The sequence below is a fragment of the Gluconacetobacter tumulicola genome, assembly GCF_014174215.1.
GTDB lineage: Bacteria > Pseudomonadota > Alphaproteobacteria > Acetobacterales > Acetobacteraceae > Gluconacetobacter > Gluconacetobacter tumulicola.
Genome location: NZ_JABEQL010000029.1, coordinates 1 through 52,829, shown reverse-complemented (window position 1 = coordinate 52,829; position 52,829 = coordinate 1). Strand labels below are relative to the sequence as shown.

Genomic DNA, 52,829 nt, shown 5'->3' with positions numbered 1-52,829 from the left:
CAGGACCAAACGCCGACCACGCCGAAAGCCCGCCCCACGCCAGAACCGCGATCAACCCACCCAGCAGGCCAAGGATCAGCCAACCCGACAGACGCACCAGCCCCGCGAACACAGGGTCCCCCACCCCGCCGGTCGCACGGGGCTGAACAGGAGAAGCCGCGGCAGACGACGCGGACGAAGACCCGGACGAAGACCCAGGCGAAGGCGGGGGCGATGTTTGATCCATGCGGACTCCGGACAGCAGGACGCCCCACATGGAAGCGACGTCAGGATCGGCCGCGCCGGACCGGCGCGAACGCGCGACCATTACTGGAGCGCACCCCGATCCGGCAACCTTCCATTGCCCCGCCTCAGTGCTTTATGGCGATCCGATGCCAAAGCGCGACAGGCGCTCGATCACCAGATCGAAGTAACCCTCGGCATCCACCCTGTTGAGAACAAGGGCGTTCGGATGCCGGCCGGTCACGCTCCACCAGTCGATCACCGTCATGCCCCGCGTCAGCGTTCCGTGGCATTCGACCCCGACATGCGCCAGCCGGCCGCTGAACAGATCCGGGCGCAGCAGCGCCGCAATCACCGTCGGATCATGCAGCGGCCCGCCATCCGTGCCCCACTGGCGCGCGTTGAAGCGCTTGTTGAAGGTCAGCAGATGATAGAACGCCTCGGCCAACGGCGTGCCGATCGCACGCAGCCGTGCCATGCGCGCCGCCGTCGTCAGCGCCCGGTGCGTGCAGTCCAGCGGGATCATCGTGATCGGAACGCCCGATTCGAAGATCCGCGCCGCAGCTTCCGGGTCGACATGGATATTATATTCCGCCGCCGGGGTGATGTTTCCACCCTCGGTCCGCGCCCCGCCCATCAGCACGATCCCGTGCAGATGCCCGGCCAGGCGCGGCTCGCGCGCCATCGCCAGCGCGATATTGGTCAACGGCGCCAGGCAGCACAGCGTCACGCTGTCGCGCGGGCGGCTCATCACCAGTTCGACGATCCGATCAGGGGCGAAGCCCTCGGCCGCTTGCAGCGAAGGCGGCGGCAGGTCGTAGCCATCGAACCCGGTGGTGCCATGCACATGCTCGGCGGTACGCAGCGCCCCCACCAGCGGCCCCGCCGCCCCGGCATAGACCGGCACATCCCCCCGTCCCGCCAGTTCCAGCGCCATCAGGGCGTTTCGCGTGGTCAACGCCAGCGGCACGTTGCCCCCCACCGTCGTCAGCGCCAGCACCTCCAGCTCGTCGGGCGATGCCAGCGCCATGAGGAAAGCGACCGCATCGTCCGGCGACGGGTCGGTGTCGATGATGATGGCGCGCGCCACAATATCCCTCCTTCAATCGGACCGATCGTCCGGCACCCAGTACAGCATCCGCGCCAACGCCCGGTCCACCCCCCACCAGAGCAGCACCGTCATCGTCGCCAATACCAGCAGCGCCGCGAACATCAGGTCGGTCTCGAAGCGTGTATTGGCCGTCTGCATCAGGAAGCCCAGCCCGGACGACGCCCCCACCCATTCCCCCACCACCGCGCCCAGCGGCGCGATCGCGGCGGCCACCCGCAGGCCGGAGGCAAAGGCCGGCAGCGCCGCCGGCAGCCGCAGCCGCAGCAGCACCAGCCCAGGCCGCGCATCCATGCTCCGCGCCAGATCCAGCCAGCCCGGCGGCGTGCGGCGCAAGCCATCGAAGAAGGACGAGGTGATGGGAAAGAAGATCACCAGCACCGCCATCACCACCTTCGAGGCGATGCCGAAGCCGAACCACAGCACCAGCAGCGGCGCCAGCGCAAAGACCGGCACCGCCTGACTGAGCAGCACCAGCGGCATCATCCAGCGCCGCACGGGGGCCGACGCCATCATCAGCAACGCCAGAACGCCACCGCCCAACGTGCCCAGCAGCAGCCCCAACACGGTTTCCAGCAGGGTCGTCCCCGCCGCGCCGGCCAGCAATCCACGCTGCGCCCACAGGGCCCGCCCCACCGCTCCCGGCGGCGGCAGCAGATAGGGCGGCACCCCGCCCAGCCGGACGATCCCCCACCATAGCAGGCCCAGCCCGCACAGCGTGCCCACCGGCCGGCCCAGCCGCCCCGCGATTCGCCGCATGCTCATGGCCCCGCCGCATCCAGCATGCGGCGCAGCAGCACCCCCTGGGCATGCAGCACGGATTCCTCATCCGCCGGCCGGGGCACCGCGCCCTCCGGCACCGCAATGCCCGCCACACGCACCGGGTCACCCGCCATCAGCAGGATTTCCTGCCCCAGCCGGCAGGCCTCCAGCGGGTCATGGGTAATCAGCACCACCGTGCGCCCATGCAGCGTCTCGGCCGCCAGATCCTGCATCCGCGCCCGCGTCACGCTGTCCAGCGCCGAAAAGGGCTCGTCCATCAGCACGACCGGACGATCCTCGTACAATGTCCGGGCCAGCGCCACACGCTGGCGCATCCCACCCGACAGTTCGGCCGGCAGCGCCGTCAGCCGATCGGCCAGCCCCATCCGCCGCAGCAACTCCACCGCCCGGTCACGATCGGGCCGCCGGCCGCGCAGCCGATCGCCCAGCATCACATTGTCGATCACCCGCGCCCAGGGTTGCAACAGGTCGCGCTGCCCCATCCACGCCATCCGGCCCGCCAGCGGCGCGCCGTCATCGGCCGCAACCGTGCCCGCCGCCGGGCGATCCAGCCCCGCGATCACGCGCAGCAGGCTGGTCTTGCCCACCCCGCTGGAACCCAGCAGCACGGAAAACACTCCGGCCGGCAGTGTCAGGTCCAGTCCGGTGAACAACGCGCGCCCGCCATGCGCCACGGCCAGATCCCGCAGCCTCAGCGCAGGTGCCGGTGCCGTCACCGGCGACGAACGGGATAGGCCAGTCCCAGCGCGTCGCGTGCCGCCGTGGCCAGCCGGTCGACCCGCTCGTTATTCTCGTCGCCCGAATGGCCGCGCACCCAGCGCCACTCGACCTGGTGACGCTTGGTGATCTCCAGCAGCCGACGCCACAGATCCATGTTGGCAACCGGATCGCCCGAAGCATTGCGCCAGTTCCGGCGCACCCAGCCGGTGTGCCAGCGGGTGATGCCGTTGCGCACATATTCGCTGTCGGTATGCAGCACCACGACGCAGGGGCGCCTCAGCGCCTCCAGTGCCTCGGCCGCCGCCGTCAGCTCCATGCGATTGTTGGTGGTCTCGGCCTCGCCACCCGAAATCTCGCGCTCAGTGCCACGAAATTTCAGCAGCGCCGCCCAGCCGCCCGGCCCCGGATTGGGCTTGCAGCCCCCATCGGTCCAGATCTCGACCGGCGCGGACGCGTTCGGTACATCAAGCTCGAATGCGGCATCGGCCTCGATCGGCCGGTCGGTATCAGACGCCATAGACCGACGCATCCCCTGCCTTACGATGAAAGCGCAGGCGGCGCAGGTAATCGAGCGGGTCCTTGCGCGTCACCATCGCGCCGGGCGGCGTGTTCAGCCAGTCATACAGCCGGGTCAGCAGAAACCGCATCGCGGCCCCCGCGGCCAGCACCGGCATCGCCCGCCGCTCGGCCGAGCTGAGAGGCCGCACCGATTCATACCCCGCGATCAGCGCCCGCGCCCGCTCGGGCACGAACGCGCCGTCGGCCTCGAAACACCAGGCGTTCAGACAGATCGCAATGTCGTAGGCCAGGAAATCGGTGCAGGCGAAATAGAAATCGATCAGCCCCGACACCCTGCCATCCAGAAAGAAGACATTGTCGGGGAACAGGTCGGCATGGATCTGTCCACGCGGCAACGCGTCGGCTCTCGGCCAGGCCGGCAGGATCGCGGCCAGCGCGGCATCCAGTTCCGCCCCCAGGCCCGGCGACACCGAATCCGCATCCGCCCGGCAGGAGTCCAGCAACGGCGCCCAGGCGGCCGGCCCCAGCCCGTTCGCACGTTCGGCCGTATAATCCCGCCCTGCGACATGCAGCGCCGCCAGCGCGGCACCCACCGGCGCGCAATGTTCCACCCGCACGTCGCGCGGCCACACACCGGGCAGAAAGGTCGTGATCGCCGCCGGCCGTCCGGCCAGGCTGCGCAGGGCATCGCCGTCGCGCCCCGCCACCGGGCGCGGGCAGGACAGGCCGTGATCGGCCAGGGCCCCCATCAGCCCCAGGAACCAGGGCAGGTCGGCGGGATTCACCCGCCGCTCATACAATGTCAGGATAAAATCGCCGTCCGTGGTCCGCAGGACGAAATTGCTGTTCTCGACCCCCTCGGCAATGCCCCGGTAGGCCGTGAGTTCACCGATATCGTAGAAGGACAGGAACGCCCGCAGCGCCCCGTCCGACACATCCGTATAGACAGCCATGCGAACGGGGCCTTGATCAGCCCAGCGGCGCCGGCAGGCGGAAGGTCACGTTCTCTTCCTTGACCGTCCGTTCCTCGATTTCCAGCGTGAAATGCTTGGCCAGCGCCGTCACCATTTCCTGCACCAGCGCCTCGGGCGCCGAGGCCCCGGCGGTGATGCCCAGCGTGTTCACCCCGTCCAGCACCGACCAGTCCAGATTGCTCAGGCGCGGCACCAGCAGGGCGCGCGGCGCGCCGGAGCGTTCCGCCACTTCGCGCAGGCGCTGGGAGTTGGAGGAATTCGGCGAGCCGATCACGATCACGAGGTCGCAGCCCGGCGCGATGGCCTTGACCGCTTCCTGGCGGTTGGTGGTGGCGTAGCAGATATCCTCGCGCTTCGGCCCCTCGATCAGCGGGAAGCGGCGGCGCAGGATCTCGACGATCTCGGCGGTGTCGTCGACCGAGAGCGTGGTCTGGGTAATGAAGGCCAGGCGCGCCGGGTCGGCCGGCTGCACGGTCCGGGCCTCTTCCGCGTCGTTGATCAGGGTCACCGCGCCGGCCGGCAACTGGCCCATCGTGCCCACCACTTCCGGGTGTCCGGCATGGCCGATCATCAGGATGTGGCGGCTCTCGGGGCCGCCATCGGCGAAATGACGCTCGGCCTCGCGATGCACCTTGGAAACCAGCGGGCAGGTCGCATCCAGATACAGCAGGTTGCGCCGCTCGGCCTCGGCCGGCACCGTCTTGGGCACGCCATGGGCCGAGAACACGACATGCGCGTCAGCCGGCACCTCGTCCAGCTCCTCGACGAAGATGGCACCCTGCGCTTCCAGCTCCTCGACCACGGTCCGGTTATGCACGATCTCGTGCCGCACATAGACCGGCGCGCCATAGCGGCGGATCGCTTCCTCGACCACGCGGATCGCGCGATCCACTCCGGCGCAGAAGCCGCGCGGCCCGGCCAGAAGAACCTTCAGCGACCGCATGGGCGCCTCGACGGAAGCGGAATCGGAGGTCTGAATCATCTGGTCGGGCATGGTGTTCCCCAAACGGCCGGCGAGCGGTATAGGATACGGGCCGGGGGCAGCGACCGGCCGGCCGCGCATCCCGGTGCTGGTCCGGCCCTACGCAAACCGGGGCCATGGCGCAAGCCATTTTCCTGTAACCCCGGTGCATTTGGACATAGCCGTCCAGCCGGAGCCACACAAGCAGCCCGTCCACATGGCGGTCCCCGCAACCCTGACCAAGCACGAGACCCCGGAACCCGCATGACCTCCCGCATGACCATCGTCAGCCCGAGCGGCCTTCGCCGCTTTCGCCCCGCCCATCTCAGCGGCCTGGCGATCCTGCCGCTCGCCATGTCGCTGGCGGCATGCACCCTGGACAATCCGGATGCCTTCGCACCGTCCTGCCCGATCGTCGAGGTCCCCGGCGCGGCCGCCGACCTGGTCGCCTTCACCGGCCCGTCGCACGATATCGGCCACCTTGCCTCCCGTGCCAGCGTGACGCGCGTCACCGGCCAGTGCCACAAAGGCTCGGGAAAATCGGCCTCGGTCGTCGCCGATATCAGCCTGGGCCTGAACGTCACGCGCGGCCCCGGCGCCGGACGCACGCTCGAAATCCCGTATTTCGTCGCCGTGGTCTATGGCGACGAGATCAAGAACAAGAAGCAGTTCACCGAGACGGTGCAGTTCCCGGCCAACGTCACCCAGATGCTGACCCATACCCGCATCGTGCCGATCACGCTGCCGGTGTCCAAGCACGTCACGATCGACGGCTACCGGCTGGAGGTCGGCCTTCAGTTGACGAAAGAACAGTTGGATTACAACCAGACCCACCTGATCGCGCCGACCTTCCATCACATGTGACCAGCAAGCGGCCGCAGGCGCGCAACCATGCCGGCGGCCGGCGCCCGCCCGCGGCCTTCACCGACAGACCAAGCGATATTAGCGACATGAAGACAGCATGACGGACACCGCCCTTTCCCAGACCGCGCCCGCCCTCAGCCAGCGGGAAATGACCCTGCGCGGTTTTATCCTCGGTGCCCTGATCACCATCGTCTTCACCGCCTCCAACGTCTATCTGGGGCTCAAGATCGGCCTGACCGTCGCGTCGTCGATTCCGGCGGCCGTGATCTCCATGTCCGTGCTGCGGGCGATGGGCGGCTCCACGATCCTCGAGAACAACATGGTCCAGACGCAGGCCTCGGCGGCCGGCACGCTGTCCTGCGTGTTCGTCTCGCTCCCCTGCATGATCATGATCGGCTACTGGCAGCATTTTCCGTACCTGGAGACGACGCTGCTCACCATGGCCGGCGGCATGACCGGCGTGCTGTTCACCGTTCCGCTGCGCCGGGCCATGGTGACCAACAGCGACCTGCCCTACCCCGAAGGCGTCGCAGCGGCCGAGATCCTGAAGGCCGGGTCCGAGAGCGGCAGCCCCGAGAGCCTGCGCGCCCTGCTGACCGGCGGCCTCCTGTCGGCCCTGGTCACATTCGCCACCGGCGGGCTGCGCCTGCTGGCCGACGGCGCGGCGCTGACCGCGACCTGGAGCGGCGCCATCTTCCGCGCCTCGACCGGCTTCTCGCTGGCCCTGCTGGGCGCGGGCTATCTGGTCGGAATCGCCGGCGGCCTCGCCATGCTGATCGGCACCCTCATCGCGTGGGACGTCGCGGTCCCGATTCTCAGCGTCCGGCTGCCCAATCCCGGCCACCTCGCCGCCGGCGATTTCGCAACCCAGCTCTGGGCGCACAAGGTGCGGTTCCTGGGCGCCGGCACCATCGCCATCTCCGCCATCTGGACACTGGCCCTGCTGGCGCGCCCGGTCGCGGCCGGCATCCGCGACATGATGCACGCCCATGGTTCGGACGGCGAGGACGGGCGCATGCGCGACCTTACGCCGCGCACGCTCCTGCTGCTGACCGGCCTGTGCCTGGCCATCCTGTTCGTCCTGTTCGTCGCCTTCCAGTATCCCTTCGCCCATGGCGGTGCCATCGTCACGGCGGCGCTGGCGGCGGTGGCGTTCTGCGCCCTGTTCGGCTTCCTGGTCGCCGCCGCATGCGGCTACATGGCCGGCATCGTGGGGTCCTCCTCCTCGCCCCTGTCAGGCATCGCGATCATCGCCATCGTCCTGGTCGCGTCCTTCATGCTGGTGCTGGAGCCGCTGGGCGTCCTGCCCACCGAGATGTCGGCCAACGGCCGGCACCTGTCCGTGGCCTTCGCGCTCTATATCCTCTCGGCCATCGTCGCCTCCTCGGCCATTTCCAACGACAACCTCCAGGACCTCAAGACCGGTCAGCTGGTCGGGGCCTCGCCCTGGCGGCAGCAGGTGGCGCTGCTGGTGGGCTGCGTCAGCGGCGCCATCGTCATCCCGCCGGTGCTGGAACTGCTGTACCAGGCCTATGGCTTCGTCGGCGCCATGCCCCATGCGGGCATGAACCCCGACCATGCGCTGCCGGCCCCGCAACCCGCCCTCCTGACCACCATCGCCATCGGCATCTTCCAGCACCAGCTCGACTGGACCATGATCCTGATCGGCATCGCGCTGGGCGTCGTGCTCATCATCGCCGATCTGGGTCTGCGCCGCATCGGCGGGGCCCTGCCGCCGCTGGCGGTCGGCATCGGGCTGTATCTTCCCCCGGCGGTCAGCGTCACGCTGGCCATCGGCGCCATCATCGGCTGGGCCTGCTCGCGCGGTGCCCGTCAGGCCGAAGGCGGCGTTGCCACCATGCTGGCCTCGGGCTTCATCGTGGGCGAAAGCCTGACGGGCGTGCTGCTGGCCGGTGTTGCCGGCGCCACCGGCCGCGACGACACACTGGCCATCCTCTCACCCGACGCGACCACGCTGCCGTCGGTACTGGGATTCCTGGTCTTTGCCGCCATATGTGCATGGTTCGGCCACCGCATCCGCAAGGCCTGAAACCCTGTCTGGAAATGCGCGCTGGCGGCGATCCGACGCGCGTTTCCTGCGCTTCGGTGCTCATGGCCATCAAGGCCACTCCGCTCCGATGCTCGGAAACACACGACGGGCGCGGCCCTTTCGGGCCGCTCTCGCTCACCAGCCCACATTTCCAGACAGGGTTTCCGAGACCAGACACACGGACGATAAAAGGAGTTTCCAGCGGTGATCCCCTTCTCGGTCCTCGACCTGTCCCTGATCGTTCGTGGCAGTGACGCCGCCACCGCTTTTCGCAACAGCCTCGACCTCTCGCGCCATGCCGAGGCGCTGGGCTTTCACCGCTACTGGGTGGCCGAACATCATGCCATGCCGGCCATCGCGTCGGCGGCGACCGCCATCCTGATCGGCCATCTGGCGGCGGGCACGCAGCATATCCGCGTCGGCGCCGGGGGCATCATGCTGCCCAACCACGCCCCTCTGATGGTGGCCGAACAGTTCGGCACGCTGGAAAGCCTGTTCCCCGGCCGGATCGACCTCGGGCTGGGCCGCGCCCCTGGCTCGGACCAGGAAACGATGCGCGCCCTGCGCCGCGACCCCACCAGCGCCGATCGCTTCCCGCAGGAAGTCGCCGAGCTGCTGCATTATTTCGCCCCGCCCCAGCCCGGCCAGCGCGTGCAGGCCGTGCCCGGCGCGAGCATGGATATCCCGGTCTGGCTGCTGGGATCGTCGCTGTTCTCGGCCCATCTGGCGGCCCATCTGGGCCTGCCCTTCGCCTTTGCCTCGCATTTCGCGCCGGACATGATGGAAGAGGCCGCAACGCTCTACCGCCAGCGTTTCACCCCATCCGCCCGGCTGGCTCAGCCCTACGTCATGCTGGGGCTGAACGTGGTGGCCGCCGACACCGATGCGCAGGCCCGGTTCCTGTTCACCTCGCACCAGCAGCAATTCGTCGCCCTGCGCCGGGGCCGGCCCGGCCAGTTTCCGCCCCCAGTTGCCGAAACAGAGGGACTATGGACCCCGACCGAACAAACCGGAATCGACCGGGCGCTGGCCTGCGCCGTCGTGGGCGGCCCTGACACCGTGCGCACCGGCCTGGCCCGCTTCATCGAGCGCCACCAGCCCGACGAGCTGATGATCGTCGGCGCGATCCACGACCACGCCGCCCGCCTGCATTCCTTCGCCCTCGCGGCGGCGGCGCGGCACGCGCTGGCCGGGGCTTGACCGCACAGGACCGTGGACGGGCCGTATCGCGAATGCGATGATGCGGCCATGTCCATCCAATTCGCCGACCTCACTTTCCCCACCCCCTCCGCCGAAAGCCTCGATGCGGCCTTCGGCGCCGTATCCGCCCTGCTGGACGAAGGCGACCGCGCCCAGGCACTGACCCGCTTCGACGCCGAACGCCGGGCCTATGACAGTTGGGCCTCGATGGTCGCCCTGCGCTTCTCCCAGGACACCACCAGCCAGCAGGCCCGCACCGATCGCGACCTGGCCGACCGCCTGACCCCGCACGTGACCGAGCTTGAAGTCGCCATCAAGCGCCGGCTGCTGGATGACCCCGACCGCGCGGGCCTCGCCACCGCCGTCGGCACCCACACCGTCCGCCTGTGGGAAACCGACATCACCACCTTCGACCCGCGCATCCGCGAGGCACTGGAAGAAGAATCCCGGCTGGGCGCCGACTATACCGCCCTGCTGGCCGCCGCACGCGTGACGGTGCAGGGCCAGACGGTCAATCTGTCCGGCCTCGCCCCCTTCGCCGAACATCCCGACCGCGCCGTCCGCCACGAGGCCGAGAAGGCGCGATGGGACTTCTTCGCCGCCAACGGGCCCGAGCTGGACCGGATCTACGACCAACTGGTCCAAGTGCGCCACGGCATGGCGCGCACGCTGGGCTATGATACCTACACCCCTCTGGGCTACCGGCGGATGCGCCGCGTCGATTACGGGCCGGAAGAGGTCGCGCGCTTTCGCGACGACGTGCTGGCCCATGTGGTGCCGCTGGTGAGCGCGATCATGGAAAACCGCCGCCTGACCATGAACTGGGACCGGCTGCATTTCTGGGACGAATCGCTGATCGACCCGCTGGGCAACCCGAAGCCGGCCGGCGACCACGACCTGCTGCTGGAACGGGCGCAGACGATGTTCGACCGCATGGGCGGCGATCTGGGCACGTTCTACCGCCAGATGGTCGAAGGCGGCTTCCTCGACCTGCGCAATCGCGAGGGCAAGGCCGGCGGCGGCTTCTGCACCGCCTTTCCCAGCGTCGGGATGCCCTTCATCTTCGCCAATTTCAACGGCACCCAGCACGACATCACCGTCTTCACGCACGAAATGGGCCACGCCTACCAGAACTGGAAGAGCCGCGACCTGCCGGGGATCGACCTGCTCTGGCCGACCATGGACGCCGCCGAGATCCATTCGATGGCGCTGGAATTCCTCACCTGGCCGCAGATCGACCTGATGGTCGAGGACGGGCTGGCCGACCGCTTCCGCCGCATGCACCTGATCGGCTCGCTGAGCTTCCTGCCCTACGGCGTCTGCGTCGATCATTTCCAGCACGAGATCTACGCCAAACCCGATATGACGGCCGCCGAACGGCACGAAACCTGGCAGCGTCTGGAAAAGCTGTACCTGCCCTGGCGCGATTACGGCGACCTGTCATGGCCCGCCGGCGGCGGCCGCTGGCAGGCCCAGGGCCATATCTACCGCTCGCCCTTCTATTACATCGACTACACGCTGGCCCTGTGCTGCGCGATGCAGTTCTGGCTATACAGCCGGGCCGACCAGGCAGGCGCGATGGCAATCTATGCCGATCTCTGCGCGCTGGGCGGCTCGCAGCCCTTCACCGGCCTGGTCGACGCCGCCGGCCTGATCAGCCCCTTCAAACAGGGCACCCTGGCCGACATCGTGCAGGAGGCCGACCGCTTCCTGCACACGCGCTAAAAAGGCTGCTTGCAAAGTCACCCTGCCGGCGATCCGGCGTGCCGCTTCGCGGCACCCTCACTCGGCAGGCTGACTTTTCAAACAGCCTTTCGAATCAAGAAGGGCGGGGGAAACCCCCGCCCTTCCATTCAGGCCCCGCGGCCGTTCCAGCCGGCCAGCAGGTCAACGACCGCCTGGGCCGACATGCGCCGCGCATTCCCCAGTTCCAGCGTACCGTCCGGGTTCAGCAGCCGCCCCTGGGACGTCACGATCAGCACCGTGGGCACGGCCTTGATCGTCACCCCATAATGCTGGGCGATATCCAGGTTGGTATTGATCCGCCCGACATTGACCATCACGGTAACGAAATGCGCAGCCACCCAAGGCGCGACCGAGGGCAGCGCCAGAACACCCGACAGCATCCGGCAATCCGGGCACCAGTTGCCGCCGAAATCGATCAGCACATTGCGGCCCGTTTCCTTCGCTGTCCTGAAGGCGGCATCGACCTGCGCCTGCGCGCCCTCGGTCGGCCCATAGGGTGCGGCGACCGGCTTCGGCGTTTCCTGCCCCACCTGGGGCACGGGCGGCAGGTCGGCCAGGGCCGGGGTGGCGGCCAGACCGGCCATCAGGACGGTCAGGGGAAGAAGGCGGCGCAGAAGCATGAAATTCGGTCCATGAAGCCAAGGATGAACAAGGCATAATATCAGGTTAAGATGGATCTTACGCGGCAAAAGCCATACAGATCCATCATGACGATAAAAGGATCTTCTCCCGGATGACAGAGGCCGCGCAATCCGGCATCGCCCGCACCCTGATCAAGACCGCCGCCATGGTGGCCGTGACGGCCGGGCTGATGGCCACCCTGCGCTACAGCGCCCATGTCGCCTATCTGGTCGATCACATTGCCGGAACACGGCTGTGGAGCAGCCTGTACGGCATGACCGGCGCCTCGGACGCCGAGGCCCGCGAACGGCTGATCGTGATGGGGGTCGCCGTCACCTGCTTCCTGCTGGCCCTGCCGATCGTGCAGGGCGGCGAATGGGCGATCGACCGACTGCGCGCGCGCCGGGCCTCAGCCCGGCGGTAACGGTTCGGCCTGGGCCGCCGCATCGCGGTCCCACAAAAACGTCAGTTCATGCTTGTTGTGCCACAGATGCAGCACCCGCCCGCCCGGAATCGCGGCGAAGGCGGCGGCGGTCTCGTGGTCGGTGGTGCCCTGGAACTTGATGGTCATCACGATGCGCCGCGCCGTGCGGCCCGCGATCCAGCGCTGCGCCAGCGCCAGCAGGCGCGTCGGGTAAGCGATGATGTCGGAGAACATCCAGTCCACCGCCCCCAGTTCGGCGGGCTCGATCCCGAACGCGCTTTCCCGGCGCAGCGTCACCCCCGGCATCGCCGCCACCTGTGGCGCGAGGTCCGCACGATCCACCGCCACCACGTCCGCCCCACATTGCGCAATCGCCCAGGTCCACCCGCCAGGCGACGCCCCCAGATCGACGCAGCGTTCACCGGGCATGGGCCACGCACCCAGCCGGGCGCAGGCTTCCCATAATTTCAGATAGGCGCGCGAAGGCGGCCCCACCCGATCCTCGACAAACGGCACCACCCCGTTCACGAAGGGCGAGGATTTGCGCGCCGACAGCAACAGCGTATCCGGCGCCAGCAGCGTCCACCCGCCCAGATGCCCGGTGGGCGCCGCGGCGGGAAAGACCAGCGGCCGGGCGGCCACCGGCGGCAGGCGGTCCGCAATCAGCGTCGCGCGACGGTGATGGCGCACGGCATGGCAGGCCCAGTTGCGCTGCCGACCGCGCAGCAGCGCCACCGCCGCGCCGATCGAGGCGATGGAATGGATCTCGGGCTCCAGCCAGATATCCAGCGCCCATGCCGCCGCAACCGGCGGGCTGGCCGAAAGCGCCAGCCGCCCATGCCACGCCATGATGTCCGCGCCCTGCCGGCCCAGTTCCTCGGCCAGCGCGTCCTCGAACCCTTCGGCCGCCAGATAGGCCGCACGCACGGGGTGCGGCAGCACGACCGGCGCCTCATCGCCATGAACAGGTGCGGTCATCGGCGCAGTCCGTCCACCGCCAGAAGCAGCCACGCCAGCATCAGCAGGCTGCCGCCGGTGGGCGCGACCGGGCCCAGATGCCGCCCCGTCACGCCGGTCCAGCCGACGGCACCGCTGAACAGCACCACCCCCAGCGCAAAGGCGGCGCCGGCCAGCAGCAGCGGCACCCGCCGCCCCCGCACGCACAGCAGGATGCCGACCGCCAGCAGCGCGGGCGCGTGCCACATGCCCATCTGCACCGCCTCGCGCGCCAGCGCGCGGCCGGAAGAAGCGGCGAACATCGCATCGGGCAGGTGCGCCGCCAGCGCGCCGCCCGCCACCGACAGCAGCCCCAGCAGGCCGCCCAGCGAGAGGAAAAGCCGGGCCGCACGCGGCACCGAATAAGGAGAACCAGACAGAGTCATCACGACCGGCAGTCTAGCCGGGCGCCCCTGTTGCCGTATAGTCGCCCCATGCCACGCCACGACCTGTTTCCGGACATCGCGCCGTACGAAAGCGGCACCCTGCCTGTCGGCGACGGGCACGAACTCTATTGGGAACAGGCGGGCAATCCGGCCGGCCGGCCGGTCCTGTTCCTGCATGGCGGCCCCGGCGCAGGCAGCGGGGCGGTCCATCGCCGCTTCTTCGATCCCACGCACTGGCGAATCGTGCTGTTCGACCAGCGCGGCGCGGGCCGCTCGCGCCCGCACGCCTCGGTGGTCGCCAACACCACGCCGCACCTGGTGCAGGATATCGAGCGCCTGCGCACGGCGCTGAATATTCCAGACTGGCTCCTGTTCGGCGGCTCATGGGGCTCGACGCTGGCATTGTCCTACGCCCAGGCCCACCCCGAGCGGGTGCGGGCGATGATCCTGCGCGGGATCTTCCTGGGCCGGCCGAGCGAGTTGGACTGGTTCTTCCACGGGCTGGCCCAGGTCTTTCCCGACGCGCATGCGGCCTTCCTGTCGCACCTGCCCGAGCATGAACGCCACGATCCGCTGGCGGCCTATTGCCGGCTGCTGTTCGACCCCGACCCGGCGATCCACCTGCCGGCCGCGCGAGCCTGGTCGGGCTATGAGGGCACATGCTCCACCCTGATCCCCGCACCCGCGGCCGTCGCCGGCTTCGCCCGCGACCGCGCGGTGATCGGCCTGGCACGGATCGAGGCCCATTATTTCCGCCACGGCCTGTTCCTGCCGCCGGGCGGCCTGCTGGGCCATATGGAGCGGATCGCCCATATTCCCGGCATCATCGTCCAGGGCCGCTACGACATGATCTGCCCCTGCACCTCCGCATGGGACCTCGTCCACGCGTGGCCCGGCGCCACACTCAGCCTGGTGCCGGACGCCGGGCATTCCGCGCTGGAACCGGGGATCCGCCGGCGGCTGGTCACCTGCGTCGAAGAGATGCGCACACTCTAGCAGCATCGCCCGAACCCCATGGGGATGCCCACGTTGGGCCTGTATCCGCCATGCCGGGAAAGGATCGGGGACCGATGACGAAACATGATCGCTGGATGCTCTTCGCGGCACTGCTGCCGCTGGCCGCCTGCGCCACCGCGCCGAAACCCGCACCCGCGCCGCCGCCTGCCCTGACCGAGACCGACGCCACGTTCATCGAAAAGGCCGCCCGCAGCAACGATTTCATCATCGCGACGGCAAAGCTGGCCGCCACCCAGGCCCGCAACCCGCATGTCAAGGATTTCGCCGCCCGGCTGGTCTCCGACCACACAGCCAGCCAGGACCGGCTGAAGGCCATCGCCGACCGGCATGGCACCACCCTGCCCGCCGACCTGAATACGGACGAGGAACATGTTCTGGACAGTCTGAAGGCCGAAAAGGGGCGCACCTTCGACCGCGACTTCACCGCCCTGCAGATCGCGGGCCACAATGATGCCGCCCCGCTGTTCCAGGCCGAAGCGGCCAGCGGGTCCGACCCGGCCCTGAAAACCTACGCCATCGACATGCAGGCGGCCGTCCACTCCCATCTGGACATGGCCAGGACATTGGGCCAACACGGGCACCATCGTCGCCCGCATCACTGACCGGAACGAAGCCGCAGCCGGTCCCCCGACCGTGAGGAACCGACACGCACCATGAGCATCCGAATCGATCGCATCGTCACCCGCGGCGGCGATGGCGGGCAGACCTCGCTGGGCGACGGAACGCGGGTGGACAAATCCTGCGCGCGGATCGAGGCCCTGGGCGCGGTGGACGAGGCCAATGCCACGATCGGCGTCCTGCGGCTGCATGTGCCGGCATCTTCGCCCGATGCCGCCTGCCTGGCACGCATCCAGTCCCTGCTGTTCGATATCGGCGGGATCCTGTGCGTGCCGGAATCCGGACCAGCCGATACCGACAATTTTCGCGGCGGCGACGCGGCGGTCGCGTTTCTCGAACAGGCGACGGAACGGCTGCGCGCCTGCCAGGCGCCCCTGCGCAGTTTCGTGCTGCCAGCCGGCAGTCCGGGCGCCGCCCACGCTCATCTGGCCCGCACAGTGGCCCGCCGGGCAGAACGCCAGGTCGTGACGCTACGCCATGCCGAACCCGTCAGCGCGTCCGTCCTGCGCTGCCTGAACCGACTGTCCGATTATCTGTTCGTACTGGCCCGGCACCTGAACAATGACGGACAGGACGATGTGCTGTGGCATCCCGGCAACCCGGATATCTGAGAGCCTGACCGAAAATGCGCGCTGGCGGCGCTCCAGCGCGTGTTGCCTGCGCTTCGGTGCTCATGGCCATCAAGGCCACTCCGCTCCGATGCTCGGAAACACACGCCGGGCGCGGCCCTGCGGGCCGCTCTCGCTCGCCAGCCCACATTTTTGGTCAGGCTCCGACAGCGGCGCGCCTATCCGGGCCCACGGGATCTTCATTTTTTCAAATCATGTCGGCGCGCCCGGCATCGCCATTCAGGCGGCATACAGGATCGGGCTAGACATCACGGAAACGTGATGTTTATTATCCCTCCATTCCAGAACCCGAGGAAAAGACAAAAAACCCCCTGCTTTCTCCCACGTTCCCTCAGCAATCAGGCAGGAAATACCCTACCCGTCCAAAATCATCGGGAGTTACACAATAAACAATTACAACATCTCAACGTCATATCAAAAAAAATAAAATGAAATAAGAAAACATTACTTTAAAAAGAAACGAAATTACATGGCTAACACAAAAAACACACAATCTATCCATTCATTACGATAATATTCGTAATTATTTACGGTAATTTAATTCTAAATATTGCACAAGGGTGAAATTTTGCACATACGGCGTCAATTCAGCGCACAGCACCGGAAGAACATGCGATCAGCCCGGCCTTGCATTTTCTTCGGGAAAGAGAGTATGTGAAACTTATTGGATCAAATTCTCTTATCCATAATGCGCTTCGCACCCACCGGTTCCGAACCGGTAGCCTGCCTGAAACCGGCGGTCGGTCATTCGGCGCAGCGCAACAACAGCTTCCGTTTCGTCCGGAATGAAATGAACAAGACAAGAAAAACGCCCCCACATCGGCATATTTTCAACAAACATTCCCCACGATTTTCATCTCCTCTTTGAGAGACTCCCCATGTCCGCATCCTATAATGATACCTTCCCCTTTTCCGCAGATACCGAACAGCCCGACATCGACAATCGCGATGAGGTCAACGAGCAGGCGCTGCGTCTCGCCCTGTCCCGTCTCGGCTCGAAACAATCCGCCCCCGCTTCCTCCGCCCCATCGGCGCCCCGCGCCAACGCCCGTCCCTTCGATGCGGCACAGCGGCGGCGGAAATTCGTCCAGGACGGCGATGTCCGGGTCGAACATCATGTCCTGAACCGCCCCACGGCCCGCGCGATGCATGCGCCGCAGGACGATGGCGGCGAAATCGAGCGCCTGCGCCAGCAAGTCAAGCTGCTGCAAAAGCAGCGTGACGATGCCGACCGCGCCAGCCACGATGCCCAGAGCAGCCTGCGCTCGCTGGAAACCCGCATCGGCCATGCCGATATCATCCTGGCCGAAGCCCAGGCCGGACTGGCCAGCCGTGACGAGGAAATCCGCACCCTGCGATCCAGCCTGTCCGCGGCCCGTGCCGAAATCGCCCGCCTGACAGAGGAGCTTTCCGCTCCCAGGACGCGCGCCGCGGCCCCCCAGCTGCCCAGGCCCGCACCGGTTCCCCGTCCCCGCCGTGCCCCGGCCCCCGAGGTGATCGAGGACGAACCCGAGCCCGTGAAATGGTGGATCAAGAAGAAATAAGCCCGATCATCCTGACAATACGGCCCGTTCGCGCGGATTGGCGCGCCGGCCCTTGATCCGCGACACGCGGACCATGTCCCGTCTTTCCATCATGCTTGAACGGCTCGCGATCGTCCTGGTCATCACCAGCATGGCCGGCGCGGCCGCGATCCTGATGATGGCGCCGCTGGTCAACGGGCTTTTCCTGCTGCTGCGCGATATTTTCGGCATCCTGTTCCTGCCCTTCTCCTTCCTGTTCGGCATGGCCGGACAGACCGACCATGCGCGGGTCATGGGCAATGTCGTCGGCGGCATGGGGATGGAGCTGCTCTCTCACCCCCTGCGCACGCTGGCCGCCGCCATCACCAGCGCCGCCAGCGCGGTGCTGTTCGTCGTGGCACTCGGCCCAGCCGGCCGCATCGTCATGGCCGTCTCGCTGGCCGCCGGGCTTCTGGCCTTCTGGCTGGCCGGCGCCGCGACGGGAATGATCCTGCTGCCCGGCCTGCTGATCGAAATCCTGTACCTGCTGCGCCCTGCCCGCCCCGGTGGTACCATGCCGGGCGAGTAACGATTATGCGCAGCCGCGTCAGGCCGTCGCCAGCGCCTTGCGCATGATCTTGCCCGATCGCGTCGTCGGAAGCTGCTTCACGAACAGCACCTCCTTCAGCCCCACCCATCGGCCCAGGGCGCGCCCGACCCGTTCCACAATCTCGGCCGTCCAGCCTGGCTGTACCGGCCACGAGGCAGGCACGACATAGGCAACAGGCCTCTGCCCCCGCAACCCATCGGAGACAGCCGCCACGGCGCAGCCATGCACGGCAGGGTGGCCGGCAATGATCTTCTCGATCTGGACGCCGGAGACCCGCCGCCCGGCCACCTTGATGACATCGTCCGACCGCCCCAGCATATGCACGGCCTGATCGTCCGTGATCAGCCCCTCATCGAACGTGCGGTAACAGGCCCCATGATCCGCCAGATACGATGTCGGCGGCCGAAGCGCGCCCTCCTTCCAGATTCCGGCGAGGCAGCCTGGCGGAAGCGGCAGCGCCAGCAGGATTTCCCCACTCTGCCCGCCCTCGACCGGCGGGCGGACACGCGGCCAAAAACCGGGCGCGGGCCGCCCGATATCCTCCATGAGGGCCGGAGGGTCGCCTTCGGCCAGTCCAAAGAAATGCGCGGTGATGCTCCACCCGGTTTCGGTCTGCCACCAGTGATTCACCACCGGCCGGCGGAAAGACGACCGCGCCCAGTCCAGCAACGCCGGATCGGCATATTCCCCGGCGACAAAGACCCGCTTCAACGCGGGCAGATCATGGCCGGACAGGTCCGCCCCACCCTGGCGCATCACGCGCAACTGCGTCGGCGTGGTGAACAGGCACCGGACATCATGCGCGGCGCACAGCCCCAGGATCACGGCGGCAGAGGGGCACCCTTCCACAATAACGCTGGTGCCCCCGCTCAGCAGAGGCGCATAGACACCATAGGAATGTCCGACCACCCAACCGAGATCCGACGTGGTGAAGAAGCAATCGCCCGGCCCGCAGCCATAGATCAGTTCCATCGACAGGCTCAGTGCCACCGCATGGCCGCCATTGTCGCGGACGATCCCCTTGGGCGTTCCCGTCGTGCCGGATGTATGGAGAATATAGAGCGGGTCCTCGGCCCGCACCGGCACCGGGGGCACGGGCACGTGCCGCTCCAGCGCATGAAAATCATGATCCCGCCCCGGCTTGGCCCGCATCGGGCAGGCCGTACGCTGCACGATGACGCAGCCATCGGGCACATGCCCGGCTCCGGCCAGCGCCTCGTCCAGCGTCGCCCGCACAGGCAGGGCAGTCCGCCCCTGAAAACTGCAACTGGCCACGACGAGGATCTTCGGCGTCACGTCGTCGATCCGCCGCGCCAGCTCCGCCGCCGCATAGCCGGCGAAGACCACGACATGCACCGCGCCGATCCGCGCACAGGCCAGCATCGCGATTGCGGTTTCCACCATGCAGGGCGCCGCGATCAGAACCCGATCCCCCTTGCCGACACCCAGCGCGCGCAGCCCGCCCGCAAACCCCGCGACGCGGCGCTGAAGCGTGGTGTAGGACAGGATTTGCGTCTCCTGCGTCGCACAGGAATGCCAGACCAGGGCGGGCTGGTCCCCGCGTCCGGCCGCGACATGCCGGTCCACCGCATTGTGGCAGCTATTGAGCGTGCCGCCGGCAAACCAGTCATGCCACCCGTCCGCACGGGGCCGGCAGGCGGTCGCGGGCGCCTGCTCCCACGCAATGCGCCGCGCCGCCTCCAGCCAGAACCCGTCAGGATCGGTCGCGGCCGCGTGACGCATGGCGTCATATGTTGTCCACGGGAGCATGGCGCGTCTCCGCTCAGGCGATGGGGATCTCTTTGCCGGTGATCTGTCCGGCAAGCCACGCGGCATCGCGCGAAATGCCGGAAAACCGGCCGGACCCCCAGGTGTGCAGCCACGGCAGGCCCAGGAAGTAGAAGCCCGGCGCACCGGTCACGCCCCGATCCCACACCGGCTTCGTGGCCCCATTGAAGACCGGCACGTCGATCCAGCGATAATCCGGCCGGAACCCGATGCACCACAGGATGGCGGTAATCCCGGCGGCCTTCAGGTCGAGTGGCGCATTCTCCGCAGCAGGCTCCCAGACCGGCACATACGGGGCCTCGGTCGGCGCCTCGATCCCCGCCCGCACGATATGCGCGTCGATGGATGCCTTGATGTCGGCATTTGTCTTGTCGGCATCGTCCAGATTTTCCGTCAGGTCGGGCAGAAAGAACGCGACCTCGTCACGAATGGTCTCCAGCGTGCCGTGCAGGCCCACCCCGTCCTTCGCGAACTGCCGCAGATCCAGATCATGCCCGCCATTGCGGCCGGTGACGTAATGGTTGGTCTTGTCGCGCGCCCCATCCCGCAACGGATGCCTGTCCACCGTCAGGTCGTAGAACTTCATATCCGCCAGCCAGTCCACAACATCCCGCCCGCGATAGAAGCGCGAGACGCGCGGCGCGCTGCCGACGCACAGATGCACCTTGCGGCCTTCCAGATGCAGGTCCTCGACGATCTGCGCGCCGGACTGCCCGCTGCCCACCACCAGCACCGCCCCCTCGGGCAATTGCGCGGCATTCCGGTAATCCTGCGAATGAATCTGGACAATCGCGGGATCGATCGCACCGGCATAGCCGGGGATCACGGCATCATGATAGGCGCCGGAGGCAATGACGACGTGCCGAGCATGCCAGATTTCATCATTGGCCACCACACGATACCCGCCCTCTTCATGACGGGTAACGGAGGTCACGCGCGTATGCTCGCGCAACGGCGGCGCAAAAGAGTCCTGGAAAGACCGCACATAATCGACGATCTCGCCCTTCACCATGAAGCCATGCGGATCATCCCCCGCATAGGGGTGGCCCGGCAGCCGGCACTGCCAGTTCGGCGTGACGAGGCAGAAATTATCCCACCGTTCGTCTTCCCAGGAATGGCAGGCCGTTCCCGCCTCCAGCACCACATGCGCCACCCCCTCGCGGCAGAGATACCAGCTCAGGGAAAGTCCGGCCTGTCCCCCACCGACAATGACGACGGGAATGGTTTTTTCATTCTGTGACATAAGGATATTCCGCAAAGGGATTTCAGTGGAACGACAGGACACGCACCCGCGCGCCCCCTGCATCGGCAAAGCGCCCGCATATCTCGCGAACCACCTGCAGCTGGCCGAGCGCGCGACTGCACGCAAACCCGTACCGGGCCTGCACCCGCGCACTGGCCTCCGTCAGGGCCGCCTCTGCCCGGGCGAGGAAATCCGCGACCGGATAATCCGTCCCGACCACAAGGTGATCGCGCACGACCAGCGACGGCGAATAACAGTCGCTCTCCGTCTCGTCCGGCCATCGGACACGAAAGATCATTTCAGGCATGGATTGAACGCTCCTGAAGCACACCGGGCCCGGGCAACGCCGCCAGGCGCCGGTATGCGGGAATGTGCCGCGCGGCGACGCCGTGCCAGCAGAAGCGGCACGCAACCGCAGGGCCGATGGCCCGGAAACGGTCGCGCCCGCCGGGGCTCAGCGCGTCGTGCAGGGCACGGACAAGGGTGTCGGGCCGATGCGGTACACACCACAGGGCCTCCTCACCACGCAGATGCTCGGTAAAGGGTGCTGCGTCGGGCACGATGATCGGCGTGCCGCAGGCCAGCGCCTCGACCGGGCAGAGGCCGAACCCTTCGCTGTGCGAGGGATAGGCCAGCACGGACGCCTGCCGGTAGAAGGCCGCCATGTCGGCATCCGCCACTGGCCCCGTCACCGTCACGGCCTCCGCCTGCCCGCTGGCCGCCAGACGATCCGCAAAAGCCGCGCGATAATCGGAATGATCCAGCAGCGACGCACCGCCGGCGATGACAAGATGCACATCCGGGCGCACCGCGCGCAGGCGCAGAAAGGCCTCCAGCAGGGCAAGCGTATTCTTCCGCCGCTCGATCCCGCCGACCGACAGAATCAGGTGCCGCTCCGGCGGCAGCCCATGGCGCGCCCGCAACGAGCCATCCTGCTCCCCCTCATCGGGCGAAAACCGCAGCGGATCGACCCCATTGCCGACAACCGGCGCCACACGCCCCCATTCCGCAAGCAGGGTGCTTTCCCACAGCGCGCTGACGGTCAACAGCTCCGCCGCCGCCCGCAGCCCCCGCGCCTGACGCATCGCCAGGCCGGGATCGGAAAAATGGTCGAGATGATGAACGGTGCGCGCAAAACCGGGAATGCACCCTTCCGCCACCAGATCCGCCAGCGCATTGGCACTGATCGGGTCCTGGGCATGGAACACATCGTACCGCGCCCCCCGCAGCGCTTCACGCATGGCGCCATAATGCAGCTCAACCCGCGCGGAGAGATCGCGCACCTCCGGCACCGCAATGCAGCGCACGTCACAACGCGGCGCGCGGAAGAAACCCGCCCCGCCAGCATCGGGCGCAATCAGCGTCGCCTCGTGCCCGGCGGCGCACAGCGCCTCGGCCAGCGCCATGCCATGCACCACGCCCCCGCGCGGATTGGTCGAATGGGTGAGGATGGCGATGGAGAGCGTCATGGCGCGCACCCGATCAGCGGCCCCTGCCCCAGATCCCAGAACGTCTCGCGCGCCCCATCCCACAGCGCATCCAGCCTCCCCGATCCGTCACAGGAGCCGATGATGGCTGCAGCAATGCCCCGCGCCCGGAACCGGGCAAGAACGGCCTCCGCATCCGCCGGGCGCGCGGTCAGAAGATAGCCATAGCTGGGAAAGGCCCCGAGCCAGCGTTCCAGAGGCGCCCCCGCCGGCCGGGGAATGGCCTCCAGATCGATCGTGATCCCGATCCGCGAACATTCCGCCAGCATCAGGGCAGTGCCGAGAATCCCCGCCATGCTGATATCCTTGGCCGCCCGACTGAGCCCCGCCTCCACGATCTCCGGCAGCAATTCCAGGTCGGCCCGCAGCCGCGCGGCATCCGCGCTCGTCCCCAGTCCGGAACTCGCATCCCAGAATGGGTGCGGATCATGCCAGCGTCCCCGCAGGTCGATGGCGGCCACCAGCACCTCGCCGGGCCGTGCGTCAAAGCTGGTCAGCAGCCGCCGGGCCCGCCCGAGAATGGCAACCGAGAGCGAACAATGCGCGCTGCCGAGATTGGTATGCCCGCCCACAACCGGGATGCCATAGGCCCGCGCACCGTCGCGCAGCCCATGCAGGATCGGCGCGGCACTCTCGGCGGTCTCACCCCACAGCGTATCGACGACCGCGATCGGGCGCCCGCCCATGGCCGCGATGTCGCTGGCATTGACCATGACGCCGCAATAGCCGGCGAACCACGGCATGGCGCGCACGAACCCGTCCTGAAATCCTTCGCTGGCGAAGAGAAGATAGCCATCCCCATCCGGAATGGCCGCGCAATCGTCACCCAGCGCAATGGCATCCCCGGCCCGATAGCCCAGGGCGGCGACCGTGCCGGCGATATCGCGTTTCGCGACCAGCGCGCGACTGCTTCGCAGGCCGTGCAGCATCCTGGCAAGGGCGCCCATCCTCACGCACTCCGTCGCAGGACGGGCTGAGGACGCAGCAACCATGTCTGCGCCCGCCCATGCGCCGGATAACGCGACAGATCGGCCTCCATCTCATGATGCGGCAGGCCATGCAGGGTGACGGTGCCCAGGCTTGTCCAGTGCAGGCGCCGAAAGAACAGCACATTCTGCTCCTGCACCTGCGCCAGAAAACGCCGCGCCCCCAACCCATGCGCGGTGCAGACCGCCATGCGGATCAGCTCCGCCCCGATCCGTCCCAGCTTTCGATGCTCCGCATGGACCGCCAGCCGCGAACCGCGCCAGATACCGGGCTCGGCCTCATGAATGCGCACGGCGCCGACAATCCGGTCCGGCATCCCGGCCACGCAGCATGAGGCGATGATAGGCATGGCATGCGCATCGATCGTATCGCGGTCGTCATCCGCAAAAACCCCCTGCTCCCGGCAGAAGATTTCCCGCCGCAGGGCATAATGGCCGGCCCGCTCCCATTTCGATCGCGCCAGACGCACGATATATTCCGTCGGGATAAAGGGGCGATCATCCACATCATCCATGGCGGCTCTCATTGCTCATACGCCGAGAGCGACGAACAGGCGCCGCACCGGCCGCACCCCGCTCGGATATCGCTCGATTTCATGTTCGCCTCGCGCAGCATGCGGCCCAGAGGGGCCAGGACCGATTTCATGAAATCGGACGATGGCGGCGCATGCTCTTCCAGCGGCGTGCCCGAAATCGGCACGAACGGTACCACGAACGGATAAACCCCCAGCGCAATCAGCCGCTGGGCCAGAGCCAGGATTTCTTCAGCCGTATCCCCCAGCCCGGCCAGCAGATAGGTATTCACCTGCCCGCGCCCGAAGACGGGCACCGCACTGGCAAAGGCATCCAGATAGCGCTCGACGCTGACGGTCGCCTTGCCGGGCATGATCCGTTCCCGCACCGCCTGGGTCGCGGCCTCCAGATGCATGCCCAGACTGTCCGCCCCGGCATCGCGCAGCCGCCCGAACCACGCATGGTCACGCGGAGGCTCGCACTGCACCTGAATCGGCAGATCGACCGCCGCCCTGATCGCACGGACGGACTCCGCCAGCACGGCGGCCCCCCGATCCACGATATTGGGCGTACCGGTCGTCAGCACCATGTCGCGCACATGGTCCAGCTCCACCGCCGCCTTCGCCACTTCGGCAAGCTGCGCCGGGCTCTTGTAGGCAATGGTGCGCCCGGCCTCCAGCGACTGGCCGATGGCACAGAACTGGCACGCTGTCCGCCTGTCGGCATAGCGGATACAGGTCTGGTGCACGGTGGTCGCCAGCGTATCGCGCCCATGCAGCAGCGCGATCTTCCAGTAGGGAATACCCTCCGCCGTCTCCAGCCCATAAAAACGCGGCGGTGCCGGAAAACGGATCGGCCCCAGAGCCTGCCCATCGCGCACCAGCATGCTGGTGCCGTCGGCAGACGGCACACTCGCCTGAAAAGGCGAGCGCCGCGCGTCGGCCGTATAGACCGGAACCATCACGGTCTGCCCGGCGATGGTAATCGCCTTGTGGTCCGACGGCCCCGCCCCACCCTTGCGGGCAATGCCCCCGCCCTGCTCGCCGATCTGCAACCCGAAGGATTGCAGGTCGGTGATCAATTGCCGCCCGGCAACGGTGCCGATTGTGGGAACACTCATGGCAGAATCTCCATCCCACCCAATTCCGCACCCGGGCCATACGCATGCACGGTCCGGGCCGGGCGCCGATCGACCAGAAGGCTGAGCAGTTCGGGCCGCGCATAATGACCCACCGAGTCCATCATCCGCTTGCGCTTGGTGATCAGCGCGAAATCCAGATCGGCGATCACCATCCCCTCACCCTCGGTCAGCGGCGCGCCGAGCAGCTTGCCTTCCGGCGAGACGATGGCCGTGAAACAGCCACCCCGCAGCGGGCCTTCCAGCGCCGGATCGCCCGCAACCTGGCTGATCTGCTCATCGGTCAGCCAGCCGGTGGCATTGACGACGAAACAGCCCGATTCCAGCGCATGATGCCGGATCGTGACCTCCATCTGGTCGGCAAAGATCTGCCCGACCAGCGATCCCGGAAACTGCGCGCAGTGGATTTCCTCGTGCTGCGTCATCAGCGCATAACGCGCCAGCGGATTGTAATGCTCCCAGCAGGCCAGCGCCCCGATGCGCCCCACCGCACTATCCACCACCTTCAGCCCCGCGCCATCGCCCTGCCCCCAGACCATGCGCTCGTGATAGGTCGGGGTGATCTTGCGGCGCCGGAGCAGGATCTCTCCCGTGGCGTCGAAGACGATCTGCGTATTGTAAAGCGTGCCGTGATCGCGCTCGTTCACGCCCAGCACGACCACCATCCCGGTCTCGCGCGCGGCCTCGGCCACCATGCCGGTCACCGGACCGGGAATGACGACCGCGCGTTCGTAAAGCGCCAGATGCTCGCCGCCGAAGCGAAAGGCCGGCTGGATGAACGAGAAATACGGATAATAAGGCACGAAGGTTTCAGGAAAGACCGCCAGCTTCACGCCCCGTTCCGCGGCGTCGCGAATGCTCTGGCAGACTTTCCGCGCGGTCCCCGACCCGTCATCGCCCAGAACGGGCGAAATCTGGATGGCCGCCGCACGAACGATGCGTGACATGAAGGCTGTCCTTCCCGCAATCGGATGCTCAGAGCGTCCAGGTATCCAGAATGAAGGCGTTATCCCGCCGGTGCAGCAGCACCAGATCCAGCACGTCCTGCGGATTGATGGGCGTGATCCCCGGAATCAGCGACGGCTCGCCATGGCCATACAGCGCCTGGAGCGCGAACCGGCAGGCATAGACCTTGCCGCCTTCCTCGATGATTTTCGAAATCTGCTTGTTGCAGTTCATATGGCCGGGAAAGGCTTCATCCCCCAGACGCGGAAAGCCACGCTGGATGCCAAGCGTCACACCGGGCCCATAAAGCAGCACGGAGGTCTCGAACCCCTTCCGGATCAGCCGCGTCGCCTGCAACAGATTGACGAACCCGATCGATCCCTCGAACGCAACGGTATGGAAGGTCACCAGCGCCTTCTCGCCCGGATTGGCTTTGACGTCCTCGAAAACCTTGTTTTCGTAATCGACGAAGATATCGCCATCCTTATGGGGGGCGTGTTCGACTTTCGGCATGATGGATCTCCCGTATGGATCACTATCCGGCGGCACAAGGCAGGCCGCCCTGACGGGAGAAGTCGTGGCACGGGATCAGGCGGGAGGTAAAATTTTGTATGTATCTCGCCTTCAATACAATGAAGACAATCATCCCGACGTACCCCACAGGGCCGATTTCAATTCCATACAATATGATATCAGGCAGGGTACAATAGACTCCCTCCCTCACAACCCATTGTTATGCCTTACTTCATAAATCACGAACTCGTGAACGCCCTGCACCTTTATCTGATACCGATCGGCCTCTCACACGATATCCGCAAATCCCGGCGACCGCTTATGCTGCAACACTGACACGACCCCGCGCAGGGAATCCTCAAGGCTCGCAGCATCCGGCGCACTCCCCAGCGCAACCCGCGCCCGCTGCGGCGGCTCGCCGCTGATCGTGAACACCGTGCTGGGCACCAGCGCCAACCCCCGGCGGCGGGCATAGGCGACGAAATCCGTGCTCCCCCACCAGTCCGGCAATTTCAGCCAGACATGCGGCCCATCGGGATTCATGCAGTGCCCCTCCCCCAGAATCCTGCGGGCAATGGACTGCCGCAGGCGCAACTCGTTCCGGATCGCATGCAGGATCTGCTCCGCCTCCCCCGTCTGCATCCAGCGCGCGGTCAGGGCACTGAGCAGCCCCGCATTGGTCAGCGCAATCGCCCGGATCGCGGCAGTGACCCGACGCGTCATGTCCGTGCCCGGCAACGCCACATAGGCCGTACGCAGGCCGGGGCTGAGCGTCTTGGCCAGGGTCGCGACATAGAAAACGCGCCCATGATCCAGCGCCGCCAGCGCCGGCGGCGGATTGTCCATCAGCAGGCTGTATGGATCATCTTCCACCACATGCAGATGATGAAGCTGCGCAACAGCCAGGATGTCCCGGCGCCGTTGCAGCGACATGGTCGCCGTGGTCGGATTGTGAATGGTGGGAATGCAATAAAGCAGGCGCGGATGATGCTGCGCGCAGACCCGGTCGAGCTGCTCGGGCATCATCCCCTCGGCATCGCTGTCCACCCCCACCAGGATCAGCCCGAACTGCGCGGCGATGGTGCGGATGCCCGGATAGGCGATCCGATCCGTCACGATCACATCGCCGGGCTGCGTCAGCGTGGTGACAATGGCCGCCAGCGCGCTCTGCGCCCCCGGTGCCACCAGCACCTCATCCACCCGGCGCGGCCCGACTACCGGCGCGATCCATTTCGCCCCCAACTGGCGTTCCTCCATCGTGCCGCCGGTCACGCGGTAAGACATCAGGCTGTTCAGATCCTGCTGCTTCAGCAGCGCCGCGATATCGGCCTGGATCATCTTCTGCAGCGGCGGGTCCTGCGGCACCGGCGGCAGGTTCATGGTCAGGTCGATCACAGCCGGCCCGGTATGCCGCCAGTGGCTCTCCCCGGCACCGACGCGGATAAACGTCCCCCGCCCCACCGTGGCGTCGATCAGCCCCCGCCGCCGCGCCTCGGTAAAGGCGCGGGTCACCGTGGTCAGATTGGTGCCCAGATACTCCGCGATGGTCCGCTGGGGCGGCAGCCGGTCCCCCTCCCGCAGATCGCCCTTGCGGATGGACAGCGCCAGCGCATCGACCAGCGTGAGATAGATCGCCCCCGCATTGCGATCGACCTGCTCTTTCCAGTGCGCGAGATAGGACGGGTCAGACATCGGGCGAGCGACTTTCGTATGGAACCTGTTGGCACATATGCCTCCATACAATACCGACAATCCCTCCGCGACATTGTATGCATCATGCCACCGCAAGAACCATCGCCGTCCCCCCAAGCCGTTTCCGGCCCGGCATGCTATCCTCCCGCACCGACGACCGGTTACGAGACACAGAGCATGACCCGACCCGCCTCTCCCGCCGCCTACCGCACACTGGACCCGGCCGGCATCCGCGCCTTTCTCGCCGCCCAACCCGCCCTTGCGGCGCGCCTGGGCGGCCAGCCGGACGCGTGGCGGGTGCGCGAGGTCAGCGACGGCAACCTCAACAATGTGTTCCTGGTCGACGGTCCGGCCGGCGGCGTCTGCTTCAAGCAATCCCTGCCCCATGTCCGGGTGGACCCAAACTGGAAAATGCCGCTGGACCGCACGGCGTTCGAGGCCGCGTATCTGCGCGCCGTCCGCCCCCATGTCGGCGACCTCACGACCGAATTGCTGCATTTCGACCCCGACCTGTTCGTGCTGGTGGTCGAAAGCCTGGACGGCCACGTGGTGCTGCGACATGGCCTGATGCAGGGCGGCGACTGGCCCGACGCGGCCGCCGCCATCGGCCGCTTCGTGGCCCGCGCCACCTTCCCGACCTCGCCGCTGGCCCTGAAATTCGAGGATGCGTCGACCCTGCTGGCCCCCTTCGCCCGCAACCACACGCTCACCCGCATCACCGTCGATCTCGTCCTGACCGATCCCTACCACGCCCACCCGCGCAATCACTGGCTCAGCCCCGAACTCGATGCCACCGTAGCCGAATTCCGCGCCGATCCGGCGGTGCGCCGACGGGTGGGACAGATGCAGACCCGTTTCCTCACCTGCCAGCAGGCCCTGCTGCACGGCGACCTGCACACCGGCTCGGTTATGGTCTCGGGCAGCGACACCCGCGTCATCGATGGCGAATTCGCCCTCCCCGGCCCGATCGGCTTCGATTGCGGCCTGTTCATCGGCAACCTGCTGATGCACCTGTTCGCAACCCTCACGCCCGAGGGCCGAGCCCGGGCGCTCCGCGACATCGACCAATTCTGGACCCATTTCCGGCAGGATTTCATCGCCCTCTGGACCAACGCCGTCACACACGGCCAATCCGGCGACGCCTACGCCGCCCCCCTGTTCCGCGACGATCCCGCATCCCTGCGCCAGGTGCAGACCCAGTTCCTCGACGACATCGAAACCGACACGATCGCCTTCGCCGCACTCGAGATCATCCGCCGAACCACCGGCTACGCCCACGTCGCGGACTTCGACCTCATCGCGGACCGCACCGCCCGCGCGGCAAGACAGGAAGCCGCCCTGCGCTTGGCCCGCGACATGCTGGCACATCCCGAACGCACACCCACCATCGCAGCACTGGGCGCATGCGCCGCCGATCGCGCCCGCTAAAATGAAGGCACGCCCCGAAATGCGCTTCCCGACAGGTCCTGAATGACAACCGGCTTCTCCGCAACGGTCCGCCGCGCCACGCAGATCCTCACGGCACCGAAATCCGACCGGCCTCTCTTCGGGCAGACATCGACATTGGCGCACAGGCAGCCAAACGCGCGAATAGGCTATTCCCTTGCAATCAGGATGGCTCTTATCGATTTCGTCTTGAGTTCATTATGCTACGTCCTGTCAGGACAGCCGGTTACCGATCCCCACCCAAATCGACAGATAGATCTCACCGAGTTATTAATCGTATTGTTCGTGGATGTACTTTTTGTTGCCCCCCTACTTGAAACATCCATATTCCATTTTCTCTATAAACTCATATTCCCCCAACTCGGAAAACTGACGAACAGAACAAGGCTGATATTCTACATCATTCTGTCGGATCTCATTTTTTTCGTTCTGCATCTCCCCAAGAGGAGCCACGGTATTTTCATCTATCACTCTTTCTACCAGGCCCTTGTCATCGGACTGGTATCCGGCAGTATTTTCAGCCTCACCTATTACAGATCAGTCAATGAATACCATTTCCGCCCCTACCTCACGACGGCCCTCTGCCACGCTCTCGTCAACGGACTGCTGGTCATCGGGCTTACTCTTGTCTAGGCCCTGCCGTGCCACCCACGGTTTACGGCACGCAAGGGCTGCGCAATAAGGGCGCTCCCGCTCCGCCCCCCTTCGGCATCTGAGGCCCCATGATCCGTCTCGACAATATCAGCAAGCATAACGGCCATCGCGTCATCTTCATCGAGTCCTCGGCCGCGCTGCAGAAGGGCGAAAAGATCGGGCTGGTCGGCCCCAATGGTGCGGGCAAGACGACGCTGTTCCGCCTGATCACCGGCCAGGAAGAACCCGATGAAGGACATGTCCTGACCGATCGCGGGGTCACGGTCGGCTTCTTCAACCAGGATGTGGGCGAGATGGCCGGCCGCAGCGCGGTCGCCGAGGTGATGAACGGGGCCGGCCCGGTGGCCGAGATCGGGGCGGAACTGGCCGAGCTGGAAACGGCGATGGCCGACCCGGAGCGGTTCGACGAGCTGGACACCATCCTCGAACGGTTCGGCGAGGTCCAGGCCCGCTTCGAGGAACTGGGCGGCTACGCGCTGGACGGGCGCGCGCGCGAGGTCCTGCACGGGCTGGGCTTCAGCCAGGAAATGATGGACGGCGATGTCGGCCGCCTGTCGGGCGGATGGAAGATGCGCGTGGCGCTGGCCCGCATCCTGCTGATGAAGCCGGACGTGATGCTGCTCGACGAACCGAGCAACCATCTCGACCTGGAAAGCCTGATCTGGCTGGAGCAGTTCCTGGCCGGCTATGACGGCGCCCTGCTGATGACCTCGCACGATCGCGCCTTCATGAACCGCATCATCAACAAGGTGATCGAGATCGACGGCGGCGTCCTGACCAGCTTCTCGGGCGATTACGAATTCTACGAGCAGCAGCGGGCCATGAACGAGAAGCAGCAGCAGGCGCAGTTCGACCGCCAGCAGGCGATGCTGGCCAAGGAAGTCGCCTTCATCGAACGCTTCAAGGCCCGCGCCTCCCACGCCGCCCAGGTACAGAGCCGGGTCAAGAAACTGGACAAGATCGACCGCGTCGAGCCGCCGAAGCGCCGCCAGACGCTCGCCTTCACCTTCCCGCAAGCCCCCCGGTCAGGCGACGCGGTCGTCAATCTGCGCGGCGTGGACAAGACATACGGCAGCCGGGTGATCTATCAGGATCTCGACCTGCTGATCCGTCGGCAGGAGCGTTGCTGCGTGCTCGGCGTCAACGGCGCAGGCAAATCGACACTCTTGAAGCTGGTCACAGGCACCACCGAACCCGATGCCGGCACGGTCACCCTCGGCGGCAGCGTCAAGATGGGCTATTTCGCCCAGCACGCCATGGACCTGCTGGACGGCGACCGCACGATCTTCGAAACCCTGAACGACGCCTTTCCCCTCGCCGCCCAGGGCTCGCTCCGGGCGCTGGCCGGCGGCTTCGGCTTCTCGGGCGACGATGTCGACAAACTCTGCCGCGTGCTCTCCGGCGGCGAAAAGGCCCGCCTGGTCCTGGCCCTGATGCTCTACGATCCCCCGAACTTCCTGGTGCTCGACGAACCGACCAACCATCTCGACATCGCCACCAAGGAAATGCTGATCACCGCCCTGGCCGATTATGACGGCACCATGCTCTTCGTCTCGCACGACCGTCATTTCCTGGCCGCCCTGTCCAACCTCGTCCTGGAACTGACACCGGAAGGCATCCATCGCTACGACGGCGGCTATACCGAATATGTCGCCCGCACCGGCCGCGAAGCGCCAGGCCTGCATGCCTGACGCTTTACCCACAGGCGAATGACAGCCACAAACCGGCTATCAGAACTCCGCCGACAAGGTGAAGTGGTAGACGCGCGGCAGGCCCGCATACAGGGTTGATGCCGCGCCCGATGTGCCACTCGGCGCACCCGTATAAACCGATGCCCAATACCGTTCGTTGGTCACATTGCTGACGCCGAAACGCGCGACCCACGGAAACCGGGCGACATGGAAGGCATAGCGCGTGCCCAGTTCCAGCGTCGTGTACGATCCGGTATGCAGCGTGTTGGTCACGTTGGCCGCGCGGTTGCCCATATAATGGATACCGGCATTGAAGGCCCAGCCCGACGCGAAGGCGCCCAATGAAGCCGGCAGGCGGTAATCCAGCAACAGACTGGCCTGCAACGGCGCCGCGCCCACAATCTCCTTGTCGTTATAGGCGGCGGTCCTGCTGTCGACCAGTTCCGCATCCAGCCAGGTCATACCGGCAAGAATCGAGAGGTTCGGCAGCACTTCACCCGAAACCTGGGCTTCCACACCATAATTGCGCTGCGTTCCGCCATATGTGTAGGTCTGGCACGTCGTGCCGCCCGCGCACGTGCCATTTGCCGCACTGACATACATCGCATAAGGCGACGTCATGCGGAAACCAGCGATGTTAAGCTGCATTTCCTGATAACGCAGTTTATAGCCGACTTCATACTCTTCCGAATGTGCAATCGGCAATGCGATGTTCGTATTGGTATAATACTGACTGTTCGGCGTCACCGGCCCCGCTTCAACCGACCGTCCATAGGTGAAATAGAAGGTCTGGTTATCGGTCGGTTTATACATCAGGCTGGTGGTCGGGCTGAAAGCCGCGTCGGCCGAAAAGGTCTTTTTCAGCGCACTGGTTGCATTCAGCGCCCCCGCCTGATCGATCCAGCTCCAGGCCAGCGTACCCATGATCGACCAATGTCTGTTGATCGTCAGCGTATCGCCCACGATAAAGGACTGGCTGGTAATGGTGCTGGATTTGTAACGCCCCTGATAATAAGGCTGCGTGCCGTTCGTGGGCGCGGCACCATACATATTGTATGTTCCCAGGCTCTGCGCAGGCGTTACCGCACTTGTCGGGTTATAATTTCCCATCATGTAGCCGTTGGTGCCAATGACCAGATCATGCCGGATCGGCCCGGTATAAACACGGCCATTGAAATACGCCATGTTGCTGCCGACGCGGAAATCATTTGCCGTCGTTGTTGCGGTGGCCTTCGCAGAATAGAACCCATCCGTTCCATCAGTCGCGGTCAGCGTATCGCTGATACCAAAGGACTGCCGCATGGCGTCCTGATAGAGTCCGCCCAGGGTAAAGCTCCAATCCTCGTTGATCTGGTGCCTGACCTTGGCGAGGAACGTATTGGTCTCCATGTTATAGCCGCTCCAGTCAGGAGCCAGCCGCTTGCCCAGATCCGGTGCCTCGGGCAACTGCCCGCCAATGCCGGTGGGGTTGGCGGCGGTGCCGGCAGGAATCCCGAAGCCCGGTGCCAGGCCGCGCGCGGCGTAGGTATAATGGCTGGCGTCAATTTCGATAACCGTCCTGTCGTCCAGGTGGATATCGAAATCGGCGCTGACCATTTCGCGCCGTATCCAGCTTCCCGGTGCGTAGGCCGTGCCATCGGCATGCAGCATGTTCAGGCGGTAGCCAAACCAGCCATTCCTGCCGACACGACCGGAGATATCGCCATTGACGATGGGGGTGCCGATGGAATCCACACCGACCGAAAGCCGTTCGGTCCGCCGGTCGGTCGGGCGCTTGAGCGTATATTCAAAGACGCCGGCCGGATTTTCCGGCCCATACATCGCCCCGGCCAGACCGTTGAGGACCTGCAGGTTATCGACCCATTCGGCCGGATAAGGGGTGGTGGACACCACATTCAACCCGTCAAGGCGGGAGTTGGCGACCACGTCGGCCTCGAACCCGCGCGACTGCGGGCGGGACGTATTGGGGTCGCCCCGGATTTCCAGCTGCACCGAGGGCAGATACTGCGCCATGTCATTGATGTTGCGGATCTGCTGGTTGACCACAACATCGTGCGGAACGCCCATGATGGAATAAGGCGTATCCAGCGTGTCCCGATTGCCCAGCGGCCCGAGATAGACGCTCTTGTTCATATATTTGGCGGCCGTGCCGTCCGCCGCATGATGGCCATGAACGGTCACGGTTTCGCCGTTGGAACCATCCAGTATCCCGGCAATCGGGGCCGTGGTGGCCGATGTTCCGGCAGGCGGCGTTCTAGTGGCCCGTGTTCCGGCAACCGGCGTCCGGGCGGGCGGCGTTTTTACGGCCTGGCTGCCAGTCCTGCCCTGCGGTGTGGAGGCAGGCGGTGCGGCCAGCGCCGAAGTGGCCAGCAGAGAGGCGCCAAACGTGCCGGCGATGAACAGGGCATGAAAACGATGGGGCATGGATCTGGCGCATCCGGACTATGAACAAAGAACGTGAGATGTGTTTTTTCTGCCCGCCCTGAGACGGGGTTGTCTATATATCCCCGTACATAGATCTGTATATGGGTGGATATAATCACAGACTGTTGCCGGAATAATACAGTTCCGGCGAAGCCCCGATAATTGGCGGAAAACACGATGCCGGAAGAATGCCCATGGCGTTCATCCACCCAGGCGACCTTTCAGCGGGTCAGGGATGAAAGGACAGACATGGCCATCCCCCTGGTTTCCACGCTTGCCGTAATCCTTTCACCGCAGGCATGATCGCTCTCATGCGCCGTTTCCTGCCGATCCTCACCCTGCTCCTGCCCAATGCGGCGGCGGCGGCACCAAGCCCCAGCCCCTCCGAGATCGTGGCCCACGCGCCCAACACCGCCTGGGCCGACGTGCCGCCGGACCGGCTCCTGGTCATGACGCTGGCCGACGGCGCGCAGGTCGCGATCGAGCTCGTCCCCCAGTTCGCACCAATCCACACCGGCAATATCGTGCATCTGGCGCGCGCGCATTGGTGGGATGGCGGCGCGATCATCCGCGTGCAGGACAATTACGTCGTGCAATGGGCCCCGCGCGACGAAAAGGCCAAGCCACCCGCAGGCTTTGTCGCCCATCCACCAGCGGAATATGATCGCGCGCGTCAGGATATTGCCATTCGTCCACTCGGCTTTCCCGATCCCTACGCACCATCGGCCGGGTTCTCGTCAGGCTGGCCCGTCGCCGTGGATGGCGACCGGGTCTGGCTCCCCCACTGTTACGGCATGGTCGGCGTCGGGCGCGACATGCCCCCCGATACCGGCGACGGGCAGGAGCTGTACGCCGTCAACAGCGAGGCCCCCCGCCAGCTCGACCGCAATCTCGCCATCGTGGGGCGGGTTCTCACCGGCATGGAGCATCTCGGCGCATTGCCACGCGGCACGGCCGCCCTGGGCTTTTACGCCAGCAAGGCCCAGAACGTCGCGATTCACAGCATCTCGCTCGCCGCCGACCTGCCCAGCGCCAAGCAGCCGCATCTTCAGGTCATGCGCACCGACAGCCCCACATTCACGGATTACCTGAACGCCCGCGCCAACCGCACGGACCCGTTCTTCGTCCGCCCCGCCCATGGCGTCGCGCTGTGCAATGTGCCGGTGCCGGTGCGGCTGAAACCGTAAAGTCGCGTTGTTCTTTTTTGAAAAAAAGAACCAAAAAACTTTTTTTTGTTCAGGGAACCTTGTTCTGGGGACATCGGTTTTTCCTGAACGAATAAATCTTTCGCTATCGCAGGCCGGCTACGAAATCGGCGATCCGCGCGCAGGCTTCGCGCAGCACATCGTCGCTGGTAGCACAGGAGAGGCGCAGGTAAGGCCCCAGCCCGAAGGCGCTGCCATGCACGCAGGCCACATGCTGCTCGTCCAGCAGGGCGCGGGCAAAATCCTCATCCGTCCGCACCGCCTGCCCGCCCCTGCTGGTCCGCCCCAGGCAGCCGGCAATGCCCGGATAGGCATAGAACGCCCCCTCCGGCATGGCACAGGTCACGCCGGGAATGGCGCGCAGGGCCTCCACCACCATCGTGCGGCGCCGCGCATAGGTATCGCGCATCTCCGCGATCAGCGACGCCGGCCCATCCAGCGCGGCGGCGGCCGCGGCCTGCGCGACCGAACAGATGCCCGAGGTCGCATTGCCCTGAATCCGCGTCATCATGCGGATCAGCCGCTCCGGCCCACCCGCATAGCCCACGCGCCAGCCGGTCATGGCATAGGATTTCGACACCCCGTTCACCGTCAGGATGCGCGATGCCAGATCCGGCGCCACGGCAGCCAGCGAATGATGACGCGCCCCGTCGAAGACCAGATGCTCATAGATCTCATCGGACAGAATCCACGCCTGAGGATAGCGGCGCAGCACCTCGGCCACGGCTTCCAGATCCGCCAGCCCCATCACCGCCCCGGTCGGATTGCTGGGGAAGTTCAGCACCACCCAGCGCGTGCGCGGCGACATCGCAGCCTCAAGCGCCGGCGCGGTCAGGCGGAACCCGTCTTCCTCCCGACATTCCGCCGCCACCGGCACGCCGCCGAACAGCCGCGCCGCCAGCGGATAACTGACCCAGTAGGGTGCGGGGATCACCACCTCGTCGCCGGCATCGATGGTCGCCATGAAGGCGTTGAAGATCACCTGCTTGCCGCCGTTGGAAACCATGATCTCCGACAGCGCGTATTCCAGCCCGTTCTCGCGTGCGAATTTGTGCGCGATCGCGGTTTTCAGCGCCGGGGTGCCATCGACGGGCGGATATTTCGTCTGCCCGTCCAGCGCGGCCCGATGCGTGGCCTCGATCACCGCGCGCGGGGTGGCGAAATCCGGCTCGCCCAGCGCCAGCGACAGTACCTGATGCCCTTCGGCCCGCAGCGCCCGCGCCCGCACCGCCATGGCGATGGTGGCGGGCGATTCCAGCCGCCCGGTGCGGGCGGCGAAGCCGGGCTCTTCCGATGCCATTTACCGGTCCTCAGCGCAGGCCGGCGCAGAAGCGCTGGATGCGGGCACAGGCCTCGCGCAGGCTTTCCGTGTCCGTGGCATAGGAAATGCGGAAATGGCCGGCGAACATGAACGCCGCGCCATGCACCGCCGCCACGCCCTCTTCCTCCAGCAGCGCGGTGACGAAATCCTCGTCGTTGCCGATGGTGCGCCCGCCGGCACTCACCTTGCCCAGACAGGCTTCGATCGACGGGAAGACATAAAACGCCCCCTCCGGCCGATGGCAGCTCAGCCCCTTGGCCTGGTTGAGCATCCCCACCACCAGGTCGCGCCGGTCCTGATAGGCAGCCACCATCTCGCCGATGAACTCCTGCGGCCCCGACAGGGCCTCCAGCGCCGCCGCCTGGCTGATCGAGCAGGTGCCCGAGGTCGACTGGCTCTGCAGCTTGTTCATCGCCTTGGTCAGCACGCCCGGCGCGCCCGAAAAGCCGATGCGCCAGCCGGTCATGGCATAGGCCTTCGACACGCCGTTCATCGTCACCGTCCGCTCGCGCAGCTTCGGTTCCACCTGCACGATGGTCGCGGGCACGAAACCCTCATAGACCAGCTTGTCATAGATATCGTCGGTGAAGATCCACACATCCGGATGCCGCAGCAGCACGTCGCAGATCGGCCGCAGATCCTCGGCGGAATAGGCCGCGCCCGTCGGGTTGCAGGGCGAGTTGAGGAAGAACCACTTGGTCCGGGGCGTGATCGCGGCCTCCAGATCCTCGGCCCGCAGCTTGAAGCCGGTCTCCGCCGGGCACGGCACGATCACCGGCACGCCGTCGGCGAGCGCCACGATGTCGGGGTACGACACCCAGCACGGCGCGGGGATGATCGCCTCGTCCCCCGGATTCAGGGTCGCGACCATGGCGTTGTAGATCACCTGCTTGCCGCCGGTCGAGACGATGATCTCGTCGGCCGTGTAGTCCAGCCCGGAATCGATGCGAAACCGCTCGGCCACGGCCTGGCGCAGCGCCAGCGTGCCGGCCACGTCGGTATATTTGGTCTGACCCTCCGCGATCGCGCGGATCGCCGCGTCCTTGATGTTCTGCGGGGTGTCGAAATCGGGCTCGCCGGCCGACAGGCTGATAATATCCTGTCCAGCCGCCTTCAAGGCACGCGCCTTGGTCGAAATGGCGATGGTCTGGCTGGGGCTGACCTTGTTCAGACGGGCGGCGATAAGATCCATGACACCAAGTCCACAGTAACGGGGGAACACACCGGCACCGCGGGCGGGCCGATGCGGGCGCATACCGTAATGCGAAGCGCGGGCCGAGGAAACCGCCCATCGCAGCAGATCAGGCCGGCAGGGGCGCTTTTCCCGTCGCCGCGTCGCGCACGGCCTGCGGGCTCCATCCCGCCTCGCGCAGCGCGCGCAGGGTCTGCGCCCGGTCGCGCTTGGCCAGCCGCCGGCCATCTTCATCCAGCAGCAGGGGATGGTGCAGATAATCCGGCGCGGGCCAGCCCATCAGCACCTGCAACAGGCGATGCACCGCCGTCGCGGGGCGCAGATCCTCGCCCCGCGTCACCAGGCTGACCCCCTGCAACGCGTCGTCATGAGTGACGCAGAGATGATACGAGGCCGGGCAATCCTTGCGCGCCAGCACCACATCGCCAAACGGCGCGACCGGCGCCGACAGCACCCGCCGCCCGCCCCCATCCTCCCATTCATGCCAGCTCATGACATCGCCGCCCGCCTCCCGCGTCGCGCGCGCCATGTCCAGCCGCAGCACATGCGACACGCCCCGGGCGATGCGCTCCGCCCGTTCCGCCGCCGACAGGCCACGGCAGGCGCCGCCATAAGCCAGCGTGCCGTCGGGGGCCTGATGGGGGGCATGCGCGGCCTCGGCCGCTTCGCGCTTTATATCGGCACGGGTGCAGAAACAGGGATAGAGCAGCCCACGCCCCGCCAGCCCGTCCAGCACGGCGCGATAATCCGCCATATGGTCGGACTGCCGGCGGACAGGCCCATCCGGCACGATGCCCAACCAGGCAAGATCCTCAAGGATCGCCTCTTCATATCCCACCCGGCAGCGGCCGGGATCGATATCCTCGATCCGCAACAGGAACCGCCCGCCCGACTCGCCGGCCCCCTTCCACGCCGCAAATGCTGCGGCAGCATGCCCCAGATGCAGAAAACCGGTCGGACTGGGCGCAAAACGCGTCACCCAACCCCGCCCCCCATTCGGATTTCCACCCTGAAAACAGCAGGATGCCGTCATACCGCAACGCTCCCTCACCCGCCGCCCCGTCGCCGGACCGGCACGAATGCCCCCGCCTCCCTTGCGGAAACGAGGAATATTTGCGATATAGATTGAAGGTTCTCAACGGCGCATATCATTCGGCGTTCGGATTTTGAGTAACGACGCCCGATGATGGTGTGGCGGCATCGCGAAAGGATGCGCCCCTTGCTTGCTGGCAGTCCACATTATCCGGCCTTGGTCCTGAACGCTGATTTCAGGCCGCTTTCCTATTTTCCGCTCTCGCTCTGGTCATGGCAGGATGCCATCAAGGCGGTGTTCCTCGACCGGGTCTCGGTCCTCAGCGAATATGACGAGGAAGTCCGCTCCCCCAGCCGGTCACTCCGATTACCCAGCGTCATCGCGCTGAAGGATTATATCCCGACCGCCCGCCGACCCGCCTTCACCCGCTTCAACGTCTTCCTGCGCGACAATTTCTCCTGTCAATATTGCCTGGACCGCCTGCCGACCCACGATCTGACGTTCGACCACGTCATTCCCCGCTGCAAGGGCGGCCGCACCACGTGGGAAAACGTCGTCACCGCCTGTAGCCCCTGCAATCTGATGAAGGGCTCGCGGATGCCGTATGAACTCCACATGTATCCGCGCCGCACGCCCGCCCAGCCTTCCACCTGGGAATTGCAGGAAAACGGACGCTCCTTCCCGCCGAATTACCTGCATGAGAGCTGGCGGGATTATCTATACTGGGACAGCGAACTGGATACCTGACGGCTCCCGCTCCCGCACGCCTTTCCCGACAGGCTGCCCTTGGCGGAGCCTGACCGGAAAGGCGCGATGGCCGCGATCAGTCATGCGTTTTCCACGGCCGGATATCAGGTTCAGCCGTCGCGGCGTCCCCTCACCCTGACAGCAGCGCCGGTTCCACCGTGGTTTTCCGTACCGCGACAGCCGGTCCGGAGCCGCGCGCCTCCGGCAGACGGAATGTTTCAACCAGACCGTTGAGCCGCCGCCCCTCAGTGGCCAGCCGCCGGGATGTTTCGCTGAATCTCTCGGCAACATTCGTGTTCTGCTGCGTCGTCTGATCCAGCGAACCCACGGCGGCATTGATCTCCGACAGGCTGGACGATTGCTCCTTCGCCGCCACGGCGATGGCATCCAGATGCTCCCCCATCTCGCCGATAAAATCGGAAATCGTCCGCAGCGCCCCGCTGCAATCCCTGACCCGGCTCGAGCCATCCTTCACGTCGGCGGCAGTCGCGCGGATCACGCTCCGCACATCCCGGGCGGCGTCGGCGCATTTCTGCGCGAGCAGGCGCACTTCGCTGGCCACCACGGTGAAGCCCCTGCCCGCCTCCCCGGCCCTGGCGGCCTCGACACTGGCATTCAGCGCCAGGATATTGGTCTGGAAGGCTACATTGTCGATCATGTCCACGATCGCGGCGATCCTCTCCGATCCCCGTTCGATCCGGCTCATCGCCTCCTCCGTTTCCAGCGTGACGGTGCGCGAGGTCGCCGCCGACTCGCGCGCCCGTACACCGATCCGGTGGGCATTGTCCGACCGCTCCGCCGTATCCGCCACGCTCCGGACAATCCCCGACACCGCCGCGTTCGTCTGCTCCAGCGCCGCGGCCTGACGTTCGGTCCGGCGCGCCAGATTCTCCGCCCCGGCCGCCAGTTCATGGGTCCCGTCGCGGATCACGCGGACGGCGCCCGACATCTGGCCGAAGGCCGCGCCAAGCTGGGCCAGGGACTGGTTGAAATCACCGCGCAGGGATTCGAATTCCGCCGAGAACGGGGTCGTGATCTGGAAGGAAAGATCGCCGCCCGCCATCCGCTTCAGCCCATCCGCCAGCGCGCTGGTGGCCCGCAGCAGCCATTCCCGGGCCTCGGCCTCGGCCTGCTCCTGAATGGCGACACGCTCGGCCTCCACGCGTCGGCGCTGGCCCTCGGCATCCCGCTCCAGCTCCTGCTTCGCAATGGCGGCGACACGAAAGACCTCAAGCGAACGGGAAATCGCACCGATCTCGTCCGTCCTGTCCATCGGAAAGACCAGGTCCGTCTCCCCGCCCGCCAGCCTGGTGATGGAAGTATTGATCCACTGAAGCGGCCGTAGAATCTTGTACAGAACCACAAGAACCGCCGCCAGCATCACGACGAACAGCACGGAATAAGCCGCATAGACCCGGCGGATCGTCGTCCTGTAGACAGCCTCCGACTGAACACCATACGACGCCGCATCCTTGATGCTGCCATCGAGGAACGAGGTCAGGGTCTCCGAAACCGTTTCCTCCGCCTCGACCAGATCCTGGCCGGCCGTCGCGACGGCGTGGGCATGGTCCTGGGCAACCGACCAGGTCTTGAACGTCTCGTCGTGCAGGTCCTTGTACTGGTACCATTGCTCCTGAATGTTATGGAACAGCGCCTGCTCGCGATCCGTCGTGATGAACGGAACATACTGGTCGATGGCGTGGGCGATCTTGTCCGAGGCCACGTCGCTCTCGCCCGAGAGCTTCGTGAAATCATCCTGCGACGACGCGGTAAGCTGCGTGATTTCGATGCCCCGGAAATTCTGGATCTCGGTGCGCAGGGTCGAAAGCGCCTTGATGCTCGCAAGCGACTTGTTGGTAATCGCCTCGACCCGGCCATTCACATAGGTCAGGCCCCCTATCGAAAACAGCCCGGAGAACACACAGGAAAGGGCGATAAAAAACAGAACGATACTCAACGACCCTTTGATACCAAGCGATCGCACAGGCCACCCTTTCGCTCTATCTGGCGCCCGTTTCCCAATTTGATGGACGCACGCCGCCCACGGCCGGAATGGCAGGGACACGCGCGCGAACCTACAGTCAATCCGCCGACCGAATTATGAAGATTATATTTACTTTGCCGATCGACCGTCGGTGGAGCCGCAAGCCGGCCCCCATCCTTGATCCAGATCATGGAATCCGAGCAGGCGCTCTCATCATACTGCACCCCCTTTCTGATCATGGAGCGCCGTCATGGCACGTGTTTCCGGCAAAGTCGCGATCGTCACGGGCGCATCACTCGGCATCGGCAAGGCGGCCGCCCTGATGCTGGCCCGCGAGGGCGCAAAGGTCGCCGTCGCCGACCTGAAGGAAGATGAAGGCCACGCCGTCGTGGCCGAAATCGAGGCGGCCGGGGGCGAGGCCCTGTTCGTCCCGCTGGATGTCAGCCGCGAAGATGAGTGGACGCTGGCCATCGCCGCTGTCCTGGCGCGCTTCGGGCGGCTGGATATCCTGGTCAACAATGCCGGCATCGCCTATTCCGGCACGGTGGAAAGCACCAGCCTGAACGACTGGCGCCGCGTGCAGTCGATCAATCTCGACGGCGTCTTCCTGGGCACGAAGGCCGCCGTCGCCGCGATGAAGGACCATGGCGGGTCGATCATCAACCTGTCCTCGATCGAGGGGCTGATCGGCGATCCGACCCTGGCCGCCTACAATGCCAGCAAGGGCGGCGTGCGCCTGTTCACCAAATCGGCGGCCTTGCATTGCGCCCGCTCCGGCTACCGGGTCCGCGTCAACTCGGTCCATCCCGGCTATATCTGGACCCCGATGGTCCAGGGCCTGACCGGCGAAACCGCCGACCAGCTCGCCGCCCGCAAACGGCTGGAGGCGCTGCATCCCGTGGGGCATCTGGGCGAAGCCGACGACATCGCCTACGGCATCCTCTACCTCGCCTCCGACGAATCGAAATTCATGACCGGCAGCGAACTGGTCATCGATGGCGGCTATACCGCCCAGTAAGCACCGGTTTTACAGGGCGAAGAGCTGCCGCAAGCAGCTTTTCGTCCACACACGCTTCAAAAGGCGATGTTTCAGGCACATGTCGTTACGATGGGATTAGACATTTTTCCGGTCCCGCTGCTACCGTCCCGACATCTTTAACCATTGGGACACGCTCCTCCATGAGCAAGGCTTTCATCGCCGCCGTTCTTCAGGATTCTCTTAACTGCACGGGCGTTGCTGCCGGCAAGGCCGCCAACGACCTGATCGATGCGATCGTGGCCACGTTGCACGAGGAAGGCGGGTTCACGCTCCCCTCCTTCGGCACGTTCACCGTGCACAAGACGAAGGCCCGCAAGGCACTCAATCCCCGCACCGGCGAGTCGGTAAAGGTCAAGGCCGGCAAGACCGTCCGCTTCAAGGCCAGCCCGAACCTCAAGAAGGCGGTCTGATCACCCCAACCGGCATCGGAGGGGCGGCCGGTCCGCCCCCCATGCATCCTTTGCGGGGCCGGCCGCGTTCCCACCCGGGACCGGCCGGGCGGAATGGGCCCGCCCATCGCCCTGGGAAAGCCCCCCGCCATGCCCACCCAGCACCCGCGCCTGACGATCCGCTACTGCACCCGCTGCAACTGGCTGCTGCGCGCGGCCTGGATGGCGCAGGAACTCCTCTCGACCTTCGGCGCCGCGCTGGGCGAGGTCGCACTGATCCCCGACGACAGCGGCGGCCGCTTCGAGATCATGCTGGATGGCAGCCTGCTGTGGGAACGCACGCGCGACGGCGGCTTCCCCGGCCCGAAAGAACTGAAGCAGCGCGTGCGGGACATTATAGATCCGCAACGGTCTCTAGGCCACACCGACCGCTAAAAGCCTGCCTGGAAATGCGCGCTGGCGGCGATCCGACGCGCGTTTCCTGCGCTTCGGTGCTCACGGCCATCAAGGCCGCTCCGCTCCGATGCTCAAAAACCACCGCCAGACGCGTGGCTGGCGCCACGCTTCCACTCACCATCGGAGCTTTTGCAGCCGCCTCCACGCTCCACGAACTCTGCGCGCTCTGCGCACCGTTTCTACCCCCACATTCCACTTCATCGCGCTTCGCAGTATGAGGGGCTGACGTTCGACGACCGGAGCATGTCCATGACCCATCAGCCTGCCGATCAACGCGTCACCCCCGACGACCTGCTCGGCACTGTCGAGGCGATCCTGGCCGGAGAGCCCGACCTCATCGCCAATGCGGCGAATGTCGCCGCCCTGCTGTTCGAGGCGCTGCCCCGCATCAACTGGGCCGGCTTCTATTTCCTGCGTGACGACCAGTTGGTCCTGGGGCCGTTCCAGGGCCGGGTCGCCTGCACCCGCATCCCGCTGGACAAGGGGGTCTGCGGCGCTGCGGCCAGCCGGCGCGAGACCATCGTGGTGGCGGATGTCCACGCCTTTCCCGGCCACATCGCCTGCGATGCGGCCTCGGCCTCGGAAATCGTGGTTCCGCTCATCGCCGGCGACCGGCTGATCGGGGTTCTGGATATCGACAGCCCGATCCGCGACCGCTTCACGCCGCAGGACCGGAAACTTGTGGAAGAGGTGGCCGCATTGCTCGTCCGCGCTCTTCCGGCATGACGCTCCGCTCCAAGGTCACCACGGCGGTGCCATCGCGGGGCAGGTCGGCATGGAAGGCCACCGTATTCCGGCCCGCGGCCTTGGCATGATACATCGCATGGTCCGCGCACGATAACAGATGCGCCGGTGTATCGGCGTCGTCCGGCACCGCCGCCACCCCGATGCTGGCCGTCACGGGATAGGTGACGGCATCGACGCGGAAGCCGCCGCGAAACTTCAACAGAAACGCATCGATCAGCGTCGTGACCACGTCCCCACGCGGATCGGCCAGGATCAACGCGCTGAACTCGTCGCCCGACAGCCGCGCCACGACCCCCATCGCCCCGGCACCGCCCTCGGTCGCATCGCACACCGTGGCGGTCAAGGCATTCGCCACCGCGCCCAGCAGGGCATCTCCGGTCCTGTGGCCATGCACGTCATTGACCTGCTTGAAATTGTCCAGGTCGATGAACAGCATCGTCAACGGGCGGCCGGTCGTGACGCTGATATGAAAGAACTGGTCCAGCTTGTCGTTGAAATAGATCCGGTTGCCGATCCCGGTCACCGAATCCGTCTCGTACAATTGCCGGATCTGGCGCAGCGATCGCGTCAACTGGCCATGCAGCATCCGCACATTCGCCGCCAGCCGGCCGACTTCTCCCATGTCGGGCACGTCGATATCGTTCCGGCGATTTTCCGTGATCGCCGTCACCTGGCGGTCCAGTTCCTCGACCGGTGCGATGACATAGCGGCGCACCAGCATCATCAGCACCCACACCGACACCAGGCTGAGACCGATGACAAACAGGCCGGTCACGGCGGCGAAGCGCGTCAGCGGGCCGCGCAGATAGGCGACGGAGGGGGTTTCATGCGCATAGAGGCCCGGAGCCAGCTCGGTACCGGCGGATAATTCCCGATACGATATCTGCGGCGTGCCGCTCAGTTCGACCGGCGCGCCATATTCGTGGGCCATGGTGCGCCGGATCTTCTCGAAACGGCCAGGCCGCACCGCAACCTGCATGACGAGCGACTGATCCGGCTGCGGCCCCACAAGCCCCACGCCCCCCGTGCGCGCCTGCACCTTCGCCGCCATCACCAGATAGGTCGTGTCATCCCCTTCGGTCACCAGTCCCGAACGCAAGGCCACCTCGTCGTTCAGCACCGCATGCGCGAAGGCCGACTGGCCCGTCCCCAGTATCTGGAACGGGTCGGACCCGTTGTCGAAATAGAAGATCTGCCTGCCATCCGACTGAAAGACGCTGCACGACACGCTCGTCCCGTCATTGGGAACCAGCGATTGCAGACTGTCCTGGACACCGATCGCCAGAACCCTCGTCCGGTATTCGGCGTCGCTTTCATCGATAAAGGTCAGGAAGGCGGAGCTGTTGCGCACGACATACAGCAATTGCGAATCCAGCGACGCATATTCGGCATAGGCGCTCTGGAGCTGTGACAGATTCTGCTGAAGCCTGGCCATGTTCTGCGTGATCAGGGCATGGCGATAGCCCAGATACGCCGCCCCGCCCGCCAGGATATGACCCAGCAGGACAATGGGGAACAGGACCGCGAACGCGCGTCTATTGAGTGTCATGGATCGTCAGCAGGGCACTGAGGATACGGCGCCGCAACGGCAGGCTGTCGGTCGGAAAGGGCCCGCGATAGATGATGGGATAGCCCGGCGGCGGATAGATCTGCGGGTCGTCGCGCATCGTACCCGGCAGCAATGCGGCCGCATGCGGGTTGGTCGGCGGCTGGCGCAGGAAGATGGCGTTCGCCGCCCCATTGTCCGGCTGCGCCAGAAACGCGACGAACCGTTCCGCCAGGCCCGGATTATGCGCACGCTTCAGCACGACCAGGCAGTCGGTCCACACCATCGCCCCCTCGCGCGGCGTCACGAAACGCCAGACCTCCTTTCCCCCGCCGGCCATGTTCAATGTCTTCTGGTCTCCCGTTCCGCCCAGGCCGATAAAGATCTGGCCCCTTACATCCCGACGCTGCTGCGCGGTCGATGGCAGCCCGTAGGTCAGCACGGCGGGCGCCTGCGCGCGCAGCAGTTCGAAGGCCCGCCGCAGGTCTCCCGGATCGCCGCTGTTCATCGGGCGTCCCATGAAATTCAGGGCGGCAGCCAGCAATTCCTCCTGGTCGTCGGTCATGGCGATATGCCCCACCAGGGCGGGCCCCGGCTTCAGCAGATCCGCCCAGGATTGCGGGGCCTCCTTCAGACGATCGGCGCGGTAGACGATCCCGGTATTCCCCCAGCTATAGGGCACGCCGTAGCGCCCGCACATGCCGCGCCACCGCTCCTCGCTCCGCGCCGTCTCGGGCAGCGACAGGCCGGACTGGTCCAGCAGCAGCCCCCGCTCGCCAAATGCCTGGACATGCGCACTGTCGATCACGGCCAGATCGATCGGCGCATTGACATTCGCGATCAGCAGGTCCCGCCGGTCTCCATTATCAAAGACGATCTGGTTGATCTCGACGCCGGTCATGGCTGTCCATGCCCGCACCAATTCGGGACTGATTCCCCATTTCCAGACAAGCAGGTTCAAGGCATTGGCATGCGCCTCGAAAGGCCGCAGGACCGACAGGACCAGCATGAAAACGCCCGTCCCCAGCAGGACAGGCCAACGGGAAGACCGGCCCGCCGATGCCCCGACGCGACCAGCCGCCAACGCCGCACTCAGCCCCCGGCGGCACACCCGCCCGGCAGATCGCCCTTTCAAACAGCCTTCCCGACAGGCGCGCACGCTATACCAATCCGTCAAAAAATCGCCTCGTCCGGCAGTGTTGTGTCCGCATGCCCATATCGGTCGTCACAACGAAGAAAGACGAGCAATCTCAACCGAGCCGCCGCCAAGTATCGCCGACGTGCTATTACGCATTTCGCTCTCGCAATCAACTCTCCGGAAGCGGCGGCGCACGCGGCAGGCTGGAATTGCCGAACGCCTTATAATCCCTACCACAATCGCGCACACACGACAGAAGTTTATTTCGATCTTGAATCAATGATTATAATTGACGGCAATATTGATAACAATGATGCGCCCCTGGATCGCGGAGAGCGATCGCACCCCTCCCGCGCACCCTCCATGCTTTCCCGCCCACACCGGTTTGGATAGTCTGGCCGCCCGTCCAGCAAAGGTCCGCGCGTGCTCGACTCCTCCCCCCTCGTTCCACCGATGCCGCCTCTTCTGTCGGAAGGCGCCGGGGGCCTCCGCGTTCTGGCTGCGCTGCGCCGCAACGGCTATTCGGCCTTTCCGCCCCGTTGCCTGACGGAGCCGGTCGTCAGCCTGCGCGCGCTCGGCCGTCCGCTGGTACTGGCCGCCGGGCCTGATTCCATGCAGGCCATCCTGACGTCGGATGCCGGGCATTATCGCCGCATGCGCGTCGGCCAGCGCGTTCTCAGCCCCATCGTCGGGCGCGGCCTGCTGGTCAGCGAGGGCGATACGTGGCGGCGGCAGCGCCGCGCCATGGCCCCGGCCTTCACGCCGCGCACGGTGCCGGTGCTGGCCGGGCATATCGCCGCCTGCGCCGAACGGGGCTGCCGCGGCCTGGACACCGACCGGCCGGTCGATCTGTTCTCCGCCATGCGGCGCCTGGCGCTGGATGTCGCTGCGGTGTCCATGTTCTCGCTGGACATCGGGGCATTCGACCAGCCCCTGCGCGATTCCGTCACCCGTTTCATGACCGGCATCGGCACCCCGCGCCCGTCCGACTTCCTGCTCCCGCCCCGCACGCCCACCCTGCTGGGCTGGCGGCGCGCGCGCTTCCGCCGCCAATGGGTGGCACTGATCGGCCGGATCATCGCCGCCCGCCGCACGCCGGGTCCGGCGGAGGCCCCGCGTGACCTGTTCGACCTGATGCAGGCGGCATTCGGCGACCAGGACGGCGGCACCACCTCCGAACTGATCGACGAAGTCGCCACCATGATCGTCGCCGGGCACGAAACGACGGCATCGGTCCTGTTCTGGGCCTGCCTGCTGCTGGCCCAATCCCCCCGCTGGCAGGACGAAGTGGCGCGGGAAGCGCGCGACAAGGACCTGACGCCGGATGGCGCCGCCACCTCCCTGCCCGCCCTGCACGCCACCACCGCCGTGGTGCGCGAAACGCTGCGCCTCTATCCACCCGCCTTCATGAGCGGCCGGGAAACGGTGGGCGAGACCGAACTCTGCGGCCACACCCTGCCCGGCAACGCGATGGTGCTGCTGCCGTTCTGGATGCTGCACCGCAATCCCGCCTTGTGGGACGCCCCCGCGCAATTCGATCCCCAACGCTTCCTGGACCGCCCCGATCCGCCACGCTTCACCTTCCTGCCGTTCGGCGCCGGCCCGCATGTCTGTATCGGGGCGCAGCTGGCCATGACCGAGGCCGTGCTGGTGCTGGCGCGGCTGCTCCAGGATTTCGCCCTCACCCTCGCCGACCATCGGCCGGTGCTGCCGGTGGGGGTGCTGTCGACGCGGCCCGACCACGCCCCGGCCTTCCGGCTGCGCCGCCGCTGACAGCACGCCCATCCACGCGGCTGGCGGTCAGCGATACACCATCCCGCCATCGATCAGGACCGACTGGCCGGTCATGTAATCGGAATCGGGGCCCGAGAGGTACGACACCAGCCCTGCCACATCCTCCGGCGTTTCCGCCCGGCCCAGGGCGATGCCGTCGACATATTTGCGGAACGTCGCCCCCTTCTCCGCTCCCGTGATCTCGGAGAACAGCCGGTCGATCTCCACCCACATATCCGTCCCCACCACGCCGGGGCAGTAGGCATTCACCGTAATGCCCTTGCTGGCATATTCCTTCGCCGCCGCCTGGGTCAGCCCGCGCACGGCGAATTTCGTCGCCGAATAGACGCCCAGCAGCGCAAACCCGTCATGCCCCGCGATCGAGCATGCATTGATGATCTTGCCTTTCCGGCCGGTCGCGATGAACCGGTCGGCCGCCGCCTGGATGCCCCACAGCACGCCCTGGACATTGATGCGGAAAATCCGCTCCACATCCTCCGGCGTTACCGACGCCAGCGCCTTGACCTGCGCGATGCCGGCATTGTTGACCATGATGTCGAAGCCGCCCAGCGCCTGCGCAGCGTGGTCGACCGCCGCCCGCACCTGCTCGCGGTCGCCCACATCGGCGACAAAGATCGTGGCCTTGCGCCCGATCGCCTCGATCTCGGCCGCCACCGAGGTCAGCGCCTCGGCCTTGAGATCGACCAGCGCCACATCGGCGCCGTCCCGTGCCAGGCGCAGGGCAATGCCCCGGCCAATTCCCTGGGCCCCGCCCGTGACCAGCGCGACCTTCCCTGCGATTGCCATGCAATCTTCTCCCGTTCAGCCATGCGAACCGCCGGCTACCGGGCATGAGATCGCCACAGGCCCATGCGACGCGAAAGAGGCCGCACCCACCCTCTCGCGCCCTCGTGACAGGCCCGCGCAACACCTGTCGCGGACCTGCGACACAGTGGCTGGTGGAGAGAACATCAGAAGCAGGATCACGATGGCCGGAAGGCGGCCACCGGAAACATCACGCCCGCCCCACAACGGTGCCGCACAGGGGCACCGTCGCGGACCGTTGGCCGTCCCTACAGGGATGCGCGCGTCGCGCCGTCAGTCATTGCCGCCAAAGGCGGGGCGCGTGGATTCGAACAGGAACCATGTCCGGCGCTCGGTTTCGTCGATCCAGACTTCCAGCAGGCTCGCCGTCGCCACGTCGCCGCCCTCGTCGCAGATCGCATGCACCGCGCGCAGGCGGCCGGTCAGCGCCAGATTGTCCTCGCGCAGTTCGGCCAGCATGTCTTCCGGGGTGACATAGAGCGCATCATTGTCCGCCACCTTGGTCAGGCGGCTGATCTCGCCGATCGAATGCAGGGTCGTGCCCCCCAGCTTGCGCGCGCGCTCGGCCAGCGGATCGGTCATGGCGAAGATCTGGTCGCTCTGCTCGTCCAGCAGCACATGGAAGTCGCGGAAATGGCGGCCGCTCATATGCCAGTGGAAATTCTTGGTCTTGATATAGAGCGCGAAGACATCGGCCAGAACCGTCCGCAAACCGGCGGAAATGGCCTCGACCGCGTCTTTCTTCAGGTCGGTCGGTGTCCCGAGATAGGTGTGAACATGGGCCTCGCCGGCAGCCAGGACTTTGGTCTTGTTCGACATTGTCTTCTCCATGAACATGACGTTCAACAGGCCATGTGGGCATCGGCCGCGATGTCGGCAACCCCGATCCCCGGCCGTCACGCAACAATCATATCCGGCATGCTCGGGCATCCCGGCTCCGGAATCCTGCGGATTTCCGCCCCCCGACAGGTCCATCTCCTGACGGCCCGCCTTTCTCCACCGCCGCATGCCCATACCGGGCGTGTCACCCCTTTCATGTTGCAATTGATATTCATTCTTATTATTGATCGGAAACTCACGGCGTCACGACAGTTTCCCAACCGTCGATTTCCCAACCCTCGCGCCGTGAAACCTCCCGCGGCATCGCCATCCTCCCGATGGCGGTGCCGTTTTTTCATCCCGCCGCACAACCGGTCGTCACACCGAGAACAGGTCCCGGTAGCGCGCGGGCTGGCAGCGCAGATACTGCTCCGGCGCCTTCACCCGCGCCACCAGATGCGCCGCCGCATGCCAGGGCCAGCGCGGGTCATACAGGATCGTCCGCGCCAGCCCGACCATGTCGGCATCCCCAGTGGCGACAATCGCCTCGGCCTGGTCGAAATCGGTGATCAGCCCCACCGCCACCACCGGCACATCCACCTGCTGCCGCACCGCACGGGCCAGCGGAACCTGATAGCTGGGCGCCACCGGAATATCCTGCAACGGGCTCAACCCCGCGCTGGAAACATGCACGGCATCGCACCCGCGCGCCTTCAGGCACTGCGCAAAGGCCACGGTCTGGTCGATCGTCCAGCCCCCCTCGACCCAGTCGGTGCCCGAAACACGGACCGAGACAGGCTTGTCGGGAAAGGCCTGGCGCACGGCATCGAACACTTCCAGCGGAAAGCGCATCCGGTTTTCCAGCGTGCCGCCATATTCGTCGTCCCGCCGGTTGGACAGCGGCGAGAGAAACTGATGCAGCAGATAGCCATGCGCAGCGTGAAGCTGCACCAGATCCAGCCCCAGCCGCGCCGCCCGCTTCGCCGATGCCGCAAAGGCCTCGCGCACCCGCCGCATCCCCTCGCGATCCAGGGCGGCCGGCGCATGCGTATCCGGCGTAAACGCCAGTGCGGACGGCGCCACCGTCTGCCATCCGTTCGCGGCATCGGGCGCGATCTGCCGCCCGCCCTTCCACGGCACCTCGCACGATGCCTTGCGCCCGGCATGGGAAAGCTGGATGCCGACCGGCATGTCCGACCACGCCCGGACACTGTCCAGCACGCGGCGCAGCGCCTCTTCCGTGCCGTCATCCCACAGCCCGACATCGCCATAGGTGATGCGCCCTTCAGGCAGGACCGACGTGGCCTCGATCGTCAACAGGCCGGCACCCGACAGCGCCAGATTGCCCAGATGGATCAGATGCCAGTCCGTCATCCGGCCCTCGACGGCCGAATACTGGCACATCGGGGCGATGACGATGCGGTTGGCCAGCGTCAGCCCGCCAATCCCGATCGGTTGGAACAGCCTCGATTGCGGCATGGATGCCCTCCTTCGATGTTTCGGCGTGTCTCGCCCTACGCGGCCCGGTAGGAAAACCCGCCGCAGCGCCTCAGATATGCGCGCAATTCGCGCAGGAACACATCCACATTCGCCCGCGCCCCCTGGCGGTGAGGCCGCAGCGCGTAGAAATCAATCCCCTCCCCCGAAAGCTCCGGCAGGACATGCACCAGCTTGCCGGATTTCAGATCGTCATGGACATCGCACATCAGCTTGTAGGCAATCCCCTGCCCCGACAACGCCCAGTCATGGATGACCTCGCAGCTCGTCGAGGACAGGCGCGGCTGCACCGTGACCACTTCCCGGTTCTCCTCGTCGCCGAATGCCCAGCGATTGACGAGGGTCATCGACTTGCTGCGCCGCAGGCACAAGCAATCATGCGCCGCGAGGTCCTGCAGCGTCGCGGGGGCAGGATGGTGCGCCAGATAGCCCGGCGAGGCGCAGAGAATGCGCGTCGTCGAGGCCAGATGCGTCACGATGGCGGTCGGCATGTCGGGCATGCCCAGCCGCACGATCAGGTCGAGGCAGTCGCCGAATTCAGGGCCTATCCTGAATTTCGTGTGTTTGGTGTGATGCTGAGGAAGGAGAAGCATCATGGCCCGACGCAAGAAGCCGGTGATCCCTGACGATGTTCTGGACCAGGTTCTG

General features: G+C 66.0%; 50 protein-coding genes. 20 read left to right on the top strand and 30 right to left on the bottom strand.

Annotated elements, in window-relative coordinates; all coding sequences use genetic code 11:
* Nucleotides 1-358: 358 nt before the first annotated feature.
* The 6 genes from HLH29_RS16310 to ispH are packed head-to-tail and all read right to left on the bottom strand — an operon-like array spanning nt 359 to nt 5,320.
* Nucleotides 359-1,312 carry a nucleoside hydrolase gene (locus tag HLH29_RS16310; RefSeq protein WP_182968439.1) on the bottom strand — a complete coding sequence of 318 codons (954 nt, stop codon included), beginning with the start codon at nt 1,310-1,312 and terminating at the stop codon, nt 359-361.
* A 12-nt stretch (nt 1,313-1,324) separates the two neighbouring features.
* Nucleotides 1,325-2,095: an ABC transporter permease gene (locus HLH29_RS16305; protein ID WP_182968438.1), complete on the bottom strand. Its 771-nt coding sequence runs from the start codon at nt 2,093-2,095 to the stop codon at nt 1,325-1,327.
* Entirely contained in the window at nt 2,092-2,829 is a 738-nt protein-coding gene (locus tag HLH29_RS16300) for an ATP-binding cassette domain-containing protein (RefSeq protein ID WP_182968437.1), read from the bottom strand. Before HLH29_RS16300 ends, HLH29_RS16305 begins: the two co-directional genes overlap by 4 nt.
* Nucleotides 2,826-3,350: a ribonuclease HI gene (gene rnhA / locus HLH29_RS16295; RefSeq protein WP_182968436.1), complete on the bottom strand. Its 525-nt coding sequence runs from the start codon at nt 3,348-3,350 to the stop codon at nt 2,826-2,828. The genes HLH29_RS16300 and rnhA overlap by 4 nt, the downstream gene beginning before the upstream one ends.
* Nucleotides 3,340-4,305, bottom strand: coding sequence for a homoserine kinase (locus HLH29_RS16290; RefSeq protein WP_182968435.1), 966 nt, complete (start codon nt 4,303-4,305; stop codon nt 3,340-3,342). Before HLH29_RS16290 ends, rnhA begins: the two co-directional genes overlap by 11 nt.
* Nucleotides 4,306-4,321: 16 nt before the next feature.
* On the bottom strand, nt 4,322-5,320 hold the full coding sequence (ispH, locus tag HLH29_RS16285) for a 4-hydroxy-3-methylbut-2-enyl diphosphate reductase (protein ID WP_182968434.1): 999 nt from the start codon (nt 5,318-5,320) through the stop codon (nt 4,322-4,324).
* 231 nt (nt 5,321-5,551) lie between these two features.
* On the opposite strand from ispH, the gene HLH29_RS16280 reads away from it, so the two are divergent.
* The 4 genes from HLH29_RS16280 to HLH29_RS16265 all read left to right on the top strand — a co-directional run bounded on the left by HLH29_RS16280 (nt 5,552) and on the right by HLH29_RS16265 (nt 11,126).
* Nucleotides 5,552-6,151, top strand: coding sequence for a hypothetical protein (locus HLH29_RS16280; protein ID WP_182968433.1), 600 nt, complete (start codon nt 5,552-5,554; stop codon nt 6,149-6,151).
* A gap of 97 nt (nt 6,152-6,248) precedes the next feature.
* Nucleotides 6,249-8,201: an OPT family oligopeptide transporter gene (locus HLH29_RS16275; RefSeq protein ID WP_246374333.1), complete on the top strand. Its 1,953-nt coding sequence runs from the start codon at nt 6,249-6,251 to the stop codon at nt 8,199-8,201.
* A 204-nt stretch (nt 8,202-8,405) separates the two neighbouring features.
* Entirely contained in the window at nt 8,406-9,401 is a 996-nt protein-coding gene (locus tag HLH29_RS16270; RefSeq protein WP_182968432.1) for an MsnO8 family LLM class oxidoreductase, read from the top strand.
* A 48-nt stretch (nt 9,402-9,449) separates the two neighbouring features.
* The gene (locus HLH29_RS16265; RefSeq protein ID WP_182968431.1) at nt 9,450-11,126 is read left to right on the top strand and encodes a M3 family oligoendopeptidase; all 1,677 of its coding nucleotides are present in this window, start codon (nt 9,450-9,452) and stop codon (nt 11,124-11,126) included.
* A gap of 128 nt (nt 11,127-11,254) precedes the next feature.
* On the opposite strand, the gene HLH29_RS16260 is transcribed toward HLH29_RS16265, so the two are convergent.
* Nucleotides 11,255-11,767, bottom strand: coding sequence for a thioredoxin family protein (locus HLH29_RS16260; RefSeq protein ID WP_182968430.1), 513 nt, complete (start codon nt 11,765-11,767; stop codon nt 11,255-11,257).
* A 113-nt stretch (nt 11,768-11,880) separates the two neighbouring features.
* Here HLH29_RS16260 and HLH29_RS16255 point away from each other — a divergent pair, with 113 nt between their 5' ends.
* The gene (locus HLH29_RS16255) at nt 11,881-12,192 is read left to right on the top strand and encodes a hypothetical protein (protein WP_182968429.1); all 312 of its coding nucleotides are present in this window, start codon (nt 11,881-11,883) and stop codon (nt 12,190-12,192) included.
* Here HLH29_RS16255 and HLH29_RS16250 read toward each other — a convergent pair.
* Both HLH29_RS16250 and HLH29_RS16245 read right to left on the bottom strand, forming a co-directional pair.
* Nucleotides 12,178-13,170 carry an SAM-dependent methyltransferase gene (locus tag HLH29_RS16250; RefSeq protein WP_182968428.1) on the bottom strand — a complete coding sequence of 331 codons (993 nt, stop codon included), beginning with the start codon at nt 13,168-13,170 and terminating at the stop codon, nt 12,178-12,180. The genes HLH29_RS16255 and HLH29_RS16250 overlap by 15 nt on opposite strands.
* The gene (locus tag HLH29_RS16245) at nt 13,167-13,574 is read right to left on the bottom strand and encodes a DUF423 domain-containing protein (RefSeq protein ID WP_182968443.1); all 408 of its coding nucleotides are present in this window, start codon (nt 13,572-13,574) and stop codon (nt 13,167-13,169) included. The genes HLH29_RS16250 and HLH29_RS16245 overlap by 4 nt, the downstream gene beginning before the upstream one ends.
* A gap of 48 nt (nt 13,575-13,622) precedes the next feature.
* Here HLH29_RS16245 and pip point away from each other — a divergent pair, with 48 nt between their 5' ends.
* From pip to HLH29_RS16220, 5 genes are all read left to right on the top strand, one after another.
* A complete protein-coding gene (pip, locus tag HLH29_RS16240; RefSeq protein ID WP_182968427.1) occupies nt 13,623-14,570 on the top strand; it encodes a prolyl aminopeptidase in 948 nt (315 codons plus the stop codon).
* 74 nt (nt 14,571-14,644) lie between these two features.
* A complete protein-coding gene (locus HLH29_RS16235; protein ID WP_182968426.1) occupies nt 14,645-15,193 on the top strand; it encodes a DUF4142 domain-containing protein in 549 nt (182 codons plus the stop codon).
* Between the two features lie 51 nt (nt 15,194-15,244).
* Nucleotides 15,245-15,820 carry a cob(I)yrinic acid a,c-diamide adenosyltransferase gene (locus tag HLH29_RS16230; RefSeq protein ID WP_182968425.1) on the top strand — a complete coding sequence of 192 codons (576 nt, stop codon included), beginning with the start codon at nt 15,245-15,247 and terminating at the stop codon, nt 15,818-15,820.
* Between the two features lie 896 nt (nt 15,821-16,716).
* Entirely contained in the window at nt 16,717-17,382 is a 666-nt protein-coding gene (locus HLH29_RS16225; protein WP_182968424.1) for a coiled-coil domain-containing protein, read from the top strand.
* 73 nt (nt 17,383-17,455) lie between these two features.
* Entirely contained in the window at nt 17,456-17,929 is a 474-nt protein-coding gene (locus HLH29_RS16220) for a hypothetical protein (protein WP_246374332.1), read from the top strand.
* 18 nt (nt 17,930-17,947) lie between these two features.
* Here the strand turns inward: HLH29_RS16220 and HLH29_RS16215 are convergent, their stop codons facing one another.
* The 10 genes from HLH29_RS16215 to HLH29_RS16170 all read right to left on the bottom strand — a co-directional run bounded on the left by HLH29_RS16215 (nt 17,948) and on the right by HLH29_RS16170 (nt 28,255).
* Nucleotides 17,948-19,720, bottom strand: coding sequence for an AMP-binding protein (locus HLH29_RS16215; protein ID WP_182968423.1), 1,773 nt, complete (start codon nt 19,718-19,720; stop codon nt 17,948-17,950).
* A 13-nt stretch (nt 19,721-19,733) separates the two neighbouring features.
* Nucleotides 19,734-20,981: an MSMEG_0569 family flavin-dependent oxidoreductase gene (locus tag HLH29_RS16210; protein ID WP_182968422.1), complete on the bottom strand. Its 1,248-nt coding sequence runs from the start codon at nt 20,979-20,981 to the stop codon at nt 19,734-19,736.
* Between the two features lie 22 nt (nt 20,982-21,003).
* On the bottom strand, nt 21,004-21,288 hold the full coding sequence (locus HLH29_RS16205) for an MSMEG_0570 family nitrogen starvation response protein (RefSeq protein WP_182968421.1): 285 nt from the start codon (nt 21,286-21,288) through the stop codon (nt 21,004-21,006).
* Entirely contained in the window at nt 21,281-22,450 is a 1,170-nt protein-coding gene (locus HLH29_RS16200; protein ID WP_182968420.1) for an MSMEG_0565 family glycosyltransferase, read from the bottom strand. The genes HLH29_RS16205 and HLH29_RS16200 overlap by 8 nt, the downstream gene beginning before the upstream one ends.
* The gene (locus HLH29_RS16195; RefSeq protein ID WP_182968419.1) at nt 22,447-23,415 is read right to left on the bottom strand and encodes a sll0787 family AIR synthase-like protein; all 969 of its coding nucleotides are present in this window, start codon (nt 23,413-23,415) and stop codon (nt 22,447-22,449) included. Before HLH29_RS16195 ends, HLH29_RS16200 begins: the two co-directional genes overlap by 4 nt.
* Before the next feature lie 2 nt (nt 23,416-23,417).
* Nucleotides 23,418-23,969 (bottom strand): MSMEG_0567/Sll0786 family nitrogen starvation N-acetyltransferase, encoded by a 552-nt coding sequence (locus HLH29_RS16190; RefSeq protein ID WP_408871985.1) that lies wholly within the window; start codon nt 23,967-23,969, stop codon nt 23,418-23,420.
* An 8-nt stretch (nt 23,970-23,977) separates the two neighbouring features.
* Nucleotides 23,978-25,087 carry an MSMEG_0568 family radical SAM protein gene (locus HLH29_RS16185; RefSeq protein ID WP_182968417.1) on the bottom strand — a complete coding sequence of 370 codons (1,110 nt, stop codon included), beginning with the start codon at nt 25,085-25,087 and terminating at the stop codon, nt 23,978-23,980.
* Nucleotides 25,084-26,052 carry a Nit6803 family nitrilase gene (locus HLH29_RS16180; RefSeq protein ID WP_182968416.1) on the bottom strand — a complete coding sequence of 323 codons (969 nt, stop codon included), beginning with the start codon at nt 26,050-26,052 and terminating at the stop codon, nt 25,084-25,086. Before HLH29_RS16180 ends, HLH29_RS16185 begins: the two co-directional genes overlap by 4 nt.
* A 28-nt stretch (nt 26,053-26,080) precedes the next feature.
* Complete coding sequence (locus tag HLH29_RS16175; RefSeq protein ID WP_182968415.1) at nt 26,081-26,563, bottom strand: MSMEG_0572/Sll0783 family nitrogen starvation response protein; 483 nt, start codon at nt 26,561-26,563, stop codon at nt 26,081-26,083.
* Between the two features lie 288 nt (nt 26,564-26,851).
* Nucleotides 26,852-28,255, bottom strand: coding sequence for an aminotransferase-like domain-containing protein (locus HLH29_RS16170; RefSeq protein WP_182968414.1), 1,404 nt, complete (start codon nt 28,253-28,255; stop codon nt 26,852-26,854).
* Nucleotides 28,256-28,432: 177 nt separating this feature from the next.
* Between HLH29_RS16170 and mtnK the strand changes: the two genes are divergently transcribed.
* The 3 genes from mtnK (at nt 28,433) to HLH29_RS16155 (ending at nt 32,046) form a co-directional block, all read left to right on the top strand.
* Nucleotides 28,433-29,683, top strand: a complete 1,251-nt coding sequence (gene mtnK / locus HLH29_RS16165) for an S-methyl-5-thioribose kinase (RefSeq protein ID WP_182968413.1) — start codon at nt 28,433-28,435, stop codon at nt 29,681-29,683.
* A 42-nt stretch (nt 29,684-29,725) separates the two neighbouring features.
* Nucleotides 29,726-30,334, top strand: a complete 609-nt coding sequence (locus HLH29_RS16160) for a CPBP family glutamic-type intramembrane protease (RefSeq protein ID WP_182968412.1) — start codon at nt 29,726-29,728, stop codon at nt 30,332-30,334.
* An 89-nt stretch (nt 30,335-30,423) separates the two neighbouring features.
* Complete coding sequence (locus HLH29_RS16155; protein ID WP_182968411.1) at nt 30,424-32,046, top strand: ABC-F family ATP-binding cassette domain-containing protein; 1,623 nt, start codon at nt 30,424-30,426, stop codon at nt 32,044-32,046.
* 39 nt (nt 32,047-32,085) lie between these two features.
* Here HLH29_RS16155 and HLH29_RS16150 read toward each other — a convergent pair whose 3' ends face one another.
* On the bottom strand, nt 32,086-34,470 hold the full coding sequence (locus tag HLH29_RS16150) for a TonB-dependent siderophore receptor (RefSeq protein WP_182968410.1): 2,385 nt from the start codon (nt 34,468-34,470) through the stop codon (nt 32,086-32,088).
* Nucleotides 34,471-34,781: 311 nt separating this feature from the next.
* On the opposite strand from HLH29_RS16150, the gene HLH29_RS16145 reads away from it, so the two are divergent.
* The gene (locus HLH29_RS16145) at nt 34,782-35,657 is read left to right on the top strand and encodes a peptidylprolyl isomerase (RefSeq protein ID WP_182968409.1); all 876 of its coding nucleotides are present in this window, start codon (nt 34,782-34,784) and stop codon (nt 35,655-35,657) included.
* A gap of 103 nt (nt 35,658-35,760) precedes the next feature.
* Here HLH29_RS16145 and HLH29_RS16140 read toward each other — a convergent pair whose 3' ends face one another.
* The 3 genes from HLH29_RS16140 to gluQRS all read right to left on the bottom strand — a co-directional run bounded on the left by HLH29_RS16140 (nt 35,761) and on the right by gluQRS (nt 39,221).
* Nucleotides 35,761-36,975: a pyridoxal phosphate-dependent aminotransferase gene (locus tag HLH29_RS16140; RefSeq protein ID WP_182968408.1), complete on the bottom strand. Its 1,215-nt coding sequence runs from the start codon at nt 36,973-36,975 to the stop codon at nt 35,761-35,763.
* 10 nt (nt 36,976-36,985) lie between these two features.
* Nucleotides 36,986-38,188 carry a pyridoxal phosphate-dependent aminotransferase gene (locus tag HLH29_RS16135; protein WP_182968407.1) on the bottom strand — a complete coding sequence of 401 codons (1,203 nt, stop codon included), beginning with the start codon at nt 38,186-38,188 and terminating at the stop codon, nt 36,986-36,988.
* A gap of 109 nt (nt 38,189-38,297) precedes the next feature.
* Nucleotides 38,298-39,221, bottom strand: a complete 924-nt coding sequence (gene gluQRS / locus HLH29_RS16130; protein ID WP_182968406.1) for a tRNA glutamyl-Q(34) synthetase GluQRS — start codon at nt 39,219-39,221, stop codon at nt 38,298-38,300.
* Nucleotides 39,222-39,398: 177 nt separating this feature from the next.
* Here gluQRS and HLH29_RS16125 point away from each other — a divergent pair, with 177 nt between their 5' ends.
* Nucleotides 39,399-39,968 (top strand): HNH endonuclease, encoded by a 570-nt coding sequence (locus HLH29_RS16125; RefSeq protein WP_182968405.1) that lies wholly within the window; start codon nt 39,399-39,401, stop codon nt 39,966-39,968.
* A gap of 130 nt (nt 39,969-40,098) precedes the next feature.
* Here HLH29_RS16125 and HLH29_RS16120 read toward each other — a convergent pair whose 3' ends face one another.
* A complete protein-coding gene (locus HLH29_RS16120) occupies nt 40,099-41,952 on the bottom strand; it encodes a methyl-accepting chemotaxis protein (RefSeq protein WP_182968404.1) in 1,854 nt (617 codons plus the stop codon).
* Between the two features lie 250 nt (nt 41,953-42,202).
* Here HLH29_RS16120 and HLH29_RS16115 point away from each other — a divergent pair, with 250 nt between their 5' ends.
* The 4 genes from HLH29_RS16115 (at nt 42,203) to HLH29_RS16100 (ending at nt 44,562) form a co-directional block, all read left to right on the top strand.
* Nucleotides 42,203-42,970, top strand: a complete 768-nt coding sequence (locus HLH29_RS16115; protein ID WP_182968403.1) for a glucose 1-dehydrogenase — start codon at nt 42,203-42,205, stop codon at nt 42,968-42,970.
* A 161-nt stretch (nt 42,971-43,131) separates the two neighbouring features.
* Entirely contained in the window at nt 43,132-43,401 is a 270-nt protein-coding gene (locus HLH29_RS16110; protein WP_182968402.1) for an HU family DNA-binding protein, read from the top strand.
* 93 nt (nt 43,402-43,494) lie between these two features.
* On the top strand, nt 43,495-43,815 hold the full coding sequence (locus HLH29_RS16105) for a SelT/SelW/SelH family protein (protein ID WP_246374330.1): 321 nt from the start codon (nt 43,495-43,497) through the stop codon (nt 43,813-43,815).
* Nucleotides 43,816-44,085: 270 nt separating this feature from the next.
* Complete coding sequence (locus HLH29_RS16100; RefSeq protein ID WP_182968401.1) at nt 44,086-44,562, top strand: GAF domain-containing protein; 477 nt, start codon at nt 44,086-44,088, stop codon at nt 44,560-44,562.
* Here HLH29_RS16100 and HLH29_RS16095 read toward each other — a convergent pair.
* Entirely contained in the window at nt 44,495-46,132 is a 1,638-nt protein-coding gene (locus HLH29_RS16095) for a GGDEF domain-containing protein (RefSeq protein ID WP_182968400.1), read from the bottom strand. The genes HLH29_RS16100 and HLH29_RS16095 overlap by 68 nt on opposite strands.
* Nucleotides 46,119-47,264 (bottom strand): polyamine ABC transporter substrate-binding protein, encoded by a 1,146-nt coding sequence (locus HLH29_RS16090; protein ID WP_246374329.1) that lies wholly within the window; start codon nt 47,262-47,264, stop codon nt 46,119-46,121. Before HLH29_RS16090 ends, HLH29_RS16095 begins: the two co-directional genes overlap by 14 nt.
* Before the next feature lie 426 nt (nt 47,265-47,690).
* Here HLH29_RS16090 and HLH29_RS16085 point away from each other — a divergent pair, with 426 nt between their 5' ends.
* Nucleotides 47,691-49,040, top strand: coding sequence for a cytochrome P450 (locus HLH29_RS16085; protein WP_182968399.1), 1,350 nt, complete (start codon nt 47,691-47,693; stop codon nt 49,038-49,040).
* A gap of 27 nt (nt 49,041-49,067) precedes the next feature.
* Here HLH29_RS16085 and HLH29_RS16080 read toward each other — a convergent pair whose 3' ends face one another.
* From HLH29_RS16080 to HLH29_RS16065, 4 genes are all read right to left on the bottom strand, one after another.
* Complete coding sequence (locus HLH29_RS16080; RefSeq protein WP_182968398.1) at nt 49,068-49,847, bottom strand: acetoin reductase; 780 nt, start codon at nt 49,845-49,847, stop codon at nt 49,068-49,070.
* Between the two features lie 291 nt (nt 49,848-50,138).
* Nucleotides 50,139-50,684, bottom strand: a complete 546-nt coding sequence (locus HLH29_RS16075) for a Dps family protein (protein ID WP_182968397.1) — start codon at nt 50,682-50,684, stop codon at nt 50,139-50,141.
* A 378-nt stretch (nt 50,685-51,062) separates the two neighbouring features.
* Nucleotides 51,063-52,163, bottom strand: a complete 1,101-nt coding sequence (locus tag HLH29_RS16070) for an NADH:flavin oxidoreductase/NADH oxidase (protein WP_182968396.1) — start codon at nt 52,161-52,163, stop codon at nt 51,063-51,065.
* Nucleotides 52,164-52,198: 35 nt separating this feature from the next.
* The coding region (locus tag HLH29_RS16065; protein ID WP_220791552.1) for a substrate binding domain-containing protein at nt 52,199-52,829 on the bottom strand (631 nt) is incomplete at its 5' end.

Coding starts and splice junctions, on each gene's coding strand:
- HLH29_RS16305 (WP_182968438.1), bottom strand. CDS start 2,095: ATGAGCATGCGGCGAATCGCGGGGCGGCTGGGCCGGCCGGTGGGCACG.
- rnhA (WP_182968436.1), bottom strand. CDS start 3,350: ATGGCGTCTGATACCGACCGGCCGATCGAGGCCGATGCCGCATTCGAG.
- HLH29_RS16290 (WP_182968435.1), bottom strand. CDS start 4,305: ATGGCTGTCTATACGGATGTGTCGGACGGGGCGCTGCGGGCGTTCCTG.
- ispH (WP_182968434.1), bottom strand. CDS start 5,320: ATGCCCGACCAGATGATTCAGACCTCCGATTCCGCTTCCGTCGAGGCG.
- HLH29_RS16280 (WP_182968433.1), top strand. CDS start 5,552: ATGACCTCCCGCATGACCATCGTCAGCCCGAGCGGCCTTCGCCGCTTT.
- HLH29_RS16275 (WP_246374333.1), top strand. CDS start 6,249: ATGACGGACACCGCCCTTTCCCAGACCGCGCCCGCCCTCAGCCAGCGG.
- HLH29_RS16265 (WP_182968431.1), top strand. CDS start 9,450: ATGTCCATCCAATTCGCCGACCTCACTTTCCCCACCCCCTCCGCCGAA.
- HLH29_RS16260 (WP_182968430.1), bottom strand. CDS start 11,767: ATGCTTCTGCGCCGCCTTCTTCCCCTGACCGTCCTGATGGCCGGTCTG.
- HLH29_RS16255 (WP_182968429.1), top strand. CDS start 11,881: ATGACAGAGGCCGCGCAATCCGGCATCGCCCGCACCCTGATCAAGACC.
- HLH29_RS16250 (WP_182968428.1), bottom strand. CDS start 13,170: ATGACCGCACCTGTTCATGGCGATGAGGCGCCGGTCGTGCTGCCGCAC.
- HLH29_RS16245 (WP_182968443.1), bottom strand. CDS start 13,574: ATGACTCTGTCTGGTTCTCCTTATTCGGTGCCGCGTGCGGCCCGGCTT.
- pip (WP_182968427.1), top strand. CDS start 13,623: ATGCCACGCCACGACCTGTTTCCGGACATCGCGCCGTACGAAAGCGGC.
- HLH29_RS16235 (WP_182968426.1), top strand. CDS start 14,645: ATGACGAAACATGATCGCTGGATGCTCTTCGCGGCACTGCTGCCGCTG.
- HLH29_RS16230 (WP_182968425.1), top strand. CDS start 15,245: ATGAGCATCCGAATCGATCGCATCGTCACCCGCGGCGGCGATGGCGGG.
- HLH29_RS16225 (WP_182968424.1), top strand. CDS start 16,717: ATGTCCGCATCCTATAATGATACCTTCCCCTTTTCCGCAGATACCGAA.
- HLH29_RS16220 (WP_246374332.1), top strand. CDS start 17,456: ATGTCCCGTCTTTCCATCATGCTTGAACGGCTCGCGATCGTCCTGGTC.
- HLH29_RS16215 (WP_182968423.1), bottom strand. CDS start 19,720: ATGCTCCCGTGGACAACATATGACGCCATGCGTCACGCGGCCGCGACC.
- HLH29_RS16210 (WP_182968422.1), bottom strand. CDS start 20,981: ATGTCACAGAATGAAAAAACCATTCCCGTCGTCATTGTCGGTGGGGGA.
- HLH29_RS16205 (WP_182968421.1), bottom strand. CDS start 21,288: ATGCCTGAAATGATCTTTCGTGTCCGATGGCCGGACGAGACGGAGAGC.
- HLH29_RS16200 (WP_182968420.1), bottom strand. CDS start 22,450: ATGACGCTCTCCATCGCCATCCTCACCCATTCGACCAATCCGCGCGGG.
- HLH29_RS16195 (WP_182968419.1), bottom strand. CDS start 23,415: ATGGGCGCCCTTGCCAGGATGCTGCACGGCCTGCGAAGCAGTCGCGCG.
- HLH29_RS16190 (WP_408871985.1), bottom strand. CDS start 23,969: ATGGATGATGTGGATGATCGCCCCTTTATCCCGACGGAATATATCGTG.
- HLH29_RS16185 (WP_182968417.1), bottom strand. CDS start 25,087: ATGAGTGTTCCCACAATCGGCACCGTTGCCGGGCGGCAATTGATCACC.
- HLH29_RS16180 (WP_182968416.1), bottom strand. CDS start 26,052: ATGTCACGCATCGTTCGTGCGGCGGCCATCCAGATTTCGCCCGTTCTG.
- HLH29_RS16175 (WP_182968415.1), bottom strand. CDS start 26,563: ATGCCGAAAGTCGAACACGCCCCCCATAAGGATGGCGATATCTTCGTC.
- HLH29_RS16170 (WP_182968414.1), bottom strand. CDS start 28,255: ATGTCTGACCCGTCCTATCTCGCGCACTGGAAAGAGCAGGTCGATCGC.
- mtnK (WP_182968413.1), top strand. CDS start 28,433: ATGACCCGACCCGCCTCTCCCGCCGCCTACCGCACACTGGACCCGGCC.
- HLH29_RS16160 (WP_182968412.1), top strand. CDS start 29,726: ATGACAACCGGCTTCTCCGCAACGGTCCGCCGCGCCACGCAGATCCTC.
- HLH29_RS16155 (WP_182968411.1), top strand. CDS start 30,424: ATGATCCGTCTCGACAATATCAGCAAGCATAACGGCCATCGCGTCATC.
- HLH29_RS16150 (WP_182968410.1), bottom strand. CDS start 34,470: ATGCCCCATCGTTTTCATGCCCTGTTCATCGCCGGCACGTTTGGCGCC.
- HLH29_RS16145 (WP_182968409.1), top strand. CDS start 34,782: ATGCGCCGTTTCCTGCCGATCCTCACCCTGCTCCTGCCCAATGCGGCG.
- HLH29_RS16140 (WP_182968408.1), bottom strand. CDS start 36,975: ATGGCATCGGAAGAGCCCGGCTTCGCCGCCCGCACCGGGCGGCTGGAA.
- HLH29_RS16135 (WP_182968407.1), bottom strand. CDS start 38,188: ATGGATCTTATCGCCGCCCGTCTGAACAAGGTCAGCCCCAGCCAGACC.
- gluQRS (WP_182968406.1), bottom strand. CDS start 39,221: ATGACGGCATCCTGCTGTTTTCAGGGTGGAAATCCGAATGGGGGGCGG.
- HLH29_RS16125 (WP_182968405.1), top strand. CDS start 39,399: ATGCGCCCCTTGCTTGCTGGCAGTCCACATTATCCGGCCTTGGTCCTG.
- HLH29_RS16115 (WP_182968403.1), top strand. CDS start 42,203: ATGGCACGTGTTTCCGGCAAAGTCGCGATCGTCACGGGCGCATCACTC.
- HLH29_RS16110 (WP_182968402.1), top strand. CDS start 43,132: ATGAGCAAGGCTTTCATCGCCGCCGTTCTTCAGGATTCTCTTAACTGC.
- HLH29_RS16105 (WP_246374330.1), top strand. CDS start 43,495: ATGGGCCCGCCCATCGCCCTGGGAAAGCCCCCCGCCATGCCCACCCAG.
- HLH29_RS16100 (WP_182968401.1), top strand. CDS start 44,086: ATGACCCATCAGCCTGCCGATCAACGCGTCACCCCCGACGACCTGCTC.
- HLH29_RS16095 (WP_182968400.1), bottom strand. CDS start 46,132: ATGACACTCAATAGACGCGCGTTCGCGGTCCTGTTCCCCATTGTCCTG.
- HLH29_RS16080 (WP_182968398.1), bottom strand. CDS start 49,847: ATGGCAATCGCAGGGAAGGTCGCGCTGGTCACGGGCGGGGCCCAGGGA.
- HLH29_RS16075 (WP_182968397.1), bottom strand. CDS start 50,684: ATGTCGAACAAGACCAAAGTCCTGGCTGCCGGCGAGGCCCATGTTCAC.
- HLH29_RS16070 (WP_182968396.1), bottom strand. CDS start 52,163: ATGCCGCAATCGAGGCTGTTCCAACCGATCGGGATTGGCGGGCTGACG.